At 46.9% G+C, this 55,618-nt stretch carries 64 protein-coding genes, 1 tRNA gene and 5 pseudogenes (2 of these 70 only partly in view); 10 read left to right on the top strand and 60 right to left on the bottom strand.

All coding sequences use genetic code 11. From position 1 onward, the window contains the following. From DXB18_RS02825 to DXB18_RS02780, 9 genes are all read right to left on the bottom strand, one after another. On the bottom strand, window positions 1-236 hold the start of the coding sequence (locus tag DXB18_RS02825) for a recombinase family protein (RefSeq protein ID WP_007884068.1). The gene continues 1,429 nt to the left of window position 1, outside the view; 236 of the gene's 1,665 nt are visible here — the first part of the coding sequence; it begins with the start codon at window positions 234-236; its stop codon lies beyond the left edge, outside the window. Window positions 237-242: 6 nt separating this feature from the next. Beyond that, the gene (locus DXB18_RS02820; RefSeq protein ID WP_006858666.1) at window positions 243-440 is read right to left on the bottom strand and encodes a hypothetical protein; all 198 of its coding nucleotides are present in this window, start codon (window positions 438-440) and stop codon (window positions 243-245) included. Window positions 441-682: 242 nt separating this feature from the next. Next, a complete protein-coding gene (locus DXB18_RS02810; protein ID WP_007884071.1) occupies window positions 683-1,975 on the bottom strand; it encodes a virulence-associated E family protein in 1,293 nt (430 codons plus the stop codon). 13 nt (window positions 1,976-1,988) lie between these two features. Next, window positions 1,989-2,630, bottom strand: coding sequence for a CHC2 zinc finger domain-containing protein (locus DXB18_RS02805; protein WP_014081132.1), 642 nt, complete (start codon window positions 2,628-2,630; stop codon window positions 1,989-1,991). Window positions 2,631-2,694: 64 nt separating this feature from the next. Then, window positions 2,695-4,284, bottom strand: a complete 1,590-nt coding sequence (gene mobQ / locus DXB18_RS02800; protein ID WP_118705841.1) for a MobQ family relaxase — start codon at window positions 4,282-4,284, stop codon at window positions 2,695-2,697. Between the two features lie 152 nt (window positions 4,285-4,436). Beyond that, window positions 4,437-4,796: an SdpI family protein gene (locus DXB18_RS02795; RefSeq protein ID WP_006859274.1), complete on the bottom strand. Its 360-nt coding sequence runs from the start codon at window positions 4,794-4,796 to the stop codon at window positions 4,437-4,439. Between the two features lie 287 nt (window positions 4,797-5,083). Beyond that, window positions 5,084-5,386, bottom strand: a complete 303-nt coding sequence (locus DXB18_RS02790; RefSeq protein WP_006859273.1) for a DUF3847 domain-containing protein — start codon at window positions 5,384-5,386, stop codon at window positions 5,084-5,086. Beyond that, a complete protein-coding gene (locus DXB18_RS02785) occupies window positions 5,383-5,715 on the bottom strand; it encodes a hypothetical protein (protein WP_006859272.1) in 333 nt (110 codons plus the stop codon). Before DXB18_RS02785 ends, DXB18_RS02790 begins: the two co-directional genes overlap by 4 nt. Next, window positions 5,716-5,901, bottom strand: coding sequence for a hypothetical protein (locus DXB18_RS02780; RefSeq protein ID WP_033118356.1), 186 nt, complete (start codon window positions 5,899-5,901; stop codon window positions 5,716-5,718). Window positions 5,902-6,436: 535 nt separating this feature from the next. On the opposite strand from DXB18_RS02780, the gene DXB18_RS02770 reads away from it, so the two are divergent. Further along, the gene (locus DXB18_RS02770; protein ID WP_006859270.1) at window positions 6,437-7,258 is read left to right on the top strand and encodes a helix-turn-helix transcriptional regulator; all 822 of its coding nucleotides are present in this window, start codon (window positions 6,437-6,439) and stop codon (window positions 7,256-7,258) included. Window positions 7,259-7,302: 44 nt separating this feature from the next. Here the strand turns inward: DXB18_RS02770 and DXB18_RS02765 are convergent, their stop codons facing one another. The 10 genes from DXB18_RS02765 to DXB18_RS02720 form a co-directional block, all read right to left on the bottom strand. Continuing rightward, window positions 7,303-7,728 (bottom strand): hypothetical protein, encoded by a 426-nt coding sequence (locus DXB18_RS02765; RefSeq protein ID WP_022261510.1) that lies wholly within the window; start codon window positions 7,726-7,728, stop codon window positions 7,303-7,305. Between the two features lie 43 nt (window positions 7,729-7,771). After that, the gene (locus DXB18_RS02760; RefSeq protein WP_015514785.1) at window positions 7,772-8,251 is read right to left on the bottom strand and encodes a hypothetical protein; all 480 of its coding nucleotides are present in this window, start codon (window positions 8,249-8,251) and stop codon (window positions 7,772-7,774) included. Between the two features lie 269 nt (window positions 8,252-8,520). Beyond that, entirely contained in the window at window positions 8,521-8,799 is a 279-nt protein-coding gene (locus tag DXB18_RS02755) for a helix-turn-helix transcriptional regulator (RefSeq protein ID WP_006859267.1), read from the bottom strand. A 191-nt stretch (window positions 8,800-8,990) separates the two neighbouring features. Then, window positions 8,991-10,616: a recombinase family protein gene (locus DXB18_RS02750; RefSeq protein WP_002594230.1), complete on the bottom strand. Its 1,626-nt coding sequence runs from the start codon at window positions 10,614-10,616 to the stop codon at window positions 8,991-8,993. A 127-nt stretch (window positions 10,617-10,743) separates the two neighbouring features. Continuing rightward, window positions 10,744-10,938, bottom strand: a complete 195-nt coding sequence (locus DXB18_RS02745; protein ID WP_002594231.1) for a transposon-encoded TnpW family protein — start codon at window positions 10,936-10,938, stop codon at window positions 10,744-10,746. Continuing rightward, on the bottom strand, window positions 10,935-11,789 hold the full coding sequence (locus DXB18_RS02740; RefSeq protein ID WP_002594232.1) for an ATP-binding protein: 855 nt from the start codon (window positions 11,787-11,789) through the stop codon (window positions 10,935-10,937). The genes DXB18_RS02745 and DXB18_RS02740 overlap by 4 nt, the downstream gene beginning before the upstream one ends. Beyond that, window positions 11,786-12,526, bottom strand: a complete 741-nt coding sequence (locus DXB18_RS02735) for a replication initiator protein A (RefSeq protein WP_002594233.1) — start codon at window positions 12,524-12,526, stop codon at window positions 11,786-11,788. Before DXB18_RS02735 ends, DXB18_RS02740 begins: the two co-directional genes overlap by 4 nt. Before the next feature lie 130 nt (window positions 12,527-12,656). Further along, window positions 12,657-13,043: a cysteine-rich VLP domain-containing protein gene (locus tag DXB18_RS02730; protein WP_002594234.1), complete on the bottom strand. Its 387-nt coding sequence runs from the start codon at window positions 13,041-13,043 to the stop codon at window positions 12,657-12,659. Continuing rightward, complete coding sequence (locus DXB18_RS02725) at window positions 13,033-14,658, bottom strand: relaxase/mobilization nuclease domain-containing protein (protein ID WP_002594235.1); 1,626 nt, start codon at window positions 14,656-14,658, stop codon at window positions 13,033-13,035. The genes DXB18_RS02730 and DXB18_RS02725 overlap by 11 nt, the downstream gene beginning before the upstream one ends. Next, complete coding sequence (locus DXB18_RS02720; protein ID WP_002594236.1) at window positions 14,630-15,025, bottom strand: plasmid mobilization relaxosome protein MobC; 396 nt, start codon at window positions 15,023-15,025, stop codon at window positions 14,630-14,632. Before DXB18_RS02720 ends, DXB18_RS02725 begins: the two co-directional genes overlap by 29 nt. A 349-nt stretch (window positions 15,026-15,374) precedes the next feature. Here DXB18_RS02720 and DXB18_RS16710 point away from each other — a divergent pair, with 349 nt between their 5' ends. After that, window positions 15,375-15,500, top strand: a complete 126-nt coding sequence (locus DXB18_RS16710; protein WP_007037420.1) for a hypothetical protein — start codon at window positions 15,375-15,377, stop codon at window positions 15,498-15,500. Window positions 15,501-15,652: 152 nt separating this feature from the next. Here DXB18_RS16710 and DXB18_RS02710 read toward each other — a convergent pair whose 3' ends face one another. The 6 genes and pseudogenes from DXB18_RS02710 to DXB18_RS02685 form a co-directional block, all read right to left on the bottom strand. Further along, on the bottom strand, window positions 15,653-16,141 hold the full coding sequence (locus DXB18_RS02710; protein ID WP_002569239.1) for a hypothetical protein: 489 nt from the start codon (window positions 16,139-16,141) through the stop codon (window positions 15,653-15,655). Window positions 16,142-16,255: 114 nt separating this feature from the next. Continuing rightward, a complete protein-coding gene (locus DXB18_RS02705) occupies window positions 16,256-16,561 on the bottom strand; it encodes a desmoglein-4 (RefSeq protein ID WP_118705839.1) in 306 nt (101 codons plus the stop codon). A 175-nt stretch (window positions 16,562-16,736) separates the two neighbouring features. Continuing rightward, a pseudogene (locus DXB18_RS02700) lies at window positions 16,737-16,865 on the bottom strand (Maff2 family protein); the annotation flags it as partial. 83 nt (window positions 16,866-16,948) lie between these two features. Beyond that, window positions 16,949-17,341, bottom strand: coding sequence for a helix-turn-helix transcriptional regulator (locus DXB18_RS02695; protein WP_002304334.1), 393 nt, complete (start codon window positions 17,339-17,341; stop codon window positions 16,949-16,951). 5 nt (window positions 17,342-17,346) lie between these two features. Then, window positions 17,347-17,667 carry a hypothetical protein gene (locus tag DXB18_RS02690; RefSeq protein ID WP_002304332.1) on the bottom strand — a complete coding sequence of 107 codons (321 nt, stop codon included), beginning with the start codon at window positions 17,665-17,667 and terminating at the stop codon, window positions 17,347-17,349. A gap of 12 nt (window positions 17,668-17,679) precedes the next feature. Then, window positions 17,680-17,913 (bottom strand): annotated as a pseudogene (locus tag DXB18_RS02685) (type IV secretory system conjugative DNA transfer family protein); the annotation flags it as partial. 959 nt (window positions 17,914-18,872) lie between these two features. On the opposite strand from DXB18_RS02685, the gene DXB18_RS02675 reads away from it, so the two are divergent. Then, a complete protein-coding gene (locus tag DXB18_RS02675) occupies window positions 18,873-19,895 on the top strand; it encodes a hypothetical protein (RefSeq protein ID WP_055221986.1) in 1,023 nt (340 codons plus the stop codon). A gap of 198 nt (window positions 19,896-20,093) precedes the next feature. Here DXB18_RS02675 and DXB18_RS02670 read toward each other — a convergent pair whose 3' ends face one another. The 7 genes from DXB18_RS02670 to DXB18_RS16470 form a co-directional block, all read right to left on the bottom strand. Continuing rightward, window positions 20,094-21,734: a recombinase family protein gene (locus DXB18_RS02670; RefSeq protein ID WP_055221983.1), complete on the bottom strand. Its 1,641-nt coding sequence runs from the start codon at window positions 21,732-21,734 to the stop codon at window positions 20,094-20,096. A gap of 72 nt (window positions 21,735-21,806) precedes the next feature. Further along, entirely contained in the window at window positions 21,807-21,974 is a 168-nt protein-coding gene (locus DXB18_RS16085) for a hypothetical protein (RefSeq protein WP_171027916.1), read from the bottom strand. Window positions 21,975-22,241: 267 nt separating this feature from the next. Beyond that, window positions 22,242-23,600: a virulence-associated E family protein gene (locus DXB18_RS02660; protein WP_055221981.1), complete on the bottom strand. Its 1,359-nt coding sequence runs from the start codon at window positions 23,598-23,600 to the stop codon at window positions 22,242-22,244. Further along, entirely contained in the window at window positions 23,560-24,213 is a 654-nt protein-coding gene (locus DXB18_RS02655) for a CHC2 zinc finger domain-containing protein (protein WP_333491344.1), read from the bottom strand. The genes DXB18_RS02660 and DXB18_RS02655 overlap by 41 nt, the downstream gene beginning before the upstream one ends. A 47-nt stretch (window positions 24,214-24,260) precedes the next feature. Next, window positions 24,261-25,505: a hypothetical protein gene (locus tag DXB18_RS02650; RefSeq protein ID WP_055266764.1), complete on the bottom strand. Its 1,245-nt coding sequence runs from the start codon at window positions 25,503-25,505 to the stop codon at window positions 24,261-24,263. A gap of 474 nt (window positions 25,506-25,979) precedes the next feature. Further along, on the bottom strand, window positions 25,980-26,285 hold the full coding sequence (locus DXB18_RS02640; RefSeq protein ID WP_055222220.1) for a hypothetical protein: 306 nt from the start codon (window positions 26,283-26,285) through the stop codon (window positions 25,980-25,982). Then, the gene (locus DXB18_RS16470) at window positions 26,269-26,748 is read right to left on the bottom strand and encodes a hypothetical protein (RefSeq protein WP_226906287.1); all 480 of its coding nucleotides are present in this window, start codon (window positions 26,746-26,748) and stop codon (window positions 26,269-26,271) included. Before DXB18_RS16470 ends, DXB18_RS02640 begins: the two co-directional genes overlap by 17 nt. A 175-nt stretch (window positions 26,749-26,923) precedes the next feature. Between DXB18_RS16470 and DXB18_RS02630 the strand changes: the two genes are divergently transcribed. Further along, a complete protein-coding gene (locus DXB18_RS02630) occupies window positions 26,924-27,772 on the top strand; it encodes a helix-turn-helix transcriptional regulator (protein ID WP_055266762.1) in 849 nt (282 codons plus the stop codon). Window positions 27,773-27,852: 80 nt separating this feature from the next. Here the strand turns inward: DXB18_RS02630 and DXB18_RS16465 are convergent, their stop codons facing one another. The 13 genes and pseudogenes from DXB18_RS16465 to DXB18_RS02560 form a co-directional block, all read right to left on the bottom strand. After that, window positions 27,853-28,155, bottom strand: a complete 303-nt coding sequence (locus DXB18_RS16465; protein WP_055219875.1) for a hypothetical protein — start codon at window positions 28,153-28,155, stop codon at window positions 27,853-27,855. Window positions 28,156-28,167: 12 nt separating this feature from the next. Continuing rightward, entirely contained in the window at window positions 28,168-28,350 is a 183-nt protein-coding gene (locus tag DXB18_RS02620) for a hypothetical protein (RefSeq protein WP_055219873.1), read from the bottom strand. Window positions 28,351-28,364: 14 nt separating this feature from the next. Then, entirely contained in the window at window positions 28,365-28,742 is a 378-nt protein-coding gene (locus tag DXB18_RS02615) for a TnpV protein (protein WP_055219871.1), read from the bottom strand. Between the two features lie 97 nt (window positions 28,743-28,839). Next, window positions 28,840-30,369 (bottom strand): annotated as a pseudogene (locus DXB18_RS02610) (type IV secretory system conjugative DNA transfer family protein); the annotation flags it as partial. After that, a complete protein-coding gene (locus tag DXB18_RS02605; RefSeq protein ID WP_002304320.1) occupies window positions 30,369-30,851 on the bottom strand; it encodes a PcfB family protein in 483 nt (160 codons plus the stop codon). The pseudogene DXB18_RS02610 and the gene DXB18_RS02605, both read right to left, overlap by 1 nt. A 36-nt stretch (window positions 30,852-30,887) precedes the next feature. Then, window positions 30,888-31,199: a DUF5720 family protein gene (locus DXB18_RS02600; RefSeq protein WP_002304317.1), complete on the bottom strand. Its 312-nt coding sequence runs from the start codon at window positions 31,197-31,199 to the stop codon at window positions 30,888-30,890. Between the two features lie 10 nt (window positions 31,200-31,209). Continuing rightward, the gene (locus DXB18_RS02595; RefSeq protein WP_002588969.1) at window positions 31,210-31,851 is read right to left on the bottom strand and encodes a DUF3846 domain-containing protein; all 642 of its coding nucleotides are present in this window, start codon (window positions 31,849-31,851) and stop codon (window positions 31,210-31,212) included. Window positions 31,852-31,905: 54 nt separating this feature from the next. Beyond that, window positions 31,906-32,433: a hypothetical protein gene (locus DXB18_RS02590; protein WP_002304315.1), complete on the bottom strand. Its 528-nt coding sequence runs from the start codon at window positions 32,431-32,433 to the stop codon at window positions 31,906-31,908. 8 nt (window positions 32,434-32,441) lie between these two features. Then, entirely contained in the window at window positions 32,442-33,368 is a 927-nt protein-coding gene (locus DXB18_RS02585) for a ParB/RepB/Spo0J family partition protein (RefSeq protein WP_002304314.1), read from the bottom strand. Then, complete coding sequence (locus DXB18_RS02580; RefSeq protein ID WP_002304313.1) at window positions 33,325-34,152, bottom strand: ParA family protein; 828 nt, start codon at window positions 34,150-34,152, stop codon at window positions 33,325-33,327. The genes DXB18_RS02585 and DXB18_RS02580 overlap by 44 nt, the downstream gene beginning before the upstream one ends. 6 nt (window positions 34,153-34,158) lie before the next feature. Beyond that, the gene (locus DXB18_RS02575) at window positions 34,159-35,088 is read right to left on the bottom strand and encodes a DUF6017 domain-containing protein (RefSeq protein ID WP_002304312.1); all 930 of its coding nucleotides are present in this window, start codon (window positions 35,086-35,088) and stop codon (window positions 34,159-34,161) included. After that, window positions 35,085-35,300, bottom strand: a complete 216-nt coding sequence (locus tag DXB18_RS02570; protein ID WP_009146480.1) for a hypothetical protein — start codon at window positions 35,298-35,300, stop codon at window positions 35,085-35,087. Before DXB18_RS02570 ends, DXB18_RS02575 begins: the two co-directional genes overlap by 4 nt. 556 nt (window positions 35,301-35,856) lie before the next feature. Then, window positions 35,857-35,933: transfer RNA gene (locus tag DXB18_RS02560), tRNA-Arg, on the bottom strand. A 231-nt stretch (window positions 35,934-36,164) separates the two neighbouring features. On the opposite strand from DXB18_RS02560, the gene DXB18_RS02555 reads away from it, so the two are divergent. After that, window positions 36,165-36,479: a hypothetical protein gene (locus DXB18_RS02555; protein ID WP_118705837.1), complete on the top strand. Its 315-nt coding sequence runs from the start codon at window positions 36,165-36,167 to the stop codon at window positions 36,477-36,479. A 129-nt stretch (window positions 36,480-36,608) separates the two neighbouring features. Next, complete coding sequence (locus DXB18_RS02550; RefSeq protein ID WP_243103112.1) at window positions 36,609-37,505, top strand: restriction endonuclease subunit S; 897 nt, start codon at window positions 36,609-36,611, stop codon at window positions 37,503-37,505. Here the strand turns inward: DXB18_RS02550 and DXB18_RS02545 are convergent. Then, window positions 37,498-38,013, bottom strand: coding sequence for a restriction endonuclease subunit S (locus DXB18_RS02545; protein ID WP_207665754.1), 516 nt, complete (start codon window positions 38,011-38,013; stop codon window positions 37,498-37,500). The genes DXB18_RS02550 and DXB18_RS02545 overlap by 8 nt on opposite strands. A 2-nt stretch (window positions 38,014-38,015) precedes the next feature. Here DXB18_RS02545 and DXB18_RS02540 point away from each other — a divergent pair, with 2 nt between their 5' ends. Next, complete coding sequence (locus tag DXB18_RS02540; RefSeq protein WP_347560836.1) at window positions 38,016-38,969, top strand: tyrosine-type recombinase/integrase; 954 nt, start codon at window positions 38,016-38,018, stop codon at window positions 38,967-38,969. Window positions 38,970-39,006: 37 nt separating this feature from the next. Here the strand turns inward: DXB18_RS02540 and DXB18_RS02535 are convergent, their stop codons facing one another. The 14 genes and pseudogenes from DXB18_RS02535 to DXB18_RS02470 all read right to left on the bottom strand — a co-directional run bounded on the left by DXB18_RS02535 (window position 39,007) and on the right by DXB18_RS02470 (window position 54,586). Next, on the bottom strand, window positions 39,007-40,593 hold the full coding sequence (locus DXB18_RS02535) for a restriction endonuclease subunit S (RefSeq protein ID WP_118705831.1): 1,587 nt from the start codon (window positions 40,591-40,593) through the stop codon (window positions 39,007-39,009). Continuing rightward, window positions 40,593-42,023: an N-6 DNA methylase gene (locus tag DXB18_RS02530; protein ID WP_118705829.1), complete on the bottom strand. Its 1,431-nt coding sequence runs from the start codon at window positions 42,021-42,023 to the stop codon at window positions 40,593-40,595. Before DXB18_RS02530 ends, DXB18_RS02535 begins: the two co-directional genes overlap by 1 nt. Continuing rightward, a complete protein-coding gene (gene hsdR, locus DXB18_RS02525) occupies window positions 42,023-45,301 on the bottom strand; it encodes a type I restriction-modification system endonuclease (RefSeq protein ID WP_118705827.1) in 3,279 nt (1,092 codons plus the stop codon). Before hsdR ends, DXB18_RS02530 begins: the two co-directional genes overlap by 1 nt. Before the next feature lie 70 nt (window positions 45,302-45,371). Next, window positions 45,372-46,031, bottom strand: a complete 660-nt coding sequence (locus DXB18_RS02520; protein ID WP_118705825.1) for a GIY-YIG nuclease family protein — start codon at window positions 46,029-46,031, stop codon at window positions 45,372-45,374. 132 nt (window positions 46,032-46,163) lie between these two features. After that, window positions 46,164-47,054 (bottom strand): Fic family protein, encoded by an 891-nt coding sequence (locus DXB18_RS02515; protein WP_118705823.1) that lies wholly within the window; start codon window positions 47,052-47,054, stop codon window positions 46,164-46,166. 184 nt (window positions 47,055-47,238) lie between these two features. Continuing rightward, window positions 47,239-47,430, bottom strand: a pseudogene (locus DXB18_RS02510) (TnpV protein); the annotation flags it as partial. Window positions 47,431-47,450: 20 nt separating this feature from the next. After that, window positions 47,451-48,455, bottom strand: a complete 1,005-nt coding sequence (locus tag DXB18_RS02505; RefSeq protein WP_347560835.1) for a PDDEXK nuclease domain-containing protein — start codon at window positions 48,453-48,455, stop codon at window positions 47,451-47,453. 110 nt (window positions 48,456-48,565) lie between these two features. Continuing rightward, window positions 48,566-49,201 (bottom strand): type IV toxin-antitoxin system AbiEi family antitoxin domain-containing protein, encoded by a 636-nt coding sequence (locus DXB18_RS02500; protein WP_243103111.1) that lies wholly within the window; start codon window positions 49,199-49,201, stop codon window positions 48,566-48,568. A gap of 193 nt (window positions 49,202-49,394) precedes the next feature. Next, on the bottom strand, window positions 49,395-49,760 hold the full coding sequence (locus DXB18_RS02495) for a TnpV protein (protein ID WP_118705819.1): 366 nt from the start codon (window positions 49,758-49,760) through the stop codon (window positions 49,395-49,397). Window positions 49,761-50,334: 574 nt separating this feature from the next. Then, window positions 50,335-50,766, bottom strand: a complete 432-nt coding sequence (locus tag DXB18_RS16460; protein ID WP_243103108.1) for a site-specific integrase — start codon at window positions 50,764-50,766, stop codon at window positions 50,335-50,337. A gap of 25 nt (window positions 50,767-50,791) precedes the next feature. Further along, window positions 50,792-51,373: pseudogene (locus DXB18_RS02485) on the bottom strand (SNF2-related protein); the annotation flags it as partial. Next, a complete protein-coding gene (locus DXB18_RS02480) occupies window positions 51,354-51,635 on the bottom strand; it encodes a VRR-NUC domain-containing protein (protein WP_118705813.1) in 282 nt (93 codons plus the stop codon). The gene DXB18_RS02480 and the pseudogene DXB18_RS02485, both read right to left, overlap by 20 nt. Before the next feature lie 251 nt (window positions 51,636-51,886). Then, window positions 51,887-54,172 (bottom strand): phage/plasmid primase, P4 family, encoded by a 2,286-nt coding sequence (locus DXB18_RS02475; RefSeq protein ID WP_118705811.1) that lies wholly within the window; start codon window positions 54,170-54,172, stop codon window positions 51,887-51,889. Continuing rightward, window positions 54,173-54,586, bottom strand: a complete 414-nt coding sequence (locus DXB18_RS02470; RefSeq protein ID WP_118705809.1) for a DUF4406 domain-containing protein — start codon at window positions 54,584-54,586, stop codon at window positions 54,173-54,175. It lies immediately after the preceding gene. 347 nt (window positions 54,587-54,933) lie between these two features. Between DXB18_RS02470 and DXB18_RS16705 the strand changes: the two genes are divergently transcribed. The 3 genes in view from DXB18_RS16705 to DXB18_RS02460 are tightly spaced (at most 5 nt apart) and all read left to right on the top strand, a layout consistent with a single transcriptional unit that may run on beyond the window. Beyond that, the gene (locus DXB18_RS16705) at window positions 54,934-55,068 is read left to right on the top strand and encodes a hypothetical protein (protein WP_279220817.1); all 135 of its coding nucleotides are present in this window, start codon (window positions 54,934-54,936) and stop codon (window positions 55,066-55,068) included. A gap of 5 nt (window positions 55,069-55,073) precedes the next feature. Next, window positions 55,074-55,436, top strand: a complete 363-nt coding sequence (locus tag DXB18_RS02465; RefSeq protein ID WP_118705807.1) for a DNA ligase — start codon at window positions 55,074-55,076, stop codon at window positions 55,434-55,436. Further along, on the top strand, window positions 55,415-55,618 hold the start of the coding sequence (locus DXB18_RS02460; protein WP_118705805.1) for a DUF2800 domain-containing protein. 933 nt of this gene lie beyond the right edge of the window; the window shows 204 of its 1,137 coding nt (coding positions 1-204); it begins with the start codon at window positions 55,415-55,417; its stop codon lies off the right edge, out of view. The genes DXB18_RS02465 and DXB18_RS02460 overlap by 22 nt, the downstream gene beginning before the upstream one ends.

Raw genomic sequence — 55,618 nt, 5'->3', positions numbered from 1 at the left:
ATCCGTTTCAGGTCGGGGCGCTCCATGTTCAGCCCCGTGTAGCCATCGTCCTGATAGACTGCCACAACCTCCCATCCCTGCTTTTCGCAGTATTTTTCCAGCATATCCCGCTGGTTGGCAATACTGGCGCTCTCCCCGTCAAGGTCATCGTCTTTGGAAAGCCTGCAATAGATGGCTGCCCGGAAGCTGCCTGCCAGTATTGCGTCCATGTCTGTATATTCATATCCGTTCATCATAACCGTTTACCCGCACAATCCAGACGGAACACGGTTCTTCTGAACCTCATCCTTATTATACTCTAAATCTTGTGTTTTCGCAAGATTTTCTTTGCTGGTATTCTGCCCATATTTTTGGGCAATCAGGCTCACAAAGACGTCTGTGGCGTCCAGTTCGCCGTCAAAAACTGTGGTAACATGAATCTCTGTTTTCGTTTTTGCCATAGGCAGTTATCCTCCATAATAGAATAAGCCAGACAAGGAGAAGGTCGGCAACGAAGTCCGGCAACGGGCTTCAAAAAACCTGAAAACTATCTCTGTCTGGCAGTTTGGCTCTTATTTTTATTTTCTTTTATTTTTCTGTTGTTTTGGTTGCTGATAAGGGGAAAAGCCCGCAGTTACGGGGGGTTTCCCGGCAACCGGCTCGGCAACGGGAGTGCAACAGGGTCGGCAACCGGCTGCATTTTTCAGAAGGGAAGCTCCATCTGTTCCGTGACTTCCTCAAATCCTTCCGGGATTTTTTCAGCTCCGTTGCTGATGTCCGTTGCTTTCGTTTCACGCTCCCAGCCCTTTTGCCTGCCGTATTCCGGGAACACACGGGGGTTGGAAAAGTAATTCCAGCCCGTCACGCAATGGTTCATGATGTCGTTGACTTCCCGGATTTCCCATTGCTTCGGCTCGTCAAAGGGGTGGTTCAGGGCTTCCTTGAAAAGCTGCTTGGAACACACCATGCCGCCGGTATAGCGGTCAAGGTATGCCTGTATCATCCCGGCCTTGGTGTCCTCCGGCATGAAATCCCGCTGGTGTTCTTTGAGATAGCGCACCATTTCCGGGCTGAAAGACAGCTTAAAATCCCCGCTGCGGTAAACCGTCATGGCTTCTGCCCAGACCTGTGCAAGATAGGCTCTGGAAGCGGCTTCGTCCTCCAAAATGTGAACCTCGGCCTGTTCCGGGTACACCATGACCGGCAGGAAGCGCCGGTTGCCGGAACGGTCAAGGGGCAGGAAGTCAAGGGCATTGGAAGTGCCGCCGAACACACATTGCCGCAGCCTGTCCTCCGGGTGGGTTTCGTATGGGATTTTATAGACCTCCTTCTGTCGGCTTAAAAATGACTTGATTTCCTCAATGCTCTTGGCATTGGCGGTGGCAATCATCTCCGACATCTCGATAATCCAGTGGCCTTGCAGCTTGCGGTACACGTTATCATCATCCAGCTTCCGCAAATCATCGGAAAACCACTCGTCTTTTACTGCCAGCAGCCGGAAAAAGGTGGATTTCCCGGCTCCCTGACCGCCCACCAGACAGAGCATGACTTCAAATTTACAGCCGGGGCAAAATGCCCGGTGGATGGCTCCCAGCAGGAACAGCCGCAGGGCTTCATAGGTGTACTGGTCGGTGTCGGCTCCCAGAAAGTGGCGCAGGCAATAGCGGATACGCTCCTGCCCATCCCATGAAAGGCCGTTCAGGTAGTCCCGGACGGGGTGGTAGCCGTTTTCATTGGCAACAATCCCGATGGCGGCGGTAATCTTTTTCTCACTGGTAAGCCCATAGGTTTCTTCCAGATACAGGAGCAGATAGTTCATATCCGTGTCCGTGATGGCGGTGCCGATGCGGTGGTAGCCGATGGGCTTTACAATGTCCACTCGCTCGGTCAGCAGATTTTTTGCGATTGCCCCGGAAAGCAGCGGGTCATTCTGAAAGACGGTCAGGCAGTTGCGGATACTGTTGCGGACGCTGCCTTTCTCGGTGCTTTCCAGCATGGCCTTTACTTCCTCAATGCTCCGGGGCGGGGCTGCTTCTTGTATGGTCTGTTCTGCGGCCTGCCGTATCTTGGGCGGCAAGCTCTGCCATTCGTCTTTCAAGATTGCTCACTTCCTTTCCATAGTCAACGATAAGGACTGCCCGTTCCTCCATATCCGGGGAGAGCAGCACATCCAGCAGATATTCCACATGGGATTGCTTCTGCAAGGCTTCCACAAAAAGCGGGTGCCATGCTTCTTCCGGCATCTTAGGGGCATAGTCCCGTTTCCAGCGGCGCAGAAGATGGTAATAATCGGACAGCACCCGGAAGCAGTAACGCTCCATGCGGCAAAACCGCTGTTCCGGGGTTTCCTGCCGGGGTTTGGGTTTTCTCCTGCCGGGTGGTTCCCTGTCCTCATAGGGGATGGAGAACTCCTGCGCCAGCATGAGGGCGGCTTCCTTCGGACTGACAGCTTCCAGACGGGAAACAAAGTCAATCACATCCCCGTCTGCCTGACAGCCGAAACAGTGAAAGCGCCGGTCAACCTTCATGCTGGGGTTTTTATCAGCATGGAAGGGGCAGACACACATCCCGTTTCGTCCCACCCGGATTCCAAAATGCTCCGCAGCCTGCCGGGTGGTAACAGACTGCTTGACAGCTTTAAATACATTCAAATAAATCCTCCTGAAAATAAGAAAAGCGCCTGTCATTCTCGAAAAAGAAAATAGCAAGCGCCTATTAAAGTTCCATATCCTGTTTTTTCTCTGTGCGGGGCTGCTTCCGTTTCTCGGCCTGTTCTTCCCGGATACGCTGCGTCCGGCCTTTGACTGCCTGCTGGATGGACGGTTTCTTTCCCGGCTCGGCGGTCTGGCGGTACTGTTCAGACGGAAGAACCTGATTGAGCCAGTGACGCACATCCCGGAGAATCTTCACATCCTCCTGTAATGCGGACAACCGTTCCTTATATCCGGCAACTTCTCCGGCAAGCTGTGTCTGTTCCTCATTCAGCTTTTTAATGCTGTACTTCTTCTCCTTCAAATGCACCTTGAAATAACGGATAGCGGCATTATAGGCGTCCAGCTCGTCCCGATGGGCGGCGGCAAACTGTTCCCGTGGCTTCTTAAACCGGATGGCAGCATACTCCACATGAACCGGCTTATGGGCTTCAAAGTTGGCGATATGGGAAAGCAGGGTGTTGATTTCTTTCATACGCTGTTCTTTCGGCTTCATCTCTGCCCGGATGGAAACGGCCTGCCCGCTGACGGTATCCAGATAAGCGTCCAAACTCTGCACAGTGGACAGCTCCTTTTCCCGCAGATAGCGGATAGCTTCCATAACCTTGTTGAAATCGGCAACGCTGCCTGTAAGCTGGCCTTTGCTTGTCCAGCCTGTACGTTCCTCCCGGCGCAAATCCAGATATTTCCCCAGCAGCTCCGGCAGGGTGGGTTCCTTCGATTCCTGCAAGGCTTCCAGCAGGGCGGCTTTTTTCTCCTTCAGGTCTGCAATCCAGCCTTTCAGGTGGCGTACCATCTGCCGGATAGATTGCATAAGGGAATTGGCGGCTTTGATGTCCCGGTTCAAGTTGCCGATGTTGGTCTGTATCCCTCGTTTCTCCATCTGGCTGACTGCTGGCCCCATATGGACGGTGGGGATTTTATCAAGCCCCTGCCGTTCATAGGAACGAAGGTCAAGGCGCTCCGGGCGTCCGTTGGCTTCCAGATAGCGGTTAGCGGTAGCCGCCCAGCCCTGCCGCCAGATCTCTCCGTACTTCTGGTCGTTCCAGTCCACGGTATCCTCCTTGTGGCTTTTCCAGCTCCCGGACGGGAGCCGGATACGCTCGCCGTTCTCGTCAAGGTCATAAACCTTCCGGCTCTTGGGAAGCCATTTCCCGTTTTCGTCCATTGCCCGCATGGTCAGCAGGATGTGGGCGTGGGGATTCCCATTCCCTTTGTCGTGGATGGCAAAATCGGCAATCATGCCTTTAGAAACAAAAAACTCCCGGCAGTAGTGCCGGATAAGGTCGGCGTGCTGTTCCGGGGGGATTTCCCTCGGTATGGCAAGCACGATTCTCCGGGCAAGCTGGGAGTTCCATTGCTTCTCGATAGCTTCGGCGGCGTTCCACAAAGTATTGCGGTCTGCATACGCTGGTGGGGCGTGGGGCGGCAGCATGATTTCTGTATGGACAATCTCGCTTTTATGGGAATAGTATTTCTGCTTCTGGTCGTACTCGGAAAACAGCCGTTCCCCACTCTGGTAGGCGGCAGACGCAACGGCTGACTGGTGGTTGCTGCGCTGGATTATTTTTATATCATGGTGTGGACAGGGCATAGCGTTCCTCCTTCCTGTGGTTGATTTTGGGCAAAAGAAAAGCAGGAAACCGTTTCTGATTTCCTGCTTAGTGGTGTCGCTGGTAGGCGATTAGTATTCAGTTTTGAAGATTCGGGTCAGGTTGGCTCGATGATGGAAAGCTGTCTAATAGCTTAAAAGTTTTTGTTCGCAAATTTACTTGTAATTCCAGTTTCTGTTTTATAAAATCCAAAAATCAGAAAAATAATTCCAACAACTACTCCTGCAAATACGGTAGTCTGTGTAGAAATATTAAGAAGAAGTAAGGATATACACAAAACGATTTCTACCAAACCTAATGTTTTGCCAATACCAATAAAAATATTAGGTGCTATGCTTTGTGCATAATCCCAATGCTCTTGTGACTTCCGAGATGTAGGCGTATTGTATCCGTTACCGGATGTCATATCTTTTACCGGGTGCTTCTTTAAGATATATCCTACAAAAACCATAACAAAGGGTATGATGAAATTCAAAGCAATCAATCCATACATAAAACCATCTCCTTAGATAGTGTTCGTCATTAGCTTTATTATACTACGGGCAGTCCTGTTTTGGAATAGATAAATTGTAAACTTGCTGGACGGGAACAGCTTGCAGCGCAAGGTGTTCCCGGGCGGCAAGTCCACAAAGGGGTAGCTGGCGCAGCCAGCGCAGGGGAAGTGTAGCGTCCCCTGTGATGATTGGAAGCAGCCGCAACGGTGCTGAAAATCATCCGCTTTCCGCAGGAAGCCCCCGGCAGGGCGCAACGCACCGGCTTGACCGGTGTATAGTTGCGCCCTTACTCCGTAAGGGATTCCCCGGCTACCCGCCCTTTCACGCTTTCTGCAACTATTTCCTTCATGCCACTTTGAGAAAATGCCTGTTTCAGAATGTCCATCACATCCTCGTCTGTCAGCACTTCCGGCCTTAAAAGGAAACTTTCCAGCATAGCTCCTCTGGTACAGAGCCGGTGCGTCCGTTCCTTCCGGGTAAGCTGCTTCACCTGGTGTTCCAGTATTTTTTCTTCATGCTGCGCCCGCCGCAGTCTGGCTTCGCCTTTGGCAATCTCCTGATTCAGCTTTTCCAGCTTCTCATTTATCATGGCAGCCCTCCTTTGGGAAGCAGCGTGTAAATGCGGTTTGGTTCTCCCACACCCCGGCGCACCCGCAGGATAAGCCCGATGTCCTCCAATTCTTTCAGGGAACGCTTCACAGTGACGGGGCTGCGGGAGAGGGCTGCCGCTAATTCCATGATAGGAAAACGGACAAACAAAATGCCGTTGCTATCCTCTATCCCTGCCGTAAGGGTGGTGTTCAGCAGACGGGCATACATGACTTTTGCTGTGCTGCTGATCGGCAGCCGAAGCATTGCGGCGGGTAGCGGCATACAAGGCGGCAGAACCGTGTCTGCGCTCATAAATTCAAATTCCATTTAACTGATTTTCTCCTTTCGCTTGGCTCGTTTTGACAGGTAATGGGGGCAGTCTATCACGACAGCCCGGAAACTCTGCTTGCACTTATGCTGGCACTTCCGGCACAGGTCGTTGTAGGCCACACGCCCCCGGTCATTGAGGAAGAAGGAAAGCTCCAACTTCCGTTTCTTGCTCATTCTCGGCATAGTGCCTCCTATCATAGAAAATCCGCCCATTTCAGCCGTAACAACGGGAACAGGCGGATAAAGGTTTTTGGTGTCATGTTTCGGGGCGATTTTCAAGGAAAATACGGCCATAGAGCCGCTTTGAAATGCCCCATAGTATTACGGACGGGGCAGACTACACCCCGCCGATTTGTCGTGTTTGGGTAGCGTTTTGGTATCAGTTCTGCCGGGTTGTCCTGCTGTCGTTCCTGCCCCTGAATCTCACAGCGGCGTTTCGTTCCCGTTGGTACGCTCGCTGCGGTCAAGGTTCCTCCATTTCCTTGCCGCAGGTCGTTGCGCTACATCGCCGGGGAGCATATCCCATCAGGCCGGTCATTCGATTGGAAATAATCCATCGATGAACTGACTTAATCATAGCTCATTTTTGAACCCTTTCCCGTATGTCCATAAAATAGGAAAACCGCCCCAAAATCGAAAAATTCCACGATTTCGGAACGGTATATGGTATAATAAGGAATAACAGCGGCAGCCAGCCGCAGGAAGGAGCGATGTGTTTATGAAAACCCGCATTTCCGTACAGGAACGCCTGAAAGATTTACGGGTGGAACGGGGCTTGAATCTGGAAGAACTGGCACAGGAAACCGGCATTTCAAAATCAGCCCTCGGCAGTTATGAAAACGACAACGACGAATACAAGGAAATTAACCACGGCAGCCTGTTGAAGCTGGCAGACTTCTATCAGGTGTCGGTTGACTATCTGCTCGGCCTTACCAATAATCGGAGATATGAAAACACCCCGATAGAAGAATTACATTTGAGTGATGAAGTCGTGGAACTGCTGAAAAGTGAACGCTTCAATAACCGGCTGCTGTGTGAGATTATCTCCCATGAAAAATTTAAGGAATTGCTGGCAGACGCAGAAATCTATGTGGACGGGATAGCAACCATGCACTTCCATGACACAAACAGCTCACTGGCTGCTTTACGGGCTATGGTACTGGAAGAACACCCCGAAGCTGCGGCAGACCGGGCAATCAAAGTGTTGGAAGCCTGTCAGATAGAGGAAGAAGATTTTTTCTGCCATGTGACGCACAAAACATGGGACGTCATTCTCCATGATATACGCAAGGCGCACGAAAATGACAGCGAAAGTGCGCCGGATACCACGCCTGCCGATGAACTTATACGGGAAGTACAAAAGGCCATGCAATCTCCGGGGGACAGGGTTCAGCAATTCACGGAGATATTCTGCAAGGCGTTCCGGCTCAAATACAAGCGGCTCTCACAAGAGGAACGAAGCCTTTTGAAAAAGCTGTTCAAGAAATCCCCGCTGATAAAACAGTCTGGTATGAACTTCCGGCGCAGGCCGTGGAAATAAAAACAGCCGTTGTAGGATTTTGTTCCTACAGCGGCTGTTTTTATTTATGAATCTTCTCCAACAAAAGACAGGATATTTTCATCAGTTTGTAATGTAATTGTTGCGCTTTCTGAATCATCAGAATAAACTCTTGTTCCATATACGCCTGTAACAGGCTCCTCTAAATTTTCAAAAGTTAATCCGAGTTTCGAAGAAGAATTGTCAATCTTTTCAAGCGAATATGTACCTGTCCATTCTTGTTTATGAGTGTTATCTGTTAAGATAAAACTTTTTTCTTCAAAACTCAATGTCAAATCCAATACTGGTATGTCATCATGCACTGAACCTGAGAATAACATATTACCATCTAAATCAGTAATAAATTCTAAAGACCAGTTATATGATGATACCGACCGAGTTTGGGAAGAATCACACGAACATAAGCCTACACACATAAAAAAACATACGCATATTGCCAATAACCGTTTCATTTTACCTATTACCAACCTTAATTCACAACTGTTTTGCATTTAATTAGGGAAGTGTCACAGGGTAAGAAATAGCGAAAGCTCCACCGCCTGCCAAGGCATTATTAGCGGTAGCAACACCAGAAACAGAAACCGTTCCCTTATCTCCGCTATTACCTGTTCTTCCAGTATCCACATCAGTTTCGATTGTTTCTTCACCGTCGGCTAATTCTGCAAATGCCGTATTGGTGGATTTTTTGTTCATAAGCACATTAACTGTACCAGTCATACCAGTGAACTCCGGTTTTGGAGATTCATACCACGGTACATACAACTTCACATGAACTTGAATCCCATCATCCTCATCATAAGTTGCATAAGAGTTAATACGAACATTAGCGACTGCTCTTTTGGTGACACCATCGGAAATCATAACATCGGTTAAGTATCCGTCATATTCTCCAATGACTACCGGCTGTTGAGTATCCGTTATTTCCGTTGTTGTTTCCGCTGCAAAAGCAGGAACCGCACTCACAGAAAAAAGCATACAAAACGCTACCAACGAGGTAAACAATCTTTTACTAAATTTTTTTCATAAACAATACTCCTTTCTAAAATGACCAGAACCTACATTTTTTGTATTCAGTTATTGGCAATATGCTACTAACCTGCAAGCACACTCTCAAATCATAAAATGTTTCAAATGTACTTGTTTTATTTTATGATAGCACTTATTTACATTGGGTGCAATAGAAAATATACACCATTAAAATTTAAATTTTGTGCAAATCGAATCAAATATAAAATTATATCGCTTTAGATATTGTCCTGTTCTAATTTAATCACATTCATAATACCACAATTCAAGGCTTCACAAATGCGAACCAGCGTTTCCATGCTGATATTCTTTCCCTTGCCCATGTTGGCAATCATATTTGTGGTAAGACCGGCGGCAAGCCGCAAATCCTCTTTCCTCATGCCACGCTCTTTCAGTGTGTTCCATAGTGGCTGATAACTAATGTGCATAGGCTTCCCGCCTTTCTTTCCATCGTCAAGTGTTTTATACCCATTATAGCAGAAATCTTGCGTTTCCACAATATTTCTTGACTACACCGCCGGTTCCGTCTGGATTGTGCTTTTCCTTTCTCCGCTTTTATTACATCTAATTAGCCATGAGCTGCTTCATGCCCTGGGACTTTGCTTATGTGTGATAAAGAAGTAATAGAAGTGTAAAAAATTTTGCCGTTCCTATCCGGCACATGAGGTATGTCGGATAGGTCGGGCGGTTAGGTGTCGGGCAGTTCTACCTTGCCGACAAAAGAATAATAGATTTCGATTTCCTGTCTGCGTAACTTGCCCCGGCGTTTCCCGTCAAGGGCAACGCTTTCATGGACAACGATTTTCTCCACAAACTCCCGCAGCAGAGTAGGGGTAAGTTCTTCAATGGTAGTGTGCCTGCGTACCACATTCATAAACTTTTCAGCGTTTGCGGTGGCTTCCTGCGCTTTGGAAAGTTCTTCCCGCAGTCTGGCGGCACGTTCTTTCAGTTCTTTCTGCTCGGCTTCATAGTCTGCCGACAGCTCTGTGAAACGCTCGTCCGATATGCGCCCGGTTACGCTGTCCTCATACAGCCGCTTGAAGATAGCAGATAACTCGGCTATGCGTTTCTCGGCGGCTTCCAGCTCCTTTTTCTTGGCGGCGTTCCTGCGTCTGTCCCCGTCCTCATTCTGCTCGATTAAAAGCTTCATAAACCGGGCTTCATGCTTTGCCGCATAGCTGGTAACTTTCCGCAGATTGGAGAGTACGCCAGCGGTCAAGAGGTCAGTGCGGATAAAGTGCGCTGTGCAGTCGGCGGTGCGTTTCTTGTAGCTTCCGCAGATATAACAGTCCTGCTTGCGCTTGTCCGTCTGGTATCGCTGCTGGTACATGACGCTGCCGCAGTCGGCACAAAAGAGTATGCCGGAGAACAAGCCCACTTCGTCATAACGGTTGGGGCGTTTGCGCTGCTTGCGTAACTCCTGCACCCGTTCCCACGTTTCCCGGTCAATGATAGGCTCATGGTGGTTCTCAAAAACCGCCTGCTTTTCCGGGGGATTTTCTATGCTGTGTTTCAGCTTGTAGGACGGCTTCTCGGTCTTAAAGTTTACCAGACAGCCCGTATATTCCCGGTTTTCCAGCAGATGAACCACGGTATTGGTCGCCCACTTGCACTCATAGCCGGGGTGGTAGCGGCGGGTGCTGCCCGTCCTGCGGTATTCCAGCGTCCCCGGCGTGGGGATTTGCTGCTCGGTCAGCATACGGGCTATCTTGGTCGGACCGTTCCCGGCAAGGCAAAGGCTGTAAATCTGCCGTACCACCGGGGCGGCTTCCTCGTCAATGATAAAGTTTTCGTCCTCGTCCATGAGGTAGCCATAGACGGGCTTGCTTGTGATGGGCTTTCCGCTCATGCCCTTAGAGCGTTTTACTGCCTTGATTTTCTTGCTCGTATCTCTCACCAGCCATTCGTTAAAAATGTTCCGCAGCGGGGCAAAATCATTTTCCCCCTGTGCGCTGTCCACTCCGTCATTGATAGCGATGAAGCGGACACCTTTCTGTGGGAAAATCATTTCTGTGTACATTCCCACCTGTAAGTAGTTTCGCCCTAACCTCGACATATCCTTGACGATAACTGTCCCGACTTTCCCTGCTTCAATGTCTGCAAGCATGGCTTGAAATCCGGGTCTTTGAAAGTTCGCACCGGAATAACCGTCGTCGGTGTACCAGCGCAGATTAGAAAATCCATTCTGTTTGGCATAGGTTTCCAAAATCCTCTTTTGGTTGGAAATGGAATTGCTCTCGCCTTGCAGCTCGTCCTCATGGGACAGTCTTGGGTAAAGGGCGGTAATGAGTTGCTGGGTGGTCTGTCTTAACATAAATTCCTCCGTTTCCGACAGCCAGCCCCACTATTCCGTACCTTGATTGTACCACATGGGGCGGCTGTCTGTATAGCGGCAAAAGCGTCAAATCTGCTTCTTTACGGTCGGTAAAAATGACGGTTTTTCAATCAGGCTTATCACAGGTCAAATATCCGGCGGCGGCTTCTGCTTCCAGCACTTTCATCATCTTGTCAGCGGCGGTGTCGGTCGCCCCCTCCTTGAAAAAGCCAGACACCACAAGGATTGTGTTGCCTATCCTCGTTTCGGTCACGCAGTCCGGGCGGCGGGCAGGGCGTTTGTTTCTCTGGGTGTCGGTCATAGGCAAATCTCCTTTCCGGCAAGCAGCCGTTTCAGCTGTTCCATTTTTCCCTGTGCGGCGGCTTTCCTCAAATTCTCCCCGGTAAAGCAGAGAGGGGAACACATTTCAAGCAGGCGGTCATAAATCCGGGCGTGGGCGGTGTCCTCCGGGTGCTGCAATTCCTCCAGCGTGAGGTTGGTCGTCACAATCAGCGGCTTCCTGCTCCGGTAGCGGCTGTCAATCACATTGTAGACCTGTTCCAGACCGTATTCTGTGCCACGCTCCATTCCAAAATCGTCAATGATGAGCAGGGGGAAGCTGCAAAGGCGGGAAATATATTCGTTCCTGCCCGCAAAGCTGGCGGCAAGGTCGTTTAATATTGCTGCAAAGTTTGTCATGCACACCGGGACTTCCTGCTCCATGAGGGCGTTTGCAATACACCCGGCAAAATAGCTTTTCCCAGTGCCTACCCTGCCCCACAAGAGCAGCCCGTAGTTCCCGTCCTTTATCTGTTCCCAGCGTGCCACATATCCGGCGGCGTTCTTCATCTGCGGGCAGCTGCCGTTATCGTTGGCAAATGTCCAGTCCTGCATGGTCTTGTCTGTAAAGCCCTGCCGTTTCAGCCGTTCCACCGTTTCAAGGTGGCTGCGCCGCTTCTCGGCGGCTTCCCGTTCCTTACGGGCTGCCCGCTGGCAGTCGCACTCTGACGGGTGGCGGTCACGCCCGAAAAAGGTCTTGCCCTCCGGGAAATAGGCTTCTTTGGGTTTCCGGCATTTGCCGCAGTATAAAAGCCCGTCCTCCCCGGTGTAATCCTCCGGCTCGGCTGTGGTGTCGGTCATAGGCAGTATGGTGTTGTGGATTGTATCGGTCATAGGCTTTCTCCCTCCTTGAATGAATAGTCCGGTATGCCTTTCTTTGGCTTCTCTTTGGCAGCGTCCTCCTGCGCCCACTTGTAAATGGTGGCTGCATGGCTCTGGTACTGCTTCCCGGTGGAAGCGATGTGGCAGGAAAGGCGGTCAAGGTAATACTCCCACTTGCCGGGGAAGTCCTGTTCCAGCTCCAAAAGTTCTGTGTCAGAAAGAAATACATTTTTATATCTGCCATAAGCGGCGGGGGGCTGCCCCTCACTCGCTCCTTTTGTTTGGCTCTCTATTAGGTTGTTTATATTAGTTTGGTTAGGGGACGGTTTTCCGACCGTCATAAGGTCAGTTTTCCGGCTGTCAGTTGGTCGGTTTCCCGCCCTTATGAGGGGCGGTTTTCCGTCCGTCAGTTGGTCGGAAAACTGTACCACTGGGATAGGCGGCACTTTCACATACAGACGGTTGGCGGCAGAAAAGCCCGTCCGTCTGCGTTCCAGCAGCCCGGCAGCGTCCAGTTCGTTCAGTGCGCCCTTTATGGTGGTGCAGCCTTTATCCAGCATTTCCGCTATCTCTGCTATGGGGTAGACAATGTATGTCCGTCCCTCGCTGTCCTGCCAGCCGTTCTTCTGCGAAAGGGTGGAACGGTCTAACAGCAGCGCATATAACTCTCTTGCGGTGTGGGATAGGTCTGTTTCCAGCAGGAAACGGGGGTAAGGCAGGTAAGCGGGCAGCTCCGTTCCTGCGGTCATATAATCAGCGATAGGGTTCACCTCCTTGTGGTGTCTGTCTGTGGGTTCTGTTACGCTTTTAGGGGGCGTTTTTAAGGGAAAAGGATAAATGTATCACGCACCCTTTGACACCCTCCAAAAAAGCCTTGATTTATGCGGGTTTGAAATGCCCTAAAGCGTGACATTTCTCCCTTTGTTTCCGCTTCCGTTTGGCGGCGTTTATCCGCTTCATGCGTCCGGCGCAGTCCGGGCAGTATTTCCCCCGGTTGGATTTTGGGAAGAAGAACGCCCCGCAGACAGCGCAGCGTTTCCGGCTTCCCCGGCGCAAGAGGGCGGCTTCCAGTGCTTCATCAAGGGGCAGGACAGCGGCGGTAAACCAGCGGCAGAGCAGCGAATAGCTGATACTCTGTACACACACGCAAGGCTCGCCGTCCTCCAACAGCAGGCAGTTCCCGCTGTCATAGTTGCAGCACTCATGCACAAGGCGGCGGGCTGCCCGGTACTGGCGGTAGTCCATGCGGGGGATATTACCGTTCATGGCTCTGCTCCTTTCTGCGCTGCGGCTCGCTCCGGCGTAAAATCTGGTCGATATTGCCCTTGACAGTCTGCAAGCGGCGGTACTCCTCCCGTTTTGCCCGGTAATCGTTGTAGCCGCTGTTTTTCTCTTTGATAAGGCTTTCAATCTCTGCTTGCAGGGATTTATAGCTCGGCAGCTTGGAAATGCCGTTCTCCCTGAAATAGCGGGCGGCTGCGTCTGCTATGATAAAGTCACTTTCATGCTTCTGACGGTAGGCTGCTTTTGCTTTGGCGTTTTTCTGCTGTTTCAGCCCGTCCCGGACAGGGCGGGTCTTGGAATAGGCAAGCACCTGCCGTTGCAGCTCCTTTTTCCCGTTCAGCGTCTTTTCCACCTGCTTCAACCACGCAAGGCTTTCCTGCATGGCGGCATAGGCGGCAGAACAGGCTTCGTCCAGTTCCTCCGGGGAGGAAAAGCCGTACTGCTGATAGGCGGTAACGGTAGCTGCCATTTGCTTTAGGTTGTGCTTTGCCGCCCAGCGGTCATAGCCCACGCCCTTGCCCTCGGCTCGCTTGGCTTCCCGGTCAACCATGCGCTGCAAGGTGTTGTCTGCCGGGGTGGTTTTTGCAGCTTTTTCCCCTTGTAACGGCTTTTTAACTGCGGCAGGGTATTCGGGTATGGCTTTGGTCTGTTCGGCAGCTCTGTGGGCGTTCTGCGTGAGCAGGGCAAGGACAGCAGCCTTGTCAAAATCGTCCCCCAGCTTTCGGGCTGTGATAGGCTTTGTCCTGTCCGGCGTGAGGTAGGAAAGCCGCCCCCGGCTCTCCTTGACGGTCACACCCTCCCGCAGCAAAAGGGAAGAAAACTCGTCAAAGCTGCCAGCTTGGGAAAGTGCCTGCCGTATCGTCCGGCGCAGCTTCGCCTTGTCCGTTTCAAACTTGGTGGGCTTGGTCGGCTGTCCGGCGGCTTCTCTGGCGGCGTTCTCTTTGTCAAGGGCAAGCTGCCCTTTCTTTGCCGCCCAGTATTCCCGTTCGGTTATCCGTTCCTTGCTGCCGTTCAAGAGGTCGATTTGGTAAAGCCCCTCCCGGTGGCACATTTCCATGACTTCGCTCTTGAAATATTCCATAGCGGCGTTGGTGCAGCGGTGCTTGCAGCCCTCCAGCGTGTCGGCTGGTCTGTCCATGTAGGGCAGAAGCGGGACTTCGTAAATCCGCAGGGAGTTGATGACGATATGCACATGGATATTCCCGCTGTGGTTATGCCCGTCCGGGTGGGTGCAGATTAGGGCTTGGTGTCCGGGGAAATGCTCCTTGCAGAACTGCTCGCCCAGCTCCTGCGCCCGGTCTACGGTCAAGCCGTTGTCTGTCCCGTCCCGTGGGTCAAAGCTGATGATATAGTGGTGGCTTTTCACATCTTCCCGTTTTTGGTTTTTCTCATAGCGGAGATTGGCTCGCATACAGGCAACAGCGAAATCCTCGCCCCCGCAGTTGAGGGAAGAAATGCGGTAATCCTCCCTCGGTATCAGCCGCCCGTTTTCATCAAGGGTGGCTTTCATGGTAAACTCGTCATGCTCAAATGTGAGATAGGCTTCCGCTGCGCCATAGTCGGCGTTTTTAGAGCTGATATGTTTGAATGTTGCCAACAGCGTCACCCACTTTCTGCAAGACTTCAAACTTTAGGGCAGCAAGGTCGGAAACCGCCGCCCGTACCTCCCCGGCAAGCTGCGGATAGGGACTGTGCCACTCGTTCAGCGTCCGGGCTATCTGGTTTAAGTTGCCGCCGATCCTCCCGTATTCGGCGGTCAGCTTCCCGACAGCGGCAAGCAGCTCGTCATTGATGGGGGAAACGGTTATGATGGGGCGTATGGCTGCCCCGGTTATGGCTTGCCGGATAAACTCGGCTTGGCTCATGTGGTAAGCAGAAAGCCGCTGGGCAAACTCGGCGTATTCTTCCTCGGTCATGCGTGTTTTGACTACCCGGCTGCGGTGCGGCGTGTTGTATCGTTTCATAGGTGGTTGACCTCCTTTCTGTGCGTGGTGTCCTCTCACTAATAGGAGAAAAACAGGGTGTGAAGCGGAACTGTTTTTGAAAAATCCGAAAAATATTTTGAGGGGTTTTTCAGCGGCGCAAGCCGCATAAGCAGGGTTTGGGGAAGGCACTCCCCAACAAGATTCCCGCAGGGGCAAAATGAGCGATAAGCGAATTTTGGCACCTCGGTAGAATCTTGCTCTAAGAAACTGCCGGCCTGCCGTTCACTTGCTACTGCCACTTTTTCAGAAAATCTATAACCAGCTTTTTTTATAAAAGGCTGCGGGCTGGCGTTTTTCCCTTACTCCCTACAAACCACAAAAGAGCAGAATGGACGGACTTTCCGGCAAGAACTTTTCCGGCGGCTCGGTCTTTCCCGACAATAAGGCGTTTCGGAAGCTGCGTTTTGCCCGCTGTCTGAAAAAAATGGCAGCCTTTTTTGGTTTCACTGTCTAATACGGAACTTTTGGAAATTTGCCAAAAATGGACGCAAAAAAAGCAGCAAATCTTTTTCGGATTTACTGCTTCATGTGCCGCTGCGGTGCGGCGGGATGGATATTCAGTTGAAATAAAAGAGGATGGTGGTACTTTAGTCTATCGACTCTTTACTAACTATTAGGTAATCTTGAAAGATTTTCCTTGAATTTATCTAAAGAATGTTCATTGTTTCCCGCAAAAATAAGTGGAATTGTATATTCATATGATATGCCATTTTCATAGTCCGATAATTGTATTTTTATAGTATCATCCCTCTCATCTTTAGGTGCTATATATATGAATGAATTTTTATTTATATCAGATATTTTCCCTTTTTCAGAAGAAACAGTATAACCCCAGTCTGTTAAATTTGTCTTTATTGTAACTTCTGTTTCTGTTTCTTTTCTAGTCTGCAATGCTGTTTTATCGATTTGGATATCAAAAGGAGTCGAACCTAACAATTCACTGTTTATATTTACAAGTTCTTCTCCATTTGTTTTAGAAATATTAGATTCATCTTCATAATTTTGTTGAGATTCATCTTTTGGTGTTTCTCTGTTACATCCTAATAAAAAGCATAAAATAATTAGTACTAATACAGAAAGTTGTTTTTTTTGCATTTATTTCTCCTTTCATATTATCAAAGAAAGCACTGAGAGTACTTTCAAGAAATTTTGAAATATTCTCAATGCTTTCTATTTTTTGATCATAAACTTGCCGGTAATGATACTATGTTAATTTATCTCTTTCGCGTAACCTTTGTTGCAATATACACATGCACCATTCACCCATTTGTGAGACATTTCAATCGTCTCAACTTCATAAATGCTTACTTCTCCACAAATTAAACATTGTTTGTAATTATATACATGACGTGTCGCACATTTATCCCAGTCATCATATATACCAGGCATTTCATCTTCATATCCATAGTACTGGGGAGAACCCCAACTATGAGTATGAGCGGCAAATACAGTCATTGGAGCAGCTACAATTCCAGCTACTACTGAAAGTGCTAAAAGAGATTTTCTTAAATTCATAAGTTCCTCCCTTTCCTTAAAAATACATAGCTCTTTGTTACATTGTCATTTTAACATAATAATTGGTAAAATGCAATAATTTATTTTCTATTTACGAGAAAATACTGTGCATATTATCTTATTTAGGAATAGTTAAGGCGGCTACCTAAATCTTTTTATTACTTTACCGCACATGAGCATTTGCGCCGGGGTTATCGTTGCCGTAGCCCTCAAGCAGATTGATTGCACCCCAGATGCCAAGACCTGCGCCCAGAGCGATAACGAGAGTCTGAAGAACGGTTACTGCGCTATTGAAAAATGCCATAATATTTTCCTCCTAAAATTTGAAATTGTTTTGAGAATAGAAAAAGCCCTCCGTACTACCGGCATCAAAACCGGACGGAAGGCTTAGTTTACGAGAATCTTTTCAAGGAACTCCTCGACGGTTATCACGCCAAGTTTCTGTTCCATTCTGCTTCTTGCATATTCAGTTTCACAATCATATATATCACCACCACCTTTCATAAGAAACAGCCAATACATTGACTGCAACAAATCTTCACGAGAAGCACAGATTGTCGGTGAAAAAACGACAGGTGAAACCTTCAGAACCTCTGCGAGTTTCGCTGTGGTTTCTGCATTAGGGGTTCGAGCGTTTTTCTCATACTGAGCAATACGGACATCCGCTGTTTTCTCGGAATACCCCATCAGGAGTCCAAGCTCTTTCTGGGTAAGGCGGCGAAATCGTCTAACGAACTTCAATCGCTGCCCAATAGAGGTATCCGTGATCCACCAAGTCATTTTTTTTACACCTCGCTTTCTGCAAATTCTCGATATACAACCTCATTTTTTGCTCTGCGCTTGCCTACGGCTTCACTGGGAGCAAGGTCAGGGTAGGTTGCCTGCACTTTCTGTCTGCTTCTGCGGACAGTTTCAAACCCCGGAAAGCTGCGTCTATCCAGTTCCTTCAAAAACACAGGAACCGTCATGGCATGAATGTCGATGCCACGCAGACCGGAATAGTGTTCCAGTACCATCAGGTACAAATGATTGTCGGTATTTCTTGCCTTGTGGTCGTGTTCCAAGATGTTCTTAACCAGGGCAGATACCGTTTTCAGATTTTCCAAACAGAAACCTCCTTAATCCGCATCGACTACCACAAACTCATCACCTGCCTTGAGCTTCAACCTTCGACTCAGAAACTGCTCAATGTTGAACTCATTTCTCTTATCAAAGTCTGATGTGTACTTATAATTGGGGTGCTGCGTCAGATCGTACTTGTCAGAAAGAAACGGTCTGACACCACGCAACTGCAAAATACACTTGCTGCCATCCAGAACCGCAAGCTCATCTACGCTCGCAAGGTCTTTGCCACATTGTCAAGTGATGAATTCAAGAAAACGGCAGCCGCAAAGAAAAATCTTTGTGGCTGCCGTTCTAATTGGCGGCTTGAAGCAAAAAAATCCCCGGTTGTACCAGGGAAATAAAAACTTTAGTATAGCCTAAAAGAGAAAGCTAGCGCCTTGAGGCGCGGCCAAGTAGAGTGGGCTTAAAGCCTGCGTCCCGAGCCACCCGTTTTACGGGTGGCAGCGACTCCTTGTCTGTTTATCTTATACTTGTCAATTTATATTATCCAATAATGTGAATTATAATATGACAGTACGGATGCATATTATAGAAACATAACTTTGAAAGAATCAAGCATAACCTGTGGAGTGACTCTTCAACGGATAAACTATTTTCACTTCATACAGTTCCGACATATGGAATAAGGAACACCAATCGCCCTCAATACAACTTTCTTTCTATTAGTTAAAAATGCACATAATCAAAAAAGAAAATCGACTTATTTTAGACAAATTCATTGACAAGTTCTGCTTTAGGTGATAAAATAAAAGTGAAAAGTCGAAATTTATATTGTTGGGAGGTAAGACCGATGATTTGTTTTAAGGTTAAGTTGCCTAACTTAATAATGGAGCATTTTTACCGACGCTGCCAGCTTTGGAGGCTTAGAATTAAAATTGTTTCTATTTGCGCATAAGTTAGGCATGATTATTTGTCTACTTATGCGCTTTTTTATTTGAATTTTCAGTATTAGCAGAAAGGAAGTGTTATACATAGATAACATATGGCTTATCCTTTTGCTTCTATTAAGTTTTTTTATGATTTTTAAGCCGGAACTTTTATGGAAAATTGAACACTTCTTTTCTGTAAAAGGCGGTGAACCTACAGATTTATATCTTGGTTTGATGCGGGTTGCTGGAGTATTCTTTTTTATTGCATCCATCATTTGCATTATTGTTTTGGTTTTATAAGAGAAGGGGGGCTTTTAATGAAAAAGCTAACACGTAAGATTGTTGCACTTACTCTTTCCTTGGTTATGTGCATAAGTTTTTCTAACACTACTTTTGCTTATGCCGACAACGAGAATATCAGTTCTTCTGCTGAAGCAAGCAAAGTGAATTGGTGGAAGATTGGCTGGATTATCCTTTCAGATTATGTGGAAAAGCTTATCGATCTCGATGGACAGAGTGAAAAGGATAGTAGTTGGGCCTATCTTGTTTCACCTAGCATAGAATATAACACGGGTGATATGGGGCCTGAGGTTTATTTTCGTCCAGAAGTAGATAACAGCGTTGGTTCTATCCGTATGCATGGACATAGGATTATCTTTGTCGATATTTTTACACAGATTGCACTCATCTTGTCAGATGCCTCTGGTGATACGGTAAGTCAAGCAACTACTGGTACAAATCAGTATATGTTTTATACAAAGAAAGCAGGAGACAGTTCTGGTACATGGAAAGCACAGTTTGTTTCAACTGAGACATACAAATGGCAGTTGTATTATGCCCATTATTACAATGCCAATGCTCGTTCAAGTGTTCCTATGACGGAAGATGGATTTTACTTTGGGGATAATAACAGAGTTTATCAATTCTCTGTTGCAGAATCTTACAGACTTAATTCTCTTCCTCCAGAGGTTGTTGATATGACACAACTTAATGCTCAATTTATTAATCCTGCTGATGGAAAAACTGTAGATTATCTCAAAGACTTTAATGCTGGAGATCAAGTTCATTTCTCTGATATAATTATTGACATTAGTTATGATGCGACTGAGGATGCGACTACATTTTATTTTACCGAGGATACTTATGAGGAAAACATAGGATGGAAATTTGCAGGAAATCTTCTTGACCAATATTCCGCTGGTGATGTTCTGAATCTAACTTTTGATGTGTTGAATGTCGGAAACTATCAGGGCATTACTTTTGAAAGCCTCGACTACTTTGAAGCAGCTTACGCGCATAATAACGGTGCCGCTTATCCCAATATTCAAGATTACCAATAATTTGATTTTGACATAAGGACTTATAGAAGAGGGCGTGTTGCGGATAATTTTCTGCAACGCGCCCTTTTTAGTATGCTTTAGCAAAATAAAGTTATCCCTTTTACTCTGGCCAAAGGAATAACTTTATTGCCTGATAGCATTAAAAGAAAATTGTTGTATCACTTTTGATATAAATTAAAAGTATTTAGCGTCTAAATTCTACCTTGACATTTCCCCAACAAAATTGTAAATAATCTTAACCTCCTGTGTCCTCTGACCATCAATCTTCTTGATTTCTCCAATCAGAATCCGGCTAATGAGCCGGTTCAGCACCGCCTCGTCCAGTTCCTCGATGGCGGCATAGCGCCGGATTTCCTTGATAAAAGTGCGGACTTCGCTTTCTTGCGCATCGGCACGACCTTGCATCATTGCCAGGTCATGCAGGCGTTTCTGGTTGGATTCCTGCTCCTGTTCCAGCGCCGCCGTCAGCTTCACAAACCGCTGCTCGGTCAGGATGCCTTTGGCCTTATCGGTGTACAGGCTCAGGAACATCCCGTCAATTTCCTGATTTCGGGCTTCCAGCCGCAGGCGTTCCTTTTCTGTCTGGGAGGCGTCCACCAGATACCGGTGCTCCATCCGGCGGCTGAGCCGCTGGTAGAACGCATCGGCATCCTTCATAGCCTGCGCCGCCAGTTCCTGAATGTCTTTCAGCACCAGATTGTATAAATCCCTGGCCTCGATCTTGTGGCTGGAACAGACCTTGCAGCCCATGCGGTTGTAGGTCTGGCAGATATAGTACGCCTTGTCAATCGGCTCCCGCATTTCGCCGGTGAAGCGGTTCTTCCCGGTTCGGCCCACTTTCTCATACCGCACCTGCATGGACTTCCCGCAGGTGGCGCAGTAGACCAGACCGTGGAACAGATTATAAAAGGGGCAGGAATTCCCCTGAATGGTCGGCCTGCGGTCAATGAGTTCCTGCACCTGTTCCCATTCCTCCGGCGTCACAATGGCCTCATGGCAGCCCTCGATCACTTCCCACTGGTCACGGGGAATAATGTCATAGGTGTTGGAGCGGATGCCTTTCTGATGCGTCCGAAAGACCAAATGTGCGCCCTTATAGAATGGATTTCTCAGGATGTGACTGATTCTGGCTCCGCCCCAGAAATAATAGTTGGCGTCAAACTCCGTGTTGGCTTTGACATGGGTGATTGGGATTTTTTCTTCCATCAGACGTTTGGAAATCCTCATGCAGCCCAGCCCGTCAAGGGCATAGTCATAGATTTTGCGGATGATTGGCGCTGTCTCAGGGTCAATGATGAGATGCCCCTTGTCCTCCGGGTCACGCATCAGGCCGAAGGGCGGCGTCCCTCCGCAGAACTTCCCCTGCCGGGAGCGGGTGGTGATGCCTGCCAGCACCTTTTTAGAAATATCCCGGCTGTACATATCGTTCAGGATATTCTTAAAGGGCGTAATGTCCATCTCCTGACGGGTCAGGCTGTCCACGCCGTCCGTGATGGCGATATAGCGTACATTGTGTTTGGGGAAAAAGATTTCGATATAGCTGCCAGCTTCAATATAGTTCCTACCAAGCCTGGATAGGTCTTTGGTGATGACGCAGCCGATCTTCCCCGCCTCAATGTCAGCGATCATGCGCTGGAAGGCAGGGCGGTTGAAATTGCGGCCCGTATAGCCGTCATCCACATAATATTCATACTGGAACATTCCATGCTTTTCAGCAAAGTCCCGAAGCATGATTTTCTGGTTGCTGATGCTCATACTCTCGTTGTCGCCGCCGTCATCCAGAGAGATGCGGCAGTAGAGAGCGGTGATTTTCTCATAGACTTGTTTTTTCCTGCTCATAGCGTTCTCCTTCTATGAACAGGGACACGATACCATTATAGTACCATGTCCCTGCCCCTGAATCAACCGTTTTTACGCAGCGTTTTCGGCCATTTCCCGCTGCTGACGCCATTCCTCGAAGTGTTCGCAGGTCTGGCGCTCGATCAGCTGCTCAAAGGCTTCCCGCATGGACTTCTCCCCGGAGAACTCCCGCACCACCACAAAACGGACTTTATTTTTCTGCTGTTTGCTTTTTTCCATAGGCTACCTCCATAGAGTAGCAGGCCAGACGGCAGCACTGGCAACGAAGTCCGGCAACGAACCTCTGAAAACCTGTAAACTACCGTCTGACCTGCAAATCTTACTTTATCAATTTTCTTGAAAAATCTCGTTGTTTTCGTTGCCGGAGATAGAGATAGATATTAGAAAATACCTTATTTACAGGCTTTTTCCGTATCCAGACCGGAGAATCCCCGGCAACAAACCCGGCAACCAAGTGGCAACCATCCCGGCAACAGACCGCTAATTTTATGCGATCCACTCCTTCGGCAGTTCCAGCTGGCAGCATTCTTCCTCGGTCAGCTCCACAAATCCATCTTCGTTGCCGGGCAGTTCGTTGCCGGAAACGTCCCGTTCCCAGCCCCTCTGCCTGCCATATCCGGTGAACATCCGGGGATTGGAGAATGGTTTCCAGCCCGTCACCACCGTGTTCATGATCTCGTTGATATTGTGCAGCTGCCACCGCTTCGGCTCATCGTAGGTGTGGCCCAGCGCCTCCTTGAACAGCTGTTTGGAGCAGACCATGCTGCCGGTGTAGTGTTCCAGAAAGCCCTGTATCTGTCCGGCCTCGGTGTCCTCCGGCATGAAATCCTTCTGCACCTCCACCAGCTGGCGCTGGATGGACTTGCTGAACTTCATAGAGTAGTGGCCGCTGCGGTAAATCGTCATGGCCTCCGCCCAGACCTGTAAAAGATAGGCTCTGGAGGCGTCCTCGTCCTCCAAAATGTGAACCTCTGCATTCTCCGGGTAAATCATGATCGGCAAAAAGCGCCGATTTCCGGCCCGGTCAAGGGGCAGGAAGTCCAGTGTGTTGGACGAACCGCCGAACACACACTGCCGCAGCCGGTCTTTGGGCTGGGCCTCGTAGGGCGTCCGGTAGGTTTCCTTCTGGCGGCTGATAAAGGAGCGGATTTCTTCAATGCTTTTGGCGCTGCTGGTAGCCAGCATCTCCGACATTTCGATAATCCAGTGTCCTTGCAGCTTCAGATACACCCTGTCATCGTCCAGTTTTTTCAGGTCGTCACTGAACCACTCGTCCCGGATCGCCAGCAAGCGGAAGAAGCTGGACTTGCCAGCCCCCTGACCGCCCACCAGACAGAGCATTTCCTCATATTTGGAGCCGGGGCGGAATACCCGCCGGATAGCCCCCAGCAAAAAGTGTTTCAGCATTTCCTCCACATAGTCGCTCTCGTCCGCACCTAAGAAATGATGGAGACAGGAGCGGATGCGGGGCGTCCCGTCCCAGACAAGGCCGTTTAGCACGTCCTGTATGGGATGGTAGCAGTTCTCATTCGCCACGATGGAGAGCGCCGCCGTCATCTTTTTCTCACTGGTCAGGCCATAGGTCTGCTCAAAATAGAGAAGCAGATATTTCACGTCCGTATCCGTCAGGGCACTGGTATTCCTGCGCCAGCCTAAATCCTGTACAATGTCCACCCGGTCAGTCAAAAGGTTCAGGCGGATCGCCCCACGCAGGAGAGGGTCATGGCAGAACACCGTCCGGCAGTTGCCGATGGTGTTGGCGGGCTGGCCCTTCTCGGTGACGGACAGGCTTTCCCGCACCTCATCAACGCTCCGCTCCGGCGCTAAGGCTTCGGCTGCGCTCATGGCGGCCTGCCGGGTGGCTAGCGGTAAACTCTGATATTCGCTGCTCAATCTTCCTCACCTCTTTTCCATACTCAGCGACCACGGAAGCACGTTCCTCCATGCTGCCGGACAAGAGAATATCCAGCAGATATTCCGTGTACGGTTTCTTTTGCAGGGCCTCCACGAACAGCGGATTCCACGCTTCATCCGGCGTCTGCGGGGCGTATTCCTTCTCCCAGCGTTCCAGCAGATGCAGGTAATTGCACAGCACCCGGAAACATTTCTGCTCCGCCTGCCGGTAACGCAGTTCCTCGCTGATTTTTCGCTTGACCGGCCTCCTGCGGGGCGGGTCATGGCCTTTGGCGTCATAGTGGACAGAGAAATCCTCCGCCAGCTTCAGCGCCGCCTCCTTACTGCTCAGACTAAACAGACGGGCGGTAAAATCAATCACATCCCCATCTGCCTGACAGCCAAAGCAGTGGAACCGATGGTCAATCTTCATACTGGGATGTTTGTCATCATGGAAGGGACAGCAGGCCATGCCATTCCTGCCAACCTGCACCCCGTAATATTCCGCAGCCTGCCTTGTGGTGACAGACTCCTTCACCGCTTCAAATATATTCGATTTTCTCACCTCCAGGCAGAGAAAAAAGCACCCGTTTCCGCAGAAAATCAGGTGCCTCATAACTCCATATCGTGTTTCTTTTTCGGAGCAATCCGCCCCTCACGTTCCCAGCGTTCCCGGTTATCTCGGTCAGCGTTCAGCCTGCCTTTCGCCAGCTTCTCCCGGATGGATTCTCTGGCCTTCTCCTTAATCTGCTCCTTACCGGCCTTCTTGACCTCCGGCTGCATGAGAGTTTTCTGGATTTTTGCCAGGGCGTTCTGCATGACCCGTTTGATTTTGGTAATCACTCCATCCAGACGGGCGGCAGCGTAGTCACGCTCCTTCTTCGGGGCCTTCCGCTCCGGCGAAAGCACCCACTTTTTCGTTTCCTCGATCAGACGAATATCTTCTTTGTGTGTCTCCTGCCGGACGGTATCGGTCACCACCTCCACCGCCTTGTCATAGGCCGCATCGGAAACATCATCTAACAGCGTCTCCACGTCCTCGATTTTGAGCGTCAGTTCTTCCAGCTTCTGCTCCTGCGCCGCAAGCTGCTCCTTCTGCTTCATCAGGATATAATCCTGTTTTTCCAGATAGTCCCGCCCGCCGTAGGACGGCTCCTGATCCAGATGCAGCCCATGCCGTCTGGCGATGTCAAACAGGATCGTCCGGCAGACCGCATCAAAGGTCTGCTTGCGGTTGTTGTTCCGGCCTTTGGGCTTCTCCGGGTTGGGGAGAGGGATGCCAAGTTCTTCCAGCGCCTTTTCCTGCTGGGGGCACAGTTCCCCATAGCGGTTCTCACAGTCAAAGACGTGCCGCTCATGGATGTGGGGCGTCCCCTCGTCCAGATGGAGCGCCCAGTCCAGGATGTGGATATGGGAACCGAAGCGGCGCTCAAATTCCTGATAAAACTCATTGACGATGGAAAAGAGCGTATCCGGCGAGACGGATTCTCCCATCGTGCCGATCTGGTAGATACTTTCCTCCGGGCAGGTCTTGTTGTTTTTCAGCAAGTCCTCCACAGTGCGGTTGCGCTCGGTGTGCCGGGTTTTCTCATTCCGGGCGTTCTGAGCTTCCACATAGCCGCCGTAATGCTCGTAGTAATACATCCGCTCGATTTCCTCAAAGCTGAAATCCGGCTGCTCCGGGTTCTCCCGGAACTCATGGGTGGTAAAGCCCCGGTAGCAGTCCCAGTAGACATTTTGCCTTGCCCGTTCTGCGTCAATGTGTTCGCTGTTCTCCACATCGAACCGGCGGTCATTGTGGCGGGGATTATAGGTGCCATGCTTGCCGGAGCGTCCATTGTGTCGTGTCAGTTTCAAACAGATTTCCTCCTTCCTGCGAAGATGTTCTGGGGCCGGGGAAGGGGCGGCGAAGCCGCAAATCCTGCGAATTTTGCGTCAGGTAATACCCAATACAAGTTGACGCAGGCATCAACTTTCCCTGGGCAAGGCGTTTCACCCTTGACCCGATGGGGCGGCTGCCCTCAACCTGCCAAGGCACTTCGTCCTTGACCCGATAATGGCTGCCGCCCTTAACCTGCCAATGGGCGTTGCCCCTTGACCCCAGCAGTGCGCTGCCGCCCCTGCACCCCGCCACAAAGGGCTGGCCGCCCTCTGTACTTCCGCACCGGCGAAGCTGGCTTCCACCGCAGGAACGGTGTTTGCCAGTTTCACCGGCTCCGTATCCACACATTTGCGCCCATAGGCGGGGAGTGGATACGGAATACGCCTGCGGGGATTGCCGGTCAAAACATCGGGTGCAGACCCGTCATTTTTCCCGTAAACACCCCGATTTTAGGCGATTTTTTCTTCCGTTACCACCACCTGAAAGCCATGCTCCTTTGCGTACTCCCTTGCGGCGGCTTTCCGTTCTTCGCTGTACGGAGGCACCAGCCGGATCGACAGCCGGGACTTGTCCAGCACATAGGTCACGCTGCCCTCCGGCGTGCTGCGCTCCAACCGGCACAACAGTGGGTACTTCCGGCTGAAATCAGCCAGCCTGCGCTTCAAGCTGGCGTTGAAGGTGTAGACGCTGGCAAGGTTCTCCGCCTCGTTCCAGTTGATGATGGTTTCTTTCTCATACTTAGACAGCTTCTTCATACAGATCCTCCTCATAATCGGTGTAAGATTTCAGCACACGCAGGTTGCGCTTGAGACGGCGGTACTCGTCCATCTCCATGCGCAGATGGTGATAAAAATCCTCGTACCAGCTTTCGTTCATCTCCGTCTCCACCTTCCGGGCCAGCCCCAGCATCCGGCGTTTGGCCTCCGGGTCAACCGTCAGAGCCGTCAGCCATTTCAGCCGTGTCACCGTATTGTGGTGGCTGAGACAGCCGTAAGCGTAGAGAATCTTCTTTTCTTTCATACTCAGTGTCATAATGATTTCCTCCATTTCTTTGCTGCGGAGCCATGCGCCCCGCATGATAAACTTGTTTCCTGTCCGCCGGTCTGCCTGCAAGCCGCTCCTGCCCGGAATTTCTCCCGGCGTATCGGCCTCTTTGGTGTGCTCGATTTCTGTCCTGGCGTCACTTCCCCGGAGGCCATACCCCTTGCAGCCGGTCATTCGATTTTCAAGGTTCTGTGCCTGTCTGCAAGAACCAGTTTACCGAAAAAAGAGGCCCTTTCCCGTATATCCAAAACGTCGGAAAAACGCTCGAAATCCGCATATTTCCACGCTTATGGAATCGTGCTATAATGGGTGTAATCACTGAAAAAGATAACGAGAGAGGGGGCTTTGGATGTACGCAAAGCTGACAATCCCGGAGCGGCTCAAAGACCTGCGGGTGGTGGACAAGCACCTGACGCTGGAACAACTGGCGGAGCAGACCGGCCTGTCTAAATCCGCGCTGGGAAAATACGAAACCGATGACTACAAGGACATCAGCCCGTTTGCGATTGCAACGCTGGCGGACTTTTACGGCGTGTCCACCGACTATCTGATGGGGCTGACGGAAAATAAAAATCACCCAAACACAGAACTTCAATCTCTGCATCTGAGTGATGATATGGTGGAACTTTTGAGCAGCGGCAAAATCAACAACCGGCTTCTCTGCGAACTGGCTGCCCACCCGAATTTCCGGCGGCTGATGATAGATATGGAAATCTGCATCGACCAGATCGCCAATATGCGGGTGGAGCAGATGAATCTGGTGTTGGAGGCCACCCGGCAGACCGTCATGAGCAAGTATGCGCCCGGAGAAGATGACCTCTATATGCGGACGCTGGAACTGGGGCAGGTGCAGGAAAGCGATTTTTACAGCCATGTCATGCACGATGATCTGGACAGCATCGTCCGGGACATCCGGGAAGCACACCGCAAGGACAAGACCACCGCCGACCCGCAGCCCACGCTGGATGACGTCAAGGAAAAGTTTGAACAGGCGCTCGAACAGGGCAGCCAAGAGGAAGTGGTAATCCACGAATTTTGCGACAGAATGCAGATACCCTTCGAGAAGATTTCCTCAGAGGACTTCTCTGCATTTTTGCGGATACTGAGCCTGTCCAAAATGCTCAAAAATCCCAACAACATGAGAGGAAAGGCCAAGCCGCAGCCGTACTATGCGCCCAAGCGGAAGAAACGCAGATAACAGGAAAGCCGCCCAATCTGTACCGTTGGACGGCTTTCGACCCGTTTGTGGGCGGAATAAAATATGTGGTTATACATCCGTTAGCTGACCGTTTTCATCAGCTTTTTCATAAACTTCCAGAGACGGATGCCATCTTTGAGGCCCAGCCGGTAAAAGAAGCACTCGCTTTCTGCACCAGAATCGAAAATAGAATCACAGTAGTGTCTTACAGCGTCCTTCTGTTCCTCAGACAATGCGCTGATTGCTTTTTCATACTCGTTTTCCAAGCGAAGGCAGTCCTCTTTTTTCTCCGTGCCGGTTTCTGCCTCCCGCCACTTAGCAAACTGGCTCTGCATCCGCTCCTGAATCATCAAATCAACCAATTTTTCTATATCTGTACCCATAAGCGCCCCTCCTTATGCTGGGCGGATATAATTCCGGTATGTTTCCAGGACGGAATCTGACACACCGCTTTTATATACTTTGCGGATGTCGGAGATTTCCTCTTGCTTCAGCAGTTTCAGCCATTTCAGCAGCTCAGCCCTGCCGTTGGCAAAGTTACAATAACGCCCATCGGCGTATTCGATACGGTATCTCATAGACAGGCACCTCCTTAAACAAAAATCATCTCAGAGAGGATGATTTCCTCTGCTCGGCTGCGAATGCTGTTCATGCCCCCGACCCACGCAAGCTGGTCACGGGCTTTCAGTTCCTCGGTGACACCCTCCGCCTCCTGCATCTGCGAGACGATACACGCCAGCCGGTCAGCGGCCTGTTCGTTCAGGTCAGCAAGATATGTCCAGAGTTTTCCCGACAGAAGCAGGGCATTGTACTGGCCGGGCCGGTGTTCTTGCAGAAACGCTTTGTGCATCCGGCCCCACCGCCCAATGGGGCGGCTTTCCTCCGGTAGCTCCAGATCGGGGATGTAGTAGTCTCCCACCAGCGTGTAGCTGATTCCGTTTTGATGGATTTTCTTTGGTAAATGCTCCATGTTCGACCTCCTGTATTCAGTTATTTCAGAATCCAGTTGATCGTGTCCCTGTTCATGATAAATTCAAGGCAACTGAACTCTTCACGAACAAGTATGGCATATCTTTGCCTAACTTCTGATAATTCAAGCCGTAAGACGGGCTGTTACCTCTGGTGTTGGAGGTGTTGTAGGTGTCGATAGTTTCTTTTCCCAATGCCTGATTCAGTTCTTTGAGCGTGGTTGGCTCAGAACCACCCAGGAAAATTCGGGAATCCATGTTGCCGATGATGGTATCGGCATTGTCTTTATAAATGGCTTTCAGCTGTGATTGTGCCTGGAGAACAAGGCAAGCCGATATTTCACGGCTTCGGATTGTCGCTACCAGTTTTTCCAGATTGGGAATCTGACCGATGTTTGCCATCTCATCAATCAAGCAGCGCACATGAACCGGCAGTCTGCCGCCGTACACATCATCTGCTTTCTCGCACAACAAGTTGAACAGCTGTGTGTAAATCATGGAGATCAAAAAATTAAACGTCGCATCCGTATCTGACATAATCAGAAAGAGCGCCGTTTTCTTATCTCCGAGAGTATCCAACTGCAACTCGTCATAGGCAGTCACATCTCTGACCTCCTGAATATCAAAAGGAGCCAGACGAGCGCCGCAGGAAATCAAAATCGACTTAGCGGTCTTGCCGGCAGCCAGCTTGTATTTTTTATACTGACGGACTGCAAAGTGATTCGGCTTTTTCTTTTCCAGGGCTTCAAACATCAGATCCACCGGGTTCTGGAACTCCTCATCATCTTCCCGCACCTCCATTGCGTTCAGGAACTCAATCAGGGTGGAGAAATTCTGTTCCTCAACCGGAGCTTCATAGTGGATATATCCGATCAAGGCACAGTAGAGCAGCGTTTCCGCCTTCGTCCAGAACTCATCACCGGCTTTTCCATCACCCTTTGTGTTGGCAATCAGCGTTGTCACCAGTTTCAGAATGTCTTTTTCTGAATGGATATAGGCAAATGGGTTATAGTGCATCGACTTCTGAAAGTTGATGGTGTTGAAAATCTTGATGGTGTAGCCATGCTTCAAAAGGGCGTTGCCGCACTCAATCACGATGCTGCCTTTCGGGTCAGTGACCACATAGGAACTGTGCATCTGGAGAAGGTTTGGCTTCAACCAAAAGCGAGTTTTACCGGAACCCGAACCGCCGATAATCAGAACATTCTTATTTCGGGCATTGGCAGGATTCTTCGGGCGATTGCTCATCATCAGCCGCTCCGTTTTCGTCAGGATCACATTGTCCTCGAACTTTGGTGCAATAAACGGCTCAATATCTTTTGCCGTTCCCCAACGAGCAGAACCGTACTCAACATTGTGTCGGTACTTCTTTGCGTTTTTGCCTTTTAGATAGACAGCCAGCCGAAGTCCTGCGCCGCAGAGAATACCAATCAGCAAATCCAACGGGTGAAAGCTGGGAAACGGATTGTTCAGGGCTATCGGAAGGGCATGAAAAAAGCTGAGGATTTTCGCAGATGAATCTGCCCCCTCAGCCAATCTCCATGCTTCTCCTAAATTCGTAGCGAACAACCCTACCAGAAAATACGGTAAATTCAGAATCAGGAGCTTTTTCATTTTTCTCTTATCCATCACAGATCACGCTCCTGTTTCTTCTCTCGAACCTTCTTCGGAATCGCTGCGACAATTTCCTTGAACTTCTTCAGCTGCGCCAGAACGCTCGGCTTTTCATTCTTGGTTAATGCCCTTGCCTGATGTTCCTTGCAGATTGCATCCAAAGCATCTGCATCTTTAGAACGGACAAAAACAAGAAACCGGGGAGGATCAACGGACTTATCTTTTCTTACGGCAAAGTCCACGCCATACTTCTTGGCGAGCTTTTCAAAATCACGGATACTCTCTTTGTCGATCTCAACATTCGTAGCACCCTGATTCTGTCCCAAAAGCTGTTTCACGGATTGCTTTCCATGAACGGCAGGGTCTCGTGCCTTTTTCATCTTCACTTTTTCCCGGTGCTGCAAATACTTGCGGATACCGGCAATGATAGTGCGCCCCGTCAGCTTGGTTGTGCTGATCGCCAGGTTTACTGTTCTGTTTTCAACTTCTTCCTGCATGATTCATCACCTCCTGCAAGCAGTAGAGTGAACAGATTATCGTGCCATATCTCTGTGGTCGTAATACAGATTGCCCTTGGCAACTGCGGCATGGCTGATAATCTTGATATTGCCAGCTTTCTGGTTATCCAGAGCCTTCTGATAACCCACATCGCTCAAATACAGGCGATTTCTTTCGCCTTTCCAACCGACAGGCGATTCATCGGTCAGCACATCGAAAATAATCATGTGCTTGGTGGCGTCATCAAATCGTGCCAAGTCCATATAGGTATGTCCCTGGTACTCCTTGGCACCATCCTGAATCCGCTTTCGCTCCATCAGCTCTCCAATCGTCGAATTTCTTTGCATAAGAACCTCCTTACAGAACATCTCGGTCAGGGTTACTTTTGTGGGGAACCGAATCAGCTTTGACAGGTGCATCTTCTTTCTTCACCATGTCATCCGGCAGGGGAAGCGCCATAATGCTGCGCCCCATGCGTACAAAAGTCTCAGGCTGATGAAAGTGTTCCTCAAACTGCTTCATCAGTTCCGGGGACAGAGAACAAAAATCATCCTCGCCCAATCCCACAACCAGAAAATCACCGGCGATAATGTCATAAATATCGCCGTCATCATCACGCAGCGCACGGTTCAGTTCTTTGCCTACGAGTTTACCTTCGTCGTGCATCACCAGTGCAACCGGCTCATTGAACGGATAAGTTGCCTCAATATCGCCACCTACGGCTTTCTGCAAATCCTCCAGCTCACAGCCGATCTGCACAGCCTGCGGATACATGAACGGCTTTACCAGCAACACATTCATGGTATCTGCCTGTTCTTTCTGAACCTCCCGTTCCTCGGTCGTGCCGAACGCAACACCGGTAAAGTTTTCGGAGTCCAGAATGTACTCCGAATTGTAATAAGCGGCTCTAACCTGTTCCTCTGCCGCATCGTGAGATTCTGCTTGCACCGTAACCGTTTTCTCCAAGGTTTCGGTGATCTTCACATCGTATTCTTTCAAGTTTCGATACCTCCGTTTCTTTGGAAATAAGAAAAGCGACCATCCATGAACCTGTTACAGTTCATAAATAGTCGCATCCACATCGGCTAAAAGCTCGAACAAGCAAATATCGTCCAGTTCGCAAATCAGGGAACCCATGTCGAAGAAAATATCGTCCTCGCATTCCACCGTAGTAACCACGCTGCGGTGTTCGTTAAGACAAATGGCTTCTTCCTTGTCCATCGTGATCGTAGACATACAGGACACCACATAGAATGTCATATCTTCTGCTAACCACAGCTCCTTGCTCTGAATCGTGCGAACTTTTTCATCGCCGCTCATATCTTCTACATAGGACAGAAGCCGCACGGCTCTGCTGTTCAGAAGTACCTTTCCCTGATAGTCGATACCCTCACCAGCAGAGGACAATACTCGATACTCGCTAATCATCTCGGCATTTTTCTGAAACGACTTTGCCAGAAGCGCAGGAGAAATATCATCGAACTCCTCACTGTAGTTTACGAGCATATCTACCATATAATCAGGATCGCAAAGGTCGTAGAGTTCTTCCAAAGCGCCCTGAATGTTTTTGGGTGTAAACATTTTTTACCTTACCTTTCCATTGATTTTTCTCTTTTTTTCTGCCATTGCTCCAAAAGCTGAATGATTTTATCCTCCATCTGCTTGTTGGTATAGGACTTCGGGAAGTATTTTCGCAACGAATCCGTTTTGAAGGTTACTCTGTCCAGCTCTCCCTTCTTGATTTCATTCATAATCTCGCACATCGCATCCAGCGTACACTCGCCCTCCTGTGCGAGCTTTTTAATTCGCTGTGCTTGCGAAAGGGAAGGAGCTGCTTGAGCATAATCCATTGCAGAAAGAAAATCCTTCTGTTCTTCACTTGCCAGATAGGAAAGCTCCACCGCAGGATTGAATTTGATCTGACCCGTATCTACCATATCCAGCAGTTCCGGAATCAGTTCGGTCAGACGGATATAACGGTGTACCTGATTTCTGCTTTCTCCTGCCTCCTGACCGACTATATCCATTGCCTGCAACTTCATCCCAACTTGGGATGAAGTTAAATCGGTGCGTTGACCTTGATGTTTAATCGCATCCAGCTTCATCTTATAAGCAAATGCTCTTTCACTCGGCAGGATACTCTCCCTCTGCAAATTCGCATCAACCATCAAAATAATGGCTGCATCATCGTCCAGGTCACGAACAATCGCAGGCATGGTTTCCTTACCCGCAAGCTCCGATGCCCGGTGCCGCCTGTGACCAGAAACGATTTCATAACCACCGTCGGGGTCAGGACGGACAATCGCAGGAGTGAGAACTCCGAAATCTCGGACGCTCTCTGCCGTTTTCATCATTTCTTCATCATCAACCACACGGAAGGGGTGTCCCTCAAAGGGGTGTAGCTCAGAAAGCGGAATTTCCTGCACACGCTCCTGCTGGGCTTCAGCTCTGGATTGATCGGTGGAGAAAATATCATCGTACCCCTTCAAGCTGATGTTTGCGCCTTTTTTCTGCATTGTTTAACACCTCCTTCGTCAGAATTTTATAGGCTTCGGCAACTTTGCCTTTGGGATCATGCTTGAAGATACTGGTTCCCTCTGCGCTGATTTCCTCTGCACGGACAGAGCGGGGAATGTCGGTCTTGTAAACCTTCAGCTTTCCGCCGTAGCTCTCCCGAATCAGATTGCTGATGTCTTTGGAGTAGTTGGTGCGGCTGTCCACCATCGTCAGAAGAATCCCTTCAATCCTCAGTTTCGGGTTGATTTGCCTCTTGACCTTGTTGATGGTTCCAAGCAGCTGTTCCAGACCCTTTGCAGGAAGGTATGCTGCCTGAACCGGTATCAGCACATTGTCGGCAGCTGCCAACGCATTGACGGTCAGCATACCCAAAGACGGCATACAGTCAAGAAGAATGTAATCATAATTCTGTTTGACTGTATCCAGGTATTGCCGGAGAATGGTTTCCCGGCTCATGGCATTGACCAGTGCTACCTCCATACCTGAGAGTTCGATGTTGGACGGCACCAAATCAACGCCCTCCGGATGATGAAGAATCCCTTCATCGGGAGTAATAGGGTTTTCCATCATAATCTTTCCCATCAGATCGGAAAGTGTCGGAGACAGATCATCCGGGCAGGGATTGCCCAAACTGACCGTCAGGGAAGCCTGGGGATCGGTGTCTACCAGAAGCACCTTTTTTCCTTCAAGAGCCAAGCCAACGCCCAGATTCTCGGTGGTGGTGGTCTTTCCAGTGCCTCCTTTCTGATTGACCACCGCAATGATGGTTGCTTTTTTCGACATTTATCGTCACTCTCCTTCCTCTCGCTTCATTTTCAATTTCTTAAATCCTCCTTCCAAATATCCGTGTGACATATCGTGCCGAACAAGAGCATCGTAGTAGGTGTCTATTGTCGTCGGCGCATTGTATATCGTAGTCAGCATATACTGACGGATATTTCTAATCTTTGTGGTGTTCTCCTTGAAGCAGTCCATAACATATCGAATGTGTTCGGCATTCAGTTTCATAAACCGACTGCGGACAATTTCTGCCGGACGCTCCTCTGCACCAATGCGAATCAACGGTCGCTTCGTGCAAACTGTTTCAACGATCAACTCCAGAATGTTATCCAGCATTTCGGAATCGTAAGGGTAATCCTTCTTCAACAAATCCATACTGAGCTGATCCGAGAAATAATCAAAGTATTCTTGATACCGGTCATTCTCGTCCATCATTCCACCATTTCCGGAAGGAAAGATAGAATCAGTATCACTAAATTCAGTATTTTTAATATCAGTATTATTACATTGTGATTTCGGAAGTTCTTGAGTTGTGATTTCCATTGTTCCAGAATTGTGATTTTCACAATTCAAGAGTTGTGAATCCACAGCAGAGATAAAGTTCTTCACATAGATCAGGTTGGGCTTTCCCAAACCCTGGCGCTTACGTTCAATCAATCCTGCTTTCTTCTCAAGTTCACTGAGCAGCTTGATAGCCTTTTGTTCAGCACAGTTCAGAGCCATCTTCGCTTCGTCGATTGTAAAAATGATATACACTCGACCGTTTTTATCTATCCAACCATTCTTTGCAGACAGGCTCATGCGGTCAAGCAAAATGCCATACAGCATCTTGGCATCGGCAGAAATATTCCAGAACCTCTCGTTCGTGAACAACACCTTCGGAACTCGATAGAATGTGAATAGATCGGATTGCTGACCGTAAAAATAATCAAAACTCACACGGCTTCACCACCTTCTTTCTGCGGAAAACTTTCTGTTGTCAGCGGAATGCTGCGGAAAGTCGTATCCGTCTTTTCGTAAGGACATCGGGCAAAATAGTAGAAGCGGTATTCCTGTTCATACACATCCATATCAACGAAGCCCCACTTCACGCATAACCTTCTTCGTACACCAACCAATGCACGGGTGATCTCGCCCATAGGGACAGCCATCACATTCCGACTTGGGTTTCGGCGGCAAAGAGATTAAGTAGTAGCAATTATTTCTACCCAGACGGCAGCCCTTTCTGCCATTCGTCCAGAAGTAGCAGTAATGACAGTCGCTCGGCTTGTCTGCGGTATAAACAGGCTTGCTCAAATAAAACACCTCCAATCTCTTGTATTTGCCCATGGGTTTGGGCATAAAAAAAGAGCGCCTATCCATCCCCAATGCGGGGCAAATAGACGCTCTATGTACATAACGATATTTAATTTTATCTGCTATAACTGCATGGTATTCAAAACATCCGCCTTTTTTGATTAGCTGGATTTTTGGCACGATTTTGGGGCTGATTAGCAGGAAGGGCATTTTCATTAGCAAGAACAGCCCGTTTTCTGCTAAAAATTAGCTGGCGATTTTGTCTATAACAAGCGTTCGATTCTGGAGGGGTTGTCAAAAATCAAATTTTGGAGTAGAATTTTATCTCATACAGTGAAAGAGCTTTTTCGTAGCTTTTTATATAAGAAAAGCCGAAAACCCTTGAAAACAAAGGCTTTCGGCGTTGTTCACTGGCGTCCATAAGAGGATTTGAACCTCCGACCCCACGCTTAGGAGGCGTGTGCTCTATCCAGCTGAGCTATATGGACGTGTCTGATATATGATTATAGCCCGATCAAAGTCGAACTGCAATCCCTTATTTAGTTTTTTTTGAGGTGGCCGTTGTAACGCAACCTTAGGAGATAATGGTTGTTTCCTTATAAGGCGCTACGTGATATCTTTATGCACCGTATATCAATATTGTCTGATTGGTGAGCCGCACACGCCTTGGACAATTCCTCTGGTATAGTTTGCATTATGAGAAGTTCGCCGATGGCAGCGTGAAATGCATCGAGGATGAGATTCCATTTGAGCTGCCGGATGGATGGGCGTGGGCAAGATTAGCTTCTTTGATCGAGTTGTTTATCACAGGGCCTTTTGGAAGCACTCTACACAAATCCGATTATGTCACAGACGGAATCCCCCTGATAAATCCCATAAATATTATAGATGGGAAAGTAATCCCTGTTGATAAGATGCAAGTTTCGTCCGAAACTGTTAAACGACTTTCTTCATTCAAAGTTGCTACAAATGATATCGTGATTGCACGCAGGGGAGATATGGGAAGATGTGCAGTTGTTCAACTGGCGCAGTAAGGGTGGCTGTGTGGAACAGGTAGTTTTATTCTGCGCCTTCCTGCAGTTCTATGTTCTGAATATTTTGCAATCTGTCTGCGTTCTCCTTACGCCGTTGAGCATATGTCCGTAAATTCTATCGGTAACACAATGCTGAATCTTAATCAAACGATTCTTAAGAGTATATTGATGCCAGTTCCGCCTTGTGCTGAACAAAACCGCATTATTAAGGTCATTTTTGATGCCACCTATCTTCTTGCGAAGACTGTTGCTCATAGTGAAGAGTTAGCAGTGTGCGTGGCAAAGGCAAAAGCCAAAATTCTCGACCTAGCTATCCGCGGACAGCTTGTACCGCAAGACCCGAATGATGAGCCTGCTTCTGTTCTTTTGGAACGCATCAGGGCAGAGAAAGAAAAGCTCATCAAACAGGGCAAGATCAAGCGTGACAAGAAGGAATCTGTCATCTTCAAAGGTGAGGATAACTCTTATTATGAGAAGATTGGCGACAAAATCGAAAACATTGATGATGAGATACCTTTTGAACTACCAGACGGATGGAGTTTTATACGGCTAAAAGAACTGTGGGAGCTTATTTCCGGACGAGATCTTTCTCCTTCTGAATACAATGCTGACGGTGTGGGTGTCCCATATATCACAGGAGCTAGTAATTTTGTAGGTGGCAAGGTGGAATTGGTAAGATGGACAACTTCGCCGCAAGTAATCACAGAAATTGGAGATTTGCTCCTTACATGCAAAGGGACTATCGGCGAAATGGCATTCAACGATTTTGGTAGGGCACATATTGCACGTCAGATCATGGCTATTCGAAATAAGTTCACACTGAATTCGGAATACCTTGCGCTTTGTATGGGTTTCTATATCAACGCTATAAAAAATGCAGCTAAAGGTCTCATCCCTGGCATATCAAGAGAAGATATCCTAAATTTGATTCTGCCAGTACCTGCACTGAATTACCAAGAAAAGGTTGTTGAGAGAATGGTAGAAGTGACCAATATTCTCAGTTCATTGGAAAAGAGCCTCAGTTAAGGCTCTTTTCTATTGTAGCTAGGACTTCAAGAAGCTGTGTTGCTTTGTCAAAAATGCGTTGTTGCTCATTGATGGGCGGTAACGGAACAATAGTCTCTGCCATTTCAGAACCCGAGATTTCCTTGAATGTTGTTCCAGTTGCCCGCCGAACAATATCGGAAGTTCTCGCTTTAAGGCAATAATATAGATATGAGCTCATAGTGGAATTGTATGGTACAACAGATTTGAACCCCTGATTGGTTGAAATCGGGTTAGCAGCGATAGCAATATATCCAATCGGTGCTCTGCTCGAATAAAGTATGGAGTTTTCCGGGAGCAGTTGGGCAGAAGATGACTTTAAGCCCAATTCCGTAATAGTTCTTGCGCCAGTTGAAATGTGCATATCCTCGTAACCGCTTAAATCTGCAGGAGTTAACCAAGGAATATTTCCGTCCCAATACTCGTCAATATTTGTTTTAGGAGTTCCTCCACCAATGACCTCACCAATATGCTTTAACCTTGCAAACATCCATGATTCGGGCAAATCGAATGGAATTTCACTATCGATACACCGCACTTCCGAACCAATCTTCTCATAATAAGAGAAAGTCACATATTCCCTTTATAATATTTGTGCGGAAAGCCGCAAAAAATATTATAAGGAGGCCGCTTATTATGAAGCAGCAAGGCACATTTGAAGAACATCTGAGAAAGAGCAATCTTTCCGAAAACACGATCACATCGTATTTGTGGACGGTGGAATATTACCACGCACACTATGATGCAATCAGCAAGGAAAACCTGTTGGCCTACAAAGGATATTTGATGGAGTTTTACAAACCCAAGACAGTGAATCTTCGCATTCAGGCCATCAACAAGTATCTGGTTTATTTGGAAAAAGACAAGCTGCAACTGAAGGCTGTAAAGGTTCAGCAGAAGAACTTTCTTGAAAATGTGATCAGCAATGCCGATTACAACTTCTTGAAGAAGCAGCTCAAAAAGGATGGTAACACGGAATGGTACTTTGTGGTCTGGTATTTGGCTGCCACCGGTGCCCGGGTCAGTGAACTTATCCAGATCAAAATTGAGCATGTTGAGCTCGGGTATTTTGATCTGTATACCAAAGGAGGTAAACTGCGGAGACTCTACATACCGAAAAAGTTAAGAGCCGAAACCATCGAATGGCTGGAGGAAACAAACCGTTCCTCCGGCTATTTGTTTTTGAACCGTTATGGAGATCGGATTACTACCCGTGGCATTTCTCAGCAACTCAAAAACTACGCTGACAAATATGGACTTGATAAAAAGGTGGTTTATCCTCACTCTTTCCGCCATCGATATGCAAAGAATTTTCTCGAAAAGTATAATGATATTGCTTTGCTTGCTGATCTGATGGGGCATGAAAGCATTGAAACAACCCGCATTTATCTCCGTAGAACTGCCAGCGAACAACAGGCTCTTGTAGATAAAATTGTAACATGGTAAAAGTACAGCCGCCCTCATAATGAAGGCGGCTGATTTATCAAAAAAATGAATCCGAAATAACATTTAAATGCTTAAATAAGTTATTAATTATTTGAACAATGCGTTCTTGTTCAGATTTAGGCGGGATAGGGAAATACGCATTTTCGATATATTCCTTCCCGATCCGTTGTTGACCGACGGCTCCTGTAAAGGTTTGCTTCCCATTATCGACAAAATAATCGGATTTTAAATACGCTAACAAATATTGTGAAAGGATACTATTACCAATAGGCCTCAATATATGAAGCTCCGTTGTTCCTGCACCATAACCATTGGTCAGATTAATAAAAACTGTAGATTTACGGTTTTCAAAGCATGGAGTAATCTTGGCAATGCCGATGTCGCCCTCTGCGAAGTGAGTAAACCCGGTTTTTACTTCTTTCCAGCTACGCACCTCTGAGGTGTGCTTACCGCTATATCCGTCATCTATCAGCGGCATAGGAATGAATGATACATTCAGATCATCTTCCAACTTGTTTCGAGGATTGATAATAAATACATCTTTAAGGCGTACCCAGTACCAAGAAGTTGGAATCTTAAAGGGGAGTTCATCGTTGATGTCCACCGTTATTTGACTATCATTCAAATAATAAGAGTTATCCTCACCTTTGAAGATGACAGATTCCTTCTTATCACGCTTGATCTTGCCCTGCTTGATGAGCTCTTCTTTCTCTGCCCTGATGCGTTCCAGAAGAACAGAAGCAAGCTCATCATTCGGGTCTTGCGGTACAAGCTTGCCTCGAATAGCAAGGTCGAGGATTTTGGCTTTAGTATTCTTAATTATGTTTTGCAGAGCTTCTTTATCCGAGAATATACCATCAACAATATTTAGAGCATTTTGCGTTTTTGCGTAAATCCGCATCTGCTCCGTATGGGGAGCTACGGGTATTAGGAGTTCTCTTAGGGTTGCAAGGCCAACTGTTTTTTGAGCCGTGCCAGTAGCCTTGGCATCACAAATAGATTTTACATATGACGATCCAAGTATGACATAGAGATAGCGGTTCGAAATGGTGCAGGGACGAACTATTGCAATATGTCGTTGAAAACAGAACATATCATCTGTATCTACTAAGATCGGAATTCCATAGGAGCCAGTAACAGTAAAAAGCAAATCACCATTTCGAGGTTTACGAGTTTCGGGTAATCGATTGAAATATTCAATGCTTACAAAACGTGTATTTTCAAAAGATAATGCTCCACCAGACACATTTGAAATCACAAGGAATGGAATACCAGATGATGTCTGCGGAGGAGGTTGATGGTCGCCGTCACCAATCGCTTCTGCAACTGTGCCAAGCCTTGCCCACGCCCATCCATCCGGCAGCTCAAATGGAATCTCATCCTCGATGCATTTCACGCTGCCATCGGCGAACTTCTCATAATGCAAATTATCCTCACCGACAAAGATGACGGAATCATTTTTAATGTCTTTCTTTTTTAGTTTTCCATCCTTGACCATCTGTTGCTTCTGTTCACGGATTCTTTCCAAAAGAACCGATGCTGGCTCATCATTTGGATCCTGCGGAACAAGCTTACCACGGATAGCAAGGTCAAGAATCTTTTGTCGTAATGCCTTGGTATCCATTATTCTTCCACCTCTCCAATTAACGCTTCCAGCTCTGCAACAGCTTTCGCTATGTTATTAGACTTTTCCTTGATCATATCAAGTAATTCCACCAGGGTATAATCCGCCGTTCCGGAATCCGCTTTCATCCATGTAATATCTAAACTCGTCTTATCACGAGCCAGAATATCCTCGATAGTAAATTTACGCCATCTGCCATTGGGATTTTCTTCGCTGTATGTTTCTTTGCGCTTGCTCAAATCACCATCAGCATAACATTTCACAAAATCATCGAAATGTTCGGATTTCAGAGGATTCGTCTTGCCGAAAGAAGGCATATCATTTCTCAAGTCATAAATCCAAACTTCTTTTGTGTTATGCTTGTCGGTTTTACCACGAGTAAAGAACAGCACATTCGTTTTAACACCCTGGGCGTAGAAAATACCGGTAGGCAGACGAAGGATCGTATGCAAGTTGCATTTATCCATTAAGTCAAGGCGGATTCGCTCGCCATCGCCATCAGCAAAAAGAACATTATCCGGCAGGACTACTGCGGCACGTGCTTTGCCGTTTGCTTTCAAACTCCGGTAAATATGCTGAAGGAAGTTCAGCTGCTTATTGCTTGTGGGGAATGTAAAGTCATCACGTGTTGCACGCTCTCCGCCTTTTTTAGTACCGAAAGGCGGGTTAGTTAATACAACATCATAATCTTTCATGCCCATACCCGCATTGGACAGCGTATCCCCTAAAGTGATTTTCCCCTCAATATCATGCAGCATAGCATTCATCAAAGCCAAACGGTGCGTATCATGCACCAGTTCACAGCCGGTGAATGCTTCTTCTCGTTCGAATTTAGCAGTATCTGCATCTAAATCGAAGAAATCATCTGTCTGTGAACGTACATACTGACTGGCAGAAATCATAAAGCCAAATGTGCCGCAAGCAGGATCATTGCAGCGTTCGCCCGGCTGTGGTTTCACCAGCTTAGTCATTACATCAATCAATACACGAGGGGTGAAGTACTGGCCTGCACCGGACTTCTTCTCGTTAGCGTTCTTTTCCAAAAGACCTTCGTAAAGATTCCCCAGGCCTTCTTCTCTTGCAGAAAACCAATCAAGTCCAGCAATGGTTGTAATAATCTTTTCAAGGTTCTTGGGCTCATCAATGTTTGTCGACGAACCTTGATAAATTTCACGTACACGACCGGTGCATTCTTCACCAAGGTGTGTCAGCAATTTTTTGTAGAATTTTTTCAGTTCAATTCCACTTTTCGATGTAAGATTATCCCAACGATATGTCTCAGGAATCTGCGACTCAGCACCGGTTTCCTTTGCCATTTTCAGGAATAAAATATAGGTCAATTCGGTTACATACTGATGATATGTGATACCGTCATCCATAAGTACATTACAAAGATTCCATAACTTTGCAACGATTTCTCGTGTTGTCATTATGCAACTCTACCTCCGTCATCATAAAGATATTCGTTCAGTTCAAGAACAATATTTTCTAATTGGTTTTGGAAAATCTTATTGATTTTTTCAAATCCGCCATTGCTTTTAAAGCGACTGTCTTCGTCAAATACCTGGACATTCAGTACGGATTCTTCCATCAAATATTTTTCCATACGTCCAATCCAGCTCATTTCCTGTTTTGAAAAATGATGAGCCTTTTTCAATTTATCTACTGCTCTGCGAATTCTTGCCTCATGACTAATTAGCGCAGATCCAATAGTATATCTGCGAATAAGGCTGATAATATCAGCAGCAATTTCTTCATTCGTAAGCTCTGATATTGCCGTATTTAGCTGTTGTGTGGTAAATCCCTCTCTATCGAGAGTTAATCTTAATGCTTTCAGTGCATCCCGTGTCAAATCCTTTGGTCTGGTACAAACGATGCTCAGCGCAGCAATCTCATTCATATGAGTTTTAACATATTCAGAAAAAGCGTCCAGATAGTCTTCAGGTTTTTCAGAATTGCCGTAACCCCTTGTATGCTTTGTCAATTCATCTTCTTTCTCAGAAATAACCACCGGATTTCTACCGTCTGCACTTGTCTGCTGAATATACGCAAACATATCTCTATAAGCAAGCAAACGCTTTTTAGCATCTTCCGGAGATTGCTTTTCGATCTCAACGATAAACTGGGTAGGATCCATACCGTTAGTCATACCGATAAACTGCTCCATCGTTTTTTTGTCCATCCGACGCTTTTTGCGCTGAAGCTTTGCAAGGATCTGATTTATCTGAGCCTGAACCACATCTTTATCTTCCACTTCTTCTAATCCGTCCAGAAGTTGTGTGAAAGTAGTCGTGGGGTTCGCCACAACAGGCTTCATAGTGTTCACTGGTTCTAAAGAATCATAAACACCTACCGGATCATAAATCTCAAAGTGGGTTTTATGAATTTTCGGACACAATCTGGTAGCTCGTCCCAACATCTGTTCAAAAAGAATACGAGATTTCACTCTACGCATAAATACCAGTGTTGTAATTTCTGGTACATCGATACCGGTTGTAAGCAAATCAACAGTAACAGCAATACTTGGAAAACGCTCATTTTTAAAACGTTTGATTGCCTCTGCCACCTTCTTAGGATTACCACCGCCAACGCTGCCAGTAATCTTCATAATCGCATCATTATCAACGCCTGTTTCTGAATAGATTTCTTTCAGAATAGAAACAATCGTGTCGGCATGCTGATCATCAACCGCATAAATCAGAGTTTTACCCTGTTCTTCCGGATTTTCTGGGTCAATGTCTCTTGCGATTTCCGCCAGGACAGTTCTATTGAAATTCTCTGTAATAACCTGTCTGTTGAAATTTTCAACATCAAAATCAAGTTCATCGTTAAGCAATTCGCTATTCGTTATTTCGCCGGTCACAGGATCATATAGCGTCACGGTGTCACCAGATTTATAATGAATGCCGCCTGTACTAAGTTTTGTTTCCAAATGATGTGGAGCATCATGGTCAACAAGATATCCCTCTATAACAGCTTCTCTGTAAGTGTATTTGAATACTGGTTGGCCAAAAATTTCTGTTGTATGTAATGCCGGAGTTGCAGTAAGAGCAATTTTCACAGCATCAAAGTACTCAACTACCGTGCGATATTTACTCTGGTAATCACGCTGATCACGATACAGAACTTCTACATCGCCCATTTCTTTATCTAAAATATACCCACGGTGAGCCTCGTCAATAATAATCAAGTCAAAATCTGTTACGGATGGCATGGCCTCTCCTTCGTTATAAAGGATACGTTTTACCATGCTCTGAACAGTAGCAACCTGAATACGAGTTTCTTTCTCCACAGGTTTCTCATCCAGTCCCTTAATGTTATAGATTTCATCAAGAGTCATCAGTTCTTCGAGTTTTACTTCCTTAAAAACATCGGAAGCCTGATCTCCCAAGGAGGTTCTATCAACAAGGAACAAGATACGTTTGAAACGATTTGTCTTTAAAAAGCGGTAAATCATGCCAAGGACAGTACGGGTTTTACCTGTACCTGTTGCCATTGCAATCAACACTTCTTTTTGTCCATCAATAACTGCCATTTCAGCTGCTTTGATAGCTTTTACCTGATACTCTCGCAGATTTAAACCATCTTTATCTGTCAGCAAGTCATAGGGCATTACCTGCAACGCATTATTAGCTGCCTGGATATCTTTTTCCAATTGTTCCATAAGGCCATTCGGGCTAATCCAGCCATGCAATGCCATAGGAACATTAGAAGGCTCTCTTAAATCTAAAAACCAGATACCGGATTTCGTTTTGAACTGCTCCAGATATGGTCTGCCGTTTGTTGCAAAAGTAAACGGAACCTTAAACTCTCCCCATGTACCAATCTGATATTCAGCATCTTCTTTACGGATATTTCTCGGATAATCTTTACCCTGATAATCAATTACAGAGGGAATATCTTTATGTTCCGCTTTTGCCTCGATAATGCCAACAAGTTTTGTCCCCACAAACAGCGCATAATCTGCGTAGCCTTTTTTGCTGACAGTGGAATCTGTTGGCCATTCAGCAATCGCCATATTACGACCTTTTGCAGGTCTTGCACCTTTAGAATAGCGGATTTCCTGCGTATTGGCTTCCCAGCCAACCTGGCGTAGCTGCTCATCAATCATATAGCGGGTTTCCGCCTCTGACTTCTGGCGCTGACTTGCCATTTTATTAGCTTGTTTCAAACGAGCTCTCTTATCTACCTGTTCAGCCCGCTCAGCACATGCGATAGCAGCCTTTGTAAGTTCTTCTTCTTTTTCATCTTCCTGAGCTTTATTCAAAACAACATTCTTTTTTATTTTATCTTCTTCCTTTACAGGCATAACAAAACTCTGATGCTGGTAATTCCAGTCACCATAAGTTTGCATAAACCATTCAGACAAACTGTATGCCATCTGTAAGAAAACAGGGCAATCTGAGCTTTCAGAATAATTTTCATGAACAGCTTTATTTCTTACTTTACGAAGTGCATGCAAAATATCAGTTAAATCTCTCGTCAAGAGACCTTCTGAAGATAATGCATTGATTCGATTCACAGCAGAATTATCATAGGGAACAGGAATTTTATCGTATGTAAACATCAAGTTTACGATTGTTTCTCCAATCATTCCCAGTTTCATCAAGCACGAGTTCGGATCTGTGTAACAATACTGCTCTGCCAAATTACCAAAATTCGCCAAAACCGGAAACTCTGTTTCTAAGAATTTAAAATTGGAAGCCATTTAATACGTCCCCCTCTCGTTTATCATATGTTCTTATAATAAAATATTATCGGAACATAGTTGGTAAAAATTAAAATCCTATACGAGCTCTAATATCATTTAACCACTCGCCTTTATATTTAAAAAATCTCGGACCTGCAATCGAATATTTCTTTCCAGATATGAGTTTTGCAGCAGCTGTCAACGACATTTCTTTTCCTTGATACTCTACTTTTCTGTCCCCAACAACCTTGCACGTAATACTTGGATCATCATAATATTCGATTTCTTCTCCCACAAAAATTTGACATTTGGTAAAAGAAAAATTCTCTGCTTTTTCATGGCTCTCTGTGTCAATTTCCTGTGCCAACTGTTCTTCCTGTGCTTCTACATCACTTGGAACAACTAATTTTAGATTCTCCTTGCAATCATGAATTTCTGCCATTGCCTCCAAAATTGCGTATGCTTCTTCTGGCTTCATTGCGTAGAATTCACGCACTCTTTTCTGGCCATTAAATTCATCAACAGAACGCAAATCCGGATTTAACTTATCAATAATCGCATGTAACTTCAAATCTGACAATCTTGAATTCACTTCGTATGTAGCATATACTCGAAATGCAAACGGAATACATTCGCTGCGATTCAATTGCTTTAATCGTTTATCTATATCATCTGCATATCCTATTTTCACATAATCTGGAAAAGAAGGATTTGTGAGAATGTATATTACACCTTTTTTGTCATTCATATCCGCTTTCTCCATTTATAATTCAACTCTTTGCTTGCTTTTTTCAAAATACGGTTTTACCCATTGCACTGTCTCCAAAGTGTCAAATTGACACTTTGGGTCAAGCATTTGACACTTTGGAAATTAGCTTGTTTAATACCCAATCCTAAAATAATCCAAATACGCTTTATACTTGTCCTGTGCGGTCAGGCAGGTATCGGTCAGATAGCCTTTTTCGTTGTCCCATTCCTTTAGTCCACGGTAATAGAACAGCTTCAGATCGTCCTCGATGATGAACGGAACGATATTGTATTTCAGGCACTCCTTAAACATGATCAATCTGCCCACACGACCGTTACCGTCCTGAAACGGATGGATCCGCTCAAACTTCACATGAAAGTCCAAAATGTCCTCAAAGGTCTTTTCTTCCTTGGCGTTATATTCCGTCAGCAGGGCTTTCATTTTATCGGCAACTTCTTCCGGAAGGGCGGTATCCGTGCCGCCAACTTCATTCGGAAGTTTCTTATAATCGCCAACAGCAAACCAATCTTTTCTGGAATCGCTGGTGCCATTCTTCAAAACCAAGTGAAGCTCTTTGATGAACTTTTCCGTCAGAGCTGCTTTTGCATGATCAATGATCATGTCAATGCAGCGGAAGTGATTTGCTGTTTCAATCACGTCGTCCACGTTCAGAACTTCTTTTTCTACACCGATGGTATTGGTTTCAAAGATATATCTGGTCTGATCGTGCGTCAGTCGGATTCCTTCTATATGGTTGGAATTGTATGTCAAATCAATCTGTGTTTTGTGATAGATCCCGCCGGAGTATTTACTTGCCTTCTGTTCTTTCAGGATATCCAACAGAGTAATCGGCTCTTCTTTTCTTTTATTGGTACGCTCCGGTTTTTCTGCGTTTTCCGGAATGTTCCATGTCTTACCGGTAAGAAACGCACCATTCACACGCCCCTGGGCGCAGTAATTTCTGACACTACGCTCTGACACATCCCACTTTTTCGCTATTTCAGCAACTGAAAGATATCGCATCCATGATCCTCCACCATAAAATCTATCCCAAAAACTACGTTAATCTATTATATAGTATACCACGTTATCGGCAAAAATATCAATACCATTCAAAGTGAAATTGCTATGCTTTTTGCCGACACAGGAAATACTGCTTCTGGATATAGAAAGCCGGACTCCATCAAAAATGAAGTCCGGCAAGGCATTATCTATATACGATTTCTTTCAATACAATTTCTTCTGCCCGGTTTCGGATACTGTTCATAGCTCCGAGCCATGCCATCTGGTCGCTGGCTTTCAGTTCCTCTGTCACGCTCTCAGCGGCCTTCATCTGCTCAACAAACAGGGACAAACGCTCTTGTGCTTGCTCGTTCAAATCGGCAAGGTAAGTCCAGAGTCTGATAATTAGCCAGTAACTCATTTAATCCGTTTCTGAATATCTTCAACAGATGGCAGTTGCTTTTCTAGATTATCCGGCAAACTACTGGTTATTTTATATTCGCTTACCCCAATCGGCTTTGAAATATCCTTGAGTGAATATTCTGCAACCACATTGTTTTTGCTTTTGCACAGAAGCAAACCAATGGACGGATTATCCTGCTCTTTTTTCAAAATGCCGTCCACGGCTGACAGATAAAAGTTTAGCTGACCAGCATATTCCGGCTTGAAGTCACCGGTTTTCAATTCGATAACTACATAACAGCGAAGATTCAGGTTGTAGAACAACAAATCAATGTAAAAATCATCACCGCCCACATTCAGGTGATACTGATTCCCCAGAAATGCAAACCCTGTTCCAAGCTCCAGAAGGAGCTTGGTGACATCCCTAACAAGTGCCTGCTCAATATCCCGTTCCAGCATATCTTCTCTAAAAGGAATAAAATCAAAGACATATGGGTCTTTCATAGTCTGCACTGCTAATTCGCTTTGCGGAGACGGTAATCGGTGCTCAAAATTTGTGACCTTATCTGCCAAAACCTGCCGCTGATACAAGTTACTTTCAATCTGATGGATAAGAACATTTCGAGACCAGCCGTTTTCCGCTGATTTTTTAATATACCATTTGCGTTCATCCATATCAGCGACCTTATCCAGAAGAACTATATTGTGACCCCATGGAATTTGTGCAACAACCTGTTGCACAAATTCTCGGTCTGGATAAATCTCTGCGAATTTTGCCATATACTTCAAATTACGAACAGAATATCCTTTGCTTTCTGGAAAAGCAATTCGAATATCTGCTGCAAGGTTATCAATAAACTTGTTTCCCCATGATTTATGTTCATTGATTACGCAACCAATATTATAATAGAGAAGCAACATATCTGCATTCACATGAACTGCCGCACGATATTGTGCCGCAGTAATTTCACTCTTAATATTTTCAATAATGGAAAGATACTCAGCCGTATTCATTAACATACTCATCGCCTCGCTTTCACATAATTCCTATCATTATTTTCTCTATATAAGATGCTCATATACAATTCTTAAATAATTTAGGTAACCACATGAGCACAGATACAACCATATTAGCCATTCATCAGCACCGACATCAATTCGTTGACCTTCTTGTACACCCTTAGCTTTTTTGCATATATGGAAAGATTTTGCAGATTCTTCTTCTCATCCTTTGCATAAGCATTCAATGCCTTGCTAAATATTTCATGATCAAGCCTTGAACGATATTTGAAGCAATCACAAATCGTACGCTCTCGATCATATACGGAAAGCTTAACTCCGGAAAAATCATCCGCTACTCTCCCCAGTTCATATATTTCTGGTTGAACATAATACGTTTGCAAAGCCAGTGCATCTACTTCCAGTTTTGTCCGAGACATAGATCTTGGTACAGCAATAGACCATTTACGAGGAGCGAAATCGCTATAGCCATAATGAAAAAGGGCAGATTCTACACAGACAATTCCCTTTGGAATCAGCACTGCAAGAAGTTGCTCCTCAGAAGAGGTATCTGCCTCAGCAAGTTGATAATATCCGTGTCGAATGCGATCAAGGTATCCGGCATTGCACATGTTTACTACATCAGCAGCATGAATTCCTGCCTGAACAAAATCTGCTGCTTTGGCAATGCCATCCTTTTCTATAATAACTTGTTTTGCAATCGTTCTAATATCCACGTGTTCACCAACTTTCGTTTTTAAAATCACTCACATTTACTTTCTTTCTGTGTATGTATTTATTATAACAGCTGTGCTTTAATAAGCAATAATTTTACGCACATTTATTCAATATTTGTATGCGAAATTCTGCATTAATTCGCATTAAAATATTTCACATACAAAAAAGACCGGATGCCATCTCTCGTAGAATAACATCCAGTCTTGCTTATTTTACTCTTTATTACAGAACCAACTCATGAATTACAATCTTTTCTGCCCGGTTGCAGATGCTATTCATAGCTCTGACCCATGCCATCTGGTCACCGGCTTTCAGTTCCTCAGTTACGCCCTCAGATACCTTTATCTGCTCAACAATCAGGGACAAACGCTCCTGTGCCTGCTCGTTCAAATCGGCAAGATAAGTCCAGAGCTGTCCTTCCAGAACCAGATCGTTAAATCTCATAGGGCTATGCTCTTTCAGATACTCTCGGTGCATCCGCCCATATTTTCCGATAGGCCGTTCCTCATGGGGCAGCTTCAGATCCGGGATATAGTAATCTCCAACCAATACGTATTCGATATTGTTGATACTCTTTTTGTCTTTCATAAGCTTGACCTCGATTTCAAAATTTTTGTCACATCGAGACTCACTGGTGTAGTAGTGGTGTAGTAGCACTACCTTCAAGCCTGAAAAACCTTGATATTACAGGGGATTTTAGAGATTTCTGCAAATAATGCCGTGGCAAATAAAAAGCACTCTAATCATAATTTTCTCCTCCCGAAATGCCGCAAACTGCCGTAAACAGGCACAATTTGCGAACCCTGTAACGATTGTGATTTTTATTGTTCCTACACTTTATCGCAAATCGCAGCAGAATGCGGCAATTTACAGCAGTCAAACGTAGTCGTGTAGTAGTCGGATACGGCCTGTCCGTATACCATTTTTCTGCCTGAGCAATCGTTAAAATGTATGCACACTCCCCAATAGTGGGTGCATACGTTCTAACGATTGAATTTTTTTCTGTTTGTTGAATAAGTAAACGGGTTAAAACAGGCGATTCCTGCAAAAGATTTGATAACAATATTTCCTATTATTATATGGCAAACTGCCGCTGACATCAATCCCCAAAAAAGCGCACCCAGACTTCTCCAGGTGTGCTTGCCATATATCCTATTCTATTTTAGACGGCTCGGAACATACTCTGAGTCGCTACTTTCGGTTTCTCTGTCGTCTTTTCGACTTCTTTGCGGGCATCTTCCAACTCCTGCAGGCGAATCATCTCGTCCTTTGCATCATCCAGTCCAAGATGCGTATAAGTGTTCATGGTAACGCTGATATCGCTATGACCCATCAGATACTGCAGCGTCTTCGGATTCATCCCCGCACGGGCCATATTGCTGCAGTAGGTATGCCTGCAAACGTGTGGAGTAATGTTTGACATCTGAACCCGGTAAATATTATTGTATCGACCTACCATACTGTTGAACCGGTGTTCCCAGTGCATGGCCACCAGCGGCATTCCGTCTTTGTCTCTGAAAAGGAATCCAATATATCCATCCACCATTTTCTCGGGAAGATCGGTTGGCCTGTCCTCCAGAATGGCTCTGAACATCTGATACACTTCCTCCGTCATGCCTGAAATAGGAATTGCGGTACTGACCGATAAATCTGCCAAGACGCTCTCCCATATCAAGGCATCGAAATTCTGCGAACAGATCCATCAATCCATTACTGGATGGTGTTCCTGTAAGACCAATTACCCGGTTCAGTTTTGGTCTGACTTTCATAAAGGACTTGAACCTCTTTGACTGCCAGTTCTTGAACGAAGAAAGCTCATCCAGCACGCACATATCAAAATCGAATGGCAGTCCACTTTCATCGATCAGCCATGACAGGTTTTCACGGTTGATGATGTAAATATCAGCATCTGCCTGTAGTGCTGCGATTCGTTCTTCCTGTGTGCCGACCGCCACTGCATATTTCAGGTCAGACAGATGGTCCCACTTCTGTATCTCATCCGGCCATGAGACTTTTGCCACACGGATCGGTGCTACAATCAGCACCTTCCGAACTTCAAAGCTGTCATGCAGCATATCGTCAATGGCGGTGAGTGCAATACTGGTTTTCCCCAGTCCGCAGCCGAGTAATATTGCGGCTACTGGGTGCGTTTTGATATATTCGATGGCGTATTTCTGATATTCATGCGAATTGAATTTCATCAAGAATCCCTCCAATCTGCTCCGTGGCATCAAGGACATAAACCCGGAAACCTAATTTTTCTAATAACCTGTGTCTGGAAAGCTGCAAGGCTCTTGGTTTTTCTCCCGGTGCTTTTACTTCCACCATGCCAAACTTCCTGTGCGGAAGAAAAACCAATCGGTCGGGCATTCCATCAAAGCCCTGGCACACCCACTTAGGGCAGATGCCACCACGCCTTTTCACTTCCATCACTAACTGCTTTTCTATCTGTTTTTCTCGCAAGACTGACTCCTTTCATCAGCGGGATATTTTATAGGCGGTGACGCTCGTGTATCTCTATCCTTAAACCCTCTATATAGAATATTTTTTATATCCATATAGGACTTTTATATAGAGAGATACACGAGTGACATCTTTTTCGTTATTCCACTTTTTAGAAATGACTGTCCCGACCGTCACCACAATATATTGACCACCAAAATACACAGCGGAAAATATAAAAATCTATATTTTGAGTGTCATGACCGTCATCGTTACTCCAAGAAGTCCTGTCCGTCCTTCAGCTTTAAGCCGACAATGACACGACCGCTTTTCTTCCTGTAACGGAAAAATCCCGCTTTCTCCAGACTTCCGTAAAAGTCAGAAGTGCTTCTGACAAACTCGCCGCACTGAATGCACGACACCCTGTATTGCTGATACAGCTCCCCGGACTTCTCCGAATAAGACGGATCGACATCGCAGTGTTCCTCAATAAACTGCCCCAGCCAGTCGTTGTTCTCCCGATACTCTTTAATAGCATCAACCACCACCTGCGGCTCGGTGAACTTAAATCCCTTATTGATGGCGATCTCCGCACCCTCAATAATCCATTTCATGATGGCAGAGCCTGCGTGTTCAAAAAGGTAATCGGAAAAGTTCTTGATATCCGACTTGCCTGTGATTTTTGCATTGAAGGAAATGACGATCAGTCTGCGCCAGGTTCCGTCATCATTAGCAGACACCTTCGGCAGATGGTTGGTGTACAGCACCAGCGTATGGGACGGGTCGAAATGGAACTGGTCCTTATACTTCTTTTCTGCCTCAATAGGGTCAACGCTGCAGAGCTGCTTTACCATACCTGTGTTCAGTCGTGTGCCTTCTTCCAGCTCCGATGCAATGATGAGACGCTTACCTTTCAATTCTGCCATCTCAGGCTTCACATTGCGCTTGCAGTTCATGGTCAGTGCCTCAGCAGAGATTTTACCGGAGTAGTTTCCAAGCACACGAGCAATAGTGTTCCAGAAGGTGGACTTGCCGTTGGCACCGCCACCGTAAGCAATGATCATATGCTCCGCATACACCTTGCCGACTGCTGCCATACCTACGATTTCCTGCACATAGGAAATCAACGCCTTGTCCTTGCAGAAAAAGGTATCCAGAGTGTCCAGCCAAAGCTGCATCCCCTCATCTCCCGGAGAGCAATTTGTCACCTTAGTAATGAGATCATCCGGGTCATGTGGGTGGCCTCCTGCCATACCTTTGGTGAGGTCATAGGTCTGCTCCGGCGTATTCAGCAGCTCTGCAGCATAGTCCAGCTCCGAAACATCAATCGCCAGCATTGGCTTTGCAGCATTCTGCGTATTTACGATATTTTTGTAGTTGCGGTATTTCATGACGAACTTGTGGTAGGTCTGTGCACCCATCAGGGCATACAGCAGTCCAATTTTTGCGGCTGGAACAGCCTTTTCCAGCGTCTTACCACCTGCACGAACAGATTCTTCCGGCACTCCTGCTGCAATCAGTGCATCCTCTGCACTTTTGATGGCTTCGTTCGCATCGGCAAGCTGAATATCCAGGAAATTCTCCGTAATGCCAAGTGCCTTCTGTGTATCCTCATGCCAGCGGTCACCGCAGTAAGTAAGGAACCCTGTGGCATTGGTGAAACGCAGGCAGTCCATGTTTTCTCTCGACAGCACCTTTGCCTCGCCAATATCGGAATAATCCTCCGGCTTCAGGCTACCGGCACCGAACTCATCATTGAACTTGTCCGGTGGGATATATCCGTCCTGTGCCTGAACCTTATCGGCAAACTTCACAGCACTCTTCCAGATGGTATCCAGCTCCGCCTTTGACAGCGGCGGCTCACATTTCTCGGCACGCTTCATATACAGCTGATGTGCCTTGTCCGTGATTCCGAACTTCTTTAATACGCGCCCGGCAAAATGCGACATCGTATTGTTGCGGCTGCCCTCTGCAATAGAACCGCCCATATAAATTGGCATAGCGGCTTCTTCCTGCACCAGCATATCGGTTTCATCCAGGTCTTCATCAATCTGAAGAAAACCGTCATGCCACACCACATCGTCCTCCGTACATTTGCTCCCGAAGAAGAACCGGGCAGCATCGACTGCATTGTCATCAAAGAACGCATACTTTTTCTGAATCGCACTCTTGACCGCCGCATACAGTGTTGGATCGGTGTAGTCTGCTACCGGGAACAATACATGATATTTCGGACGAGCTGCTTTACCGTTCTTTTCCTTCATATGATTGCGGCTCGGAATCAGCACAAACTGCATATCCTCGAAGATTTCCGTGAGCTTGTCCGCTGTCAGCCATTCCTCCGGCTTTTCCGTGTGGTCATTATCGCAGTCAAGTGGGATGACCGATGACGAGATAAAGTTTTCGATGCTGCGATAGCTGTCCTTATACTTCGCAAACACCTGATCATGGGCGATTGCCTCGACCAGCTCTTTCTGATTGGTGATCTTCTTTTCGTGCGGATACAGGCAGTTCGCCGCTTTGCCGGTGCAATCCGCAGTATATAAAATCAGTTCCATTTAATCTGCCTCCTCGCAGTCTTCCGTAAAATAACGGATTTTCATGTTTTTTCGTTTTGCCTTGGCAATCTCGGCACTCATGCCTTCCATAACCGTTTCTCCGAACACCCACAGTTCCTCACATTTGCCAAGCAGCACCATGTCCATAAAAAGAGCAAGCTCCCGTTCCGCATCGTCATCCATGAACTGTGGAAACAGCAAATGCGGAGCAATCGGTATCGCTTTGCTGTCTACGGCATATCTGCTGTATTTTTTCGCTCTTTCTATATTCCCGGATACATCCCCGGAAAATGGACTGCATATATACACAAGCGGTCGATACCTCGCAGCTTTTTCCTCTCGCTCGACTTTTGAGAGTGCCTCATAGGTCGTTGGGTCATAATAGCCCTCGCTGTTAAACTTACTGATAGTCATCAAATCCCTCCTTTCCGATTAGTAGGGATAGACCTCTCCCTCTGGCAGTTATGTATTGCGATTTTAGCTTTTTCCGTTTTGTGAGCTGTATCTATATAAAAATTTCCCGACATATTTTCCCTATATAAAAAGGAAGTCCCGTCCACAGGTTGTGTGCCTGTGAACGGGACTTTTTCTGTAAAACGGAAAACTGGCGAATTTTAATACATATCTGCTGTCGAGGGAAGAACGAAAAATATTTTTTCAGAAATCCACTCACAAAACGGAAAAACAGCTTTCCAAAATACATAGCTGTCAGAAAGGGATAAACCTTTCGGAAACGGAGGTGCTGCAAATTGCAGGATGCGATGCGAGAACACACACAGCCGCTTGAGCCGGATGCAGTTGATGATGAACTCATTGATGTTCTTATCACCATCAGCGTGGTAGCCAAGAGGCTGGCAGAAAAACTGAAAACCAAAGCAGAAAACGACAAGGAGTAATGACCATGAGTAAAATGAGCGAACTGTCGTTGGTACTCGATGAACTGATTACCTGCGGCGAGAACATGATCAAGGCAGCAAATGCCCTGAAAGAAATCTTTTCTTCTCCTACAGAAGAAATCAATACTGCTCCGGCAGTAAAGACGGACAAGCCTGCTGAACCGGCAGACAAACCGCCAGCCAAGACCTATGAATTCACCGATGTGCGAAAAGCATTCTCGGCAAAATCCCATGAAGGATACACCGAACAGGTCAAGGCTCTCATCACCAAATACGGAGCAAGCAAACTCAGCGACATCAAGAAGGAAGACTATCCTGCACTGATGTCTGACCTGGAGGTGATCGGATGCCACAGCACGCACGATTAAACTCCTCTGCAAGCTATCGGTGGTTAAACTGTCCGCCCAGCGTTCTGCTGAGTGAAAAGTATCCAGACCAGACAAGTCCATATGCAATGCAGGGCACCGATGCACATACACTTTGTGCTTATCTCGTAGAAAAGGCGCTGGGCAGGGATTCTCCTGACCCGACAGAGAACCTCGATTACTAC

The sequence above is a fragment of the Clostridium sp. OM02-18AC genome, assembly GCF_003481825.1.
GTDB lineage: Bacteria > Bacillota > Clostridia > Lachnospirales > Lachnospiraceae > Brotaphodocola.
Note: the sequence above shows the minus strand (reverse complement) of the source record. Positions and strands in the feature narration are given on the sequence as shown.

Bases quoted from the DNA above. Each gene is read 5' to 3' on its own strand.
- DXB18_RS02820 (WP_006858666.1), bottom strand. From the start codon at position 440: ATGGCAAAAACGAAAACAGAGATTCATGTTACCACAGTTTTTGACGGC.
- DXB18_RS02810 (WP_007884071.1), bottom strand. From the start codon at position 1,975: ATGCTGGAAAGCACCGAGAAAGGCAGCGTCCGCAACAGTATCCGCAAC.
- mobQ (WP_118705841.1), bottom strand. From the start codon at position 4,284: ATGCCCTGTCCACACCATGATATAAAAATAATCCAGCGCAGCAACCAC.
- DXB18_RS02795 (WP_006859274.1), bottom strand. From the start codon at position 4,796: ATGTATGGATTGATTGCTTTGAATTTCATCATACCCTTTGTTATGGTT.
- DXB18_RS02790 (WP_006859273.1), bottom strand. From the start codon at position 5,386: ATGATAAATGAGAAGCTGGAAAAGCTGAATCAGGAGATTGCCAAAGGC.
- DXB18_RS02785 (WP_006859272.1), bottom strand. From the start codon at position 5,715: ATGGAATTTGAATTTATGAGCGCAGACACGGTTCTGCCGCCTTGTATG.
- DXB18_RS02780 (WP_033118356.1), bottom strand. From the start codon at position 5,901: ATGCCGAGAATGAGCAAGAAACGGAAGTTGGAGCTTTCCTTCTTCCTC.
- DXB18_RS02770 (WP_006859270.1), top strand. From the start codon at position 6,437: ATGAAAACCCGCATTTCCGTACAGGAACGCCTGAAAGATTTACGGGTG.
- DXB18_RS02765 (WP_022261510.1), bottom strand. From the start codon at position 7,728: ATGAAACGGTTATTGGCAATATGCGTATGTTTTTTTATGTGTGTAGGC.
- DXB18_RS02760 (WP_015514785.1), bottom strand. From the start codon at position 8,251: ATGCTTTTTTCTGTGAGTGCGGTTCCTGCTTTTGCAGCGGAAACAACA.
- DXB18_RS02750 (WP_002594230.1), bottom strand. From the start codon at position 10,616: ATGTTAAGACAGACCACCCAGCAACTCATTACCGCCCTTTACCCAAGA.
- DXB18_RS02745 (WP_002594231.1), bottom strand. From the start codon at position 10,938: ATGACCGACACCCAGAGAAACAAACGCCCTGCCCGCCGCCCGGACTGC.
- DXB18_RS02740 (WP_002594232.1), bottom strand. From the start codon at position 11,789: ATGACCGATACAATCCACAACACCATACTGCCTATGACCGACACCACA.
- DXB18_RS02735 (WP_002594233.1), bottom strand. From the start codon at position 12,526: ATGACCGCAGGAACGGAGCTGCCCGCTTACCTGCCTTACCCCCGTTTC.
- DXB18_RS02730 (WP_002594234.1), bottom strand. From the start codon at position 13,043: ATGAACGGTAATATCCCCCGCATGGACTACCGCCAGTACCGGGCAGCC.
- DXB18_RS02720 (WP_002594236.1), bottom strand. From the start codon at position 15,025: ATGAAACGATACAACACGCCGCACCGCAGCCGGGTAGTCAAAACACGC.
- DXB18_RS16710 (WP_007037420.1), top strand. From the start codon at position 15,375: ATGGACGGACTTTCCGGCAAGAACTTTTCCGGCGGCTCGGTCTTTCCC.
- DXB18_RS02710 (WP_002569239.1), bottom strand. From the start codon at position 16,141: ATGCAAAAAAAACAACTTTCTGTATTAGTACTAATTATTTTATGCTTT.
- DXB18_RS02705 (WP_118705839.1), bottom strand. From the start codon at position 16,561: ATGAATTTAAGAAAATCTCTTTTAGCACTTTCAGTAGTAGCTGGAATT.
- DXB18_RS02695 (WP_002304334.1), bottom strand. From the start codon at position 17,341: ATGACTTGGTGGATCACGGATACCTCTATTGGGCAGCGATTGAAGTTC.
- DXB18_RS02675 (WP_055221986.1), top strand. From the start codon at position 18,873: ATGAAAAAGCTAACACGTAAGATTGTTGCACTTACTCTTTCCTTGGTT.
- DXB18_RS02670 (WP_055221983.1), bottom strand. From the start codon at position 21,734: ATGAGCAGGAAAAAACAAGTCTATGAGAAAATCACCGCTCTCTACTGC.
- DXB18_RS16085 (WP_171027916.1), bottom strand. From the start codon at position 21,974: ATGGAAAAAAGCAAACAGCAGAAAAATAAAGTCCGTTTTGTGGTGGTG.
- DXB18_RS02660 (WP_055221981.1), bottom strand. From the start codon at position 23,600: ATGAGCGCAGCCGAAGCCTTAGCGCCGGAGCGGAGCGTTGATGAGGTG.
- DXB18_RS02640 (WP_055222220.1), bottom strand. From the start codon at position 26,285: ATGAAGAAGCTGTCTAAGTATGAGAAAGAAACCATCATCAACTGGAAC.
- DXB18_RS16470 (WP_226906287.1), bottom strand. From the start codon at position 26,748: ATGACCGGCTGCAAGGGGTATGGCCTCCGGGGAAGTGACGCCAGGACA.
- DXB18_RS02630 (WP_055266762.1), top strand. From the start codon at position 26,924: ATGTACGCAAAGCTGACAATCCCGGAGCGGCTCAAAGACCTGCGGGTG.
- DXB18_RS16465 (WP_055219875.1), bottom strand. From the start codon at position 28,155: ATGGGTACAGATATAGAAAAATTGGTTGATTTGATGATTCAGGAGCGG.
- DXB18_RS02620 (WP_055219873.1), bottom strand. From the start codon at position 28,350: ATGAGATACCGTATCGAATACGCCGATGGGCGTTATTGTAACTTTGCC.
- DXB18_RS02615 (WP_055219871.1), bottom strand. From the start codon at position 28,742: ATGGAGCATTTACCAAAGAAAATCCATCAAAACGGAATCAGCTACACG.
- DXB18_RS02605 (WP_002304320.1), bottom strand. From the start codon at position 30,851: ATGCAGGAAGAAGTTGAAAACAGAACAGTAAACCTGGCGATCAGCACA.
- DXB18_RS02600 (WP_002304317.1), bottom strand. From the start codon at position 31,199: ATGCAAAGAAATTCGACGATTGGAGAGCTGATGGAGCGAAAGCGGATT.
- DXB18_RS02590 (WP_002304315.1), bottom strand. From the start codon at position 32,433: ATGTTTACACCCAAAAACATTCAGGGCGCTTTGGAAGAACTCTACGAC.
- DXB18_RS02585 (WP_002304314.1), bottom strand. From the start codon at position 33,368: ATGCAGAAAAAAGGCGCAAACATCAGCTTGAAGGGGTACGATGATATT.
- DXB18_RS02580 (WP_002304313.1), bottom strand. From the start codon at position 34,152: ATGTCGAAAAAAGCAACCATCATTGCGGTGGTCAATCAGAAAGGAGGC.
- DXB18_RS02570 (WP_009146480.1), bottom strand. From the start codon at position 35,300: ATGGCTGTCCCTATGGGCGAGATCACCCGTGCATTGGTTGGTGTACGA.
- DXB18_RS02550 (WP_243103112.1), top strand. From the start codon at position 36,609: ATGCTGAATCTTAATCAAACGATTCTTAAGAGTATATTGATGCCAGTT.
- DXB18_RS02545 (WP_207665754.1), bottom strand. From the start codon at position 38,013: ATGTTTGCAAGGTTAAAGCATATTGGTGAGGTCATTGGTGGAGGAACT.
- DXB18_RS02540 (WP_347560836.1), top strand. From the start codon at position 38,016: ATGATTCGGGCAAATCGAATGGAATTTCACTATCGATACACCGCACTT.
- DXB18_RS02535 (WP_118705831.1), bottom strand. From the start codon at position 40,593: ATGGATACCAAGGCATTACGACAAAAGATTCTTGACCTTGCTATCCGT.
- DXB18_RS02530 (WP_118705829.1), bottom strand. From the start codon at position 42,023: ATGACAACACGAGAAATCGTTGCAAAGTTATGGAATCTTTGTAATGTA.
- hsdR (WP_118705827.1), bottom strand. From the start codon at position 45,301: ATGGCTTCCAATTTTAAATTCTTAGAAACAGAGTTTCCGGTTTTGGCG.
- DXB18_RS02520 (WP_118705825.1), bottom strand. From the start codon at position 46,031: ATGAATGACAAAAAAGGTGTAATATACATTCTCACAAATCCTTCTTTT.
- DXB18_RS02515 (WP_118705823.1), bottom strand. From the start codon at position 47,054: ATGCGATATCTTTCAGTTGCTGAAATAGCGAAAAAGTGGGATGTGTCA.
- DXB18_RS02505 (WP_347560835.1), bottom strand. From the start codon at position 48,455: ATGTTAATGAATACGGCTGAGTATCTTTCCATTATTGAAAATATTAAG.
- DXB18_RS02495 (WP_118705819.1), bottom strand. From the start codon at position 49,760: ATGAAAGACAAAAAGAGTATCAACAATATCGAATACGTATTGGTTGGA.
- DXB18_RS16460 (WP_243103108.1), bottom strand. From the start codon at position 50,766: ATGTTCAGAGCCATTCTGGAGGACAGGCCAACCGATCTTCCCGAGAAA.
- DXB18_RS02475 (WP_118705811.1), bottom strand. From the start codon at position 54,172: ATGGAACTGATTTTATATACTGCGGATTGCACCGGCAAAGCGGCGAAC.
- DXB18_RS02470 (WP_118705809.1), bottom strand. From the start codon at position 54,586: ATGACTATCAGTAAGTTTAACAGCGAGGGCTATTATGACCCAACGACC.
- DXB18_RS16705 (WP_279220817.1), top strand. From the start codon at position 54,934: ATGCGAGAACACACACAGCCGCTTGAGCCGGATGCAGTTGATGATGAA.
- DXB18_RS02465 (WP_118705807.1), top strand. From the start codon at position 55,074: ATGAGTAAAATGAGCGAACTGTCGTTGGTACTCGATGAACTGATTACC.